At 69.0% G+C, this 57,357-nt stretch carries 52 protein-coding genes and 1 pseudogene (2 of these 53 only partly in view); 24 read left to right on the top strand and 29 right to left on the bottom strand.

Translation table 11 applies throughout. From position 1 onward, the window contains the following. On the bottom strand, positions 1-1,128 hold the 5' portion of the coding sequence (locus LY12_RS16965) for a M28 family metallopeptidase (protein ID WP_253857889.1). The gene continues 393 nt to the left of window position 1, outside the view; only the first 1,128 of its 1,521 coding nucleotides appear in the window; its start codon is at positions 1,126-1,128; its stop codon lies off the left edge, out of view. 172 nt (positions 1,129-1,300) lie between these two features. On the opposite strand from LY12_RS16965, the gene LY12_RS16960 reads away from it, so the two are divergent. Next, complete coding sequence (locus LY12_RS16960) at positions 1,301-2,275, top strand: NAD(P)H-quinone oxidoreductase (protein ID WP_253857887.1); 975 nt, start codon at positions 1,301-1,303, stop codon at positions 2,273-2,275. A gap of 6 nt (positions 2,276-2,281) precedes the next feature. Here LY12_RS16960 and LY12_RS16955 read toward each other — a convergent pair whose 3' ends face one another. After that, positions 2,282-3,481, bottom strand: coding sequence for a cysteine desulfurase-like protein (locus LY12_RS16955; protein WP_253857885.1), 1,200 nt, complete (start codon positions 3,479-3,481; stop codon positions 2,282-2,284). A gap of 288 nt (positions 3,482-3,769) precedes the next feature. Between LY12_RS16955 and LY12_RS16950 the strand changes: the two genes are divergently transcribed. Continuing rightward, positions 3,770-4,324 (top strand): bacterial proteasome activator family protein, encoded by a 555-nt coding sequence (locus LY12_RS16950; RefSeq protein WP_253857883.1) that lies wholly within the window; start codon positions 3,770-3,772, stop codon positions 4,322-4,324. 90 nt (positions 4,325-4,414) lie between these two features. Here LY12_RS16950 and LY12_RS16945 read toward each other — a convergent pair whose 3' ends face one another. Further along, entirely contained in the window at positions 4,415-5,059 is a 645-nt protein-coding gene (locus LY12_RS16945) for a TetR/AcrR family transcriptional regulator (RefSeq protein WP_253857881.1), read from the bottom strand. Positions 5,060-5,214: 155 nt separating this feature from the next. On the opposite strand from LY12_RS16945, the gene LY12_RS16940 reads away from it, so the two are divergent. Next, positions 5,215-5,994, top strand: coding sequence for an SDR family oxidoreductase (locus tag LY12_RS16940; RefSeq protein ID WP_253857879.1), 780 nt, complete (start codon positions 5,215-5,217; stop codon positions 5,992-5,994). A gap of 119 nt (positions 5,995-6,113) precedes the next feature. Here LY12_RS16940 and LY12_RS16935 read toward each other — a convergent pair whose 3' ends face one another. Further along, the gene (locus tag LY12_RS16935) at positions 6,114-7,613 is read right to left on the bottom strand and encodes a DUF8728 domain-containing protein (protein ID WP_253857877.1); all 1,500 of its coding nucleotides are present in this window, start codon (positions 7,611-7,613) and stop codon (positions 6,114-6,116) included. A 258-nt stretch (positions 7,614-7,871) separates the two neighbouring features. Here LY12_RS16935 and wzm point away from each other — a divergent pair, with 258 nt between their 5' ends. From wzm to glfT1, 3 genes are read left to right on the top strand one after another with little or no spacing between them, the layout of a single operon-like run. Next, the gene (gene wzm / locus LY12_RS16930) at positions 7,872-8,792 is read left to right on the top strand and encodes a galactan export ABC transporter permease subunit Wzm/RfbD (protein WP_253857875.1); all 921 of its coding nucleotides are present in this window, start codon (positions 7,872-7,874) and stop codon (positions 8,790-8,792) included. 6 nt (positions 8,793-8,798) lie between these two features. Next, positions 8,799-9,683, top strand: coding sequence for a galactan export ABC transporter ATP-binding subunit Wzt/RfbE (wzt, locus tag LY12_RS16925; RefSeq protein WP_253857873.1), 885 nt, complete (start codon positions 8,799-8,801; stop codon positions 9,681-9,683). 1 nt (position 9,684) lies between these two features. Then, positions 9,685-10,584, top strand: a complete 900-nt coding sequence (gene glfT1, locus LY12_RS16920; RefSeq protein WP_253857872.1) for a galactofuranosyltransferase GlfT1 — start codon at positions 9,685-9,687, stop codon at positions 10,582-10,584. Positions 10,585-10,731: 147 nt separating this feature from the next. Here glfT1 and LY12_RS16915 read toward each other — a convergent pair whose 3' ends face one another. Then, positions 10,732-11,505 carry an ESX secretion-associated protein EspG gene (locus LY12_RS16915; protein ID WP_253857870.1) on the bottom strand — a complete coding sequence of 258 codons (774 nt, stop codon included), beginning with the start codon at positions 11,503-11,505 and terminating at the stop codon, positions 10,732-10,734. A gap of 195 nt (positions 11,506-11,700) precedes the next feature. Between LY12_RS16915 and LY12_RS16910 the strand changes: the two genes are divergently transcribed. Beyond that, on the top strand, positions 11,701-11,943 hold the full coding sequence (locus LY12_RS16910) for a hypothetical protein (RefSeq protein WP_253857868.1): 243 nt from the start codon (positions 11,701-11,703) through the stop codon (positions 11,941-11,943). 61 nt (positions 11,944-12,004) lie between these two features. Here LY12_RS16910 and LY12_RS16905 read toward each other — a convergent pair whose 3' ends face one another. Both LY12_RS16905 and LY12_RS16900 read right to left on the bottom strand, forming a co-directional pair. After that, a complete protein-coding gene (locus LY12_RS16905) occupies positions 12,005-13,912 on the bottom strand; it encodes a glycosyltransferase (protein WP_253857866.1) in 1,908 nt (635 codons plus the stop codon). Positions 13,913-14,057: 145 nt separating this feature from the next. Continuing rightward, a complete protein-coding gene (locus LY12_RS16900) occupies positions 14,058-14,495 on the bottom strand; it encodes a GtrA family protein (protein WP_253858877.1) in 438 nt (145 codons plus the stop codon). Positions 14,496-14,734: 239 nt separating this feature from the next. On the opposite strand from LY12_RS16900, the gene dprE1 reads away from it, so the two are divergent. Beyond that, positions 14,735-16,132, top strand: coding sequence for a decaprenylphosphoryl-beta-D-ribose oxidase (gene dprE1, locus LY12_RS16895; protein WP_253857864.1), 1,398 nt, complete (start codon positions 14,735-14,737; stop codon positions 16,130-16,132). Further along, entirely contained in the window at positions 16,129-16,884 is a 756-nt protein-coding gene (gene dprE2 / locus LY12_RS16890) for a decaprenylphospho-beta-D-erythro-pentofuranosid-2-ulose 2-reductase (RefSeq protein WP_253857861.1), read from the top strand. The genes dprE1 and dprE2 overlap by 4 nt, the downstream gene beginning before the upstream one ends. Positions 16,885-17,033: 149 nt before the next feature. Here the strand turns inward: dprE2 and LY12_RS16885 are convergent, their stop codons facing one another. Continuing rightward, complete coding sequence (locus LY12_RS16885; RefSeq protein WP_253857853.1) at positions 17,034-19,301, bottom strand: DUF8728 domain-containing protein; 2,268 nt, start codon at positions 19,299-19,301, stop codon at positions 17,034-17,036. Between the two features lie 63 nt (positions 19,302-19,364). After that, on the bottom strand, positions 19,365-20,921 hold the full coding sequence (locus tag LY12_RS16880) for a hypothetical protein (protein ID WP_253857851.1): 1,557 nt from the start codon (positions 20,919-20,921) through the stop codon (positions 19,365-19,367). A gap of 48 nt (positions 20,922-20,969) precedes the next feature. Here LY12_RS16880 and LY12_RS16875 point away from each other — a divergent pair, with 48 nt between their 5' ends. Continuing rightward, complete coding sequence (locus LY12_RS16875) at positions 20,970-23,807, top strand: arabinosyltransferase domain-containing protein (protein WP_372493547.1); 2,838 nt, start codon at positions 20,970-20,972, stop codon at positions 23,805-23,807. Here LY12_RS16875 and LY12_RS16870 read toward each other — a convergent pair. The 6 genes from LY12_RS16870 to LY12_RS16845 all read right to left on the bottom strand — a co-directional run bounded on the left by LY12_RS16870 (position 23,740) and on the right by LY12_RS16845 (position 31,614). Further along, on the bottom strand, positions 23,740-25,053 hold the full coding sequence (locus tag LY12_RS16870) for an HNH endonuclease signature motif containing protein (protein ID WP_253857850.1): 1,314 nt from the start codon (positions 25,051-25,053) through the stop codon (positions 23,740-23,742). The genes LY12_RS16875 and LY12_RS16870 overlap by 68 nt on opposite strands. Positions 25,054-25,629: 576 nt before the next feature. Next, complete coding sequence (locus LY12_RS16865; protein ID WP_253857848.1) at positions 25,630-27,522, bottom strand: arabinofuranosyltransferase; 1,893 nt, start codon at positions 27,520-27,522, stop codon at positions 25,630-25,632. 126 nt (positions 27,523-27,648) lie between these two features. Further along, the gene (locus LY12_RS16860; protein ID WP_253857845.1) at positions 27,649-28,608 is read right to left on the bottom strand and encodes a decaprenyl-phosphate phosphoribosyltransferase; all 960 of its coding nucleotides are present in this window, start codon (positions 28,606-28,608) and stop codon (positions 27,649-27,651) included. Beyond that, positions 28,605-29,225, bottom strand: a complete 621-nt coding sequence (locus LY12_RS16855) for a phosphatase PAP2 family protein (protein ID WP_253857843.1) — start codon at positions 29,223-29,225, stop codon at positions 28,605-28,607. Before LY12_RS16855 ends, LY12_RS16860 begins: the two co-directional genes overlap by 4 nt. Further along, a complete protein-coding gene (gene glf, locus LY12_RS16850) occupies positions 29,218-30,447 on the bottom strand; it encodes a UDP-galactopyranose mutase (RefSeq protein ID WP_253857841.1) in 1,230 nt (409 codons plus the stop codon). The genes LY12_RS16855 and glf overlap by 8 nt, the downstream gene beginning before the upstream one ends. A gap of 273 nt (positions 30,448-30,720) precedes the next feature. Continuing rightward, positions 30,721-31,614: an LLM class flavin-dependent oxidoreductase gene (locus LY12_RS16845; protein ID WP_253857839.1), complete on the bottom strand. Its 894-nt coding sequence runs from the start codon at positions 31,612-31,614 to the stop codon at positions 30,721-30,723. Between the two features lie 221 nt (positions 31,615-31,835). Here LY12_RS16845 and LY12_RS16840 point away from each other — a divergent pair, with 221 nt between their 5' ends. Further along, the gene (locus LY12_RS16840) at positions 31,836-32,651 is read left to right on the top strand and encodes an HAD family hydrolase (RefSeq protein WP_253857837.1); all 816 of its coding nucleotides are present in this window, start codon (positions 31,836-31,838) and stop codon (positions 32,649-32,651) included. Positions 32,652-32,675: 24 nt separating this feature from the next. On the opposite strand, the gene LY12_RS16835 is transcribed toward LY12_RS16840, so the two are convergent. Further along, the gene (locus tag LY12_RS16835) at positions 32,676-34,358 is read right to left on the bottom strand and encodes a DUF8728 domain-containing protein (RefSeq protein WP_253857835.1); all 1,683 of its coding nucleotides are present in this window, start codon (positions 34,356-34,358) and stop codon (positions 32,676-32,678) included. A 115-nt stretch (positions 34,359-34,473) separates the two neighbouring features. After that, entirely contained in the window at positions 34,474-35,154 is a 681-nt protein-coding gene (locus LY12_RS16830; protein WP_253857833.1) for a TetR/AcrR family transcriptional regulator, read from the bottom strand. 211 nt (positions 35,155-35,365) lie between these two features. Here LY12_RS16830 and LY12_RS16825 point away from each other — a divergent pair. From LY12_RS16825 to LY12_RS16810, 4 genes and pseudogenes are all read left to right on the top strand, one after another. Next, positions 35,366-36,343: pseudogene (locus LY12_RS16825) on the top strand (ABC transporter ATP-binding protein); the annotation flags it as partial. A 266-nt stretch (positions 36,344-36,609) separates the two neighbouring features. After that, positions 36,610-38,202, top strand: coding sequence for an ABC transporter permease (locus LY12_RS16820; RefSeq protein WP_253857831.1), 1,593 nt, complete (start codon positions 36,610-36,612; stop codon positions 38,200-38,202). A gap of 58 nt (positions 38,203-38,260) precedes the next feature. Continuing rightward, entirely contained in the window at positions 38,261-39,469 is a 1,209-nt protein-coding gene (lhgD, locus tag LY12_RS16815) for an L-2-hydroxyglutarate dehydrogenase (RefSeq protein WP_253857829.1), read from the top strand. Positions 39,470-39,590: 121 nt separating this feature from the next. Then, positions 39,591-40,352, top strand: coding sequence for a maleate cis-trans isomerase family protein (locus LY12_RS16810; RefSeq protein ID WP_253857827.1), 762 nt, complete (start codon positions 39,591-39,593; stop codon positions 40,350-40,352). On the opposite strand, the gene serS is transcribed toward LY12_RS16810, so the two are convergent. The 5 genes from serS to LY12_RS16785 all read right to left on the bottom strand — a co-directional run bounded on the left by serS (position 40,314) and on the right by LY12_RS16785 (position 45,239). Beyond that, on the bottom strand, positions 40,314-41,582 hold the full coding sequence (serS, locus tag LY12_RS16805; protein WP_253857825.1) for a serine--tRNA ligase: 1,269 nt from the start codon (positions 41,580-41,582) through the stop codon (positions 40,314-40,316). The two genes, LY12_RS16810 and serS, sit on opposite strands and share 39 nt — an antisense overlap. Positions 41,583-41,834: 252 nt before the next feature. Further along, positions 41,835-42,740 (bottom strand): haloalkane dehalogenase, encoded by a 906-nt coding sequence (locus tag LY12_RS16800; protein WP_253857822.1) that lies wholly within the window; start codon positions 42,738-42,740, stop codon positions 41,835-41,837. A gap of 116 nt (positions 42,741-42,856) precedes the next feature. Further along, positions 42,857-43,303: a DUF350 domain-containing protein gene (locus tag LY12_RS16795; protein ID WP_253858875.1), complete on the bottom strand. Its 447-nt coding sequence runs from the start codon at positions 43,301-43,303 to the stop codon at positions 42,857-42,859. 99 nt (positions 43,304-43,402) lie between these two features. After that, on the bottom strand, positions 43,403-44,566 hold the full coding sequence (locus tag LY12_RS16790) for a glutathionylspermidine synthase family protein (RefSeq protein WP_253857820.1): 1,164 nt from the start codon (positions 44,564-44,566) through the stop codon (positions 43,403-43,405). Between the two features lie 4 nt (positions 44,567-44,570). Beyond that, positions 44,571-45,239, bottom strand: coding sequence for a hypothetical protein (locus LY12_RS16785; protein WP_372493546.1), 669 nt, complete (start codon positions 45,237-45,239; stop codon positions 44,571-44,573). A 202-nt stretch (positions 45,240-45,441) separates the two neighbouring features. Here LY12_RS16785 and LY12_RS16780 point away from each other — a divergent pair, with 202 nt between their 5' ends. The 3 genes from LY12_RS16780 (at position 45,442) to LY12_RS16770 (ending at position 48,375) form a co-directional block, all read left to right on the top strand. Further along, positions 45,442-46,620, top strand: coding sequence for a septum formation family protein (locus LY12_RS16780; protein ID WP_253857818.1), 1,179 nt, complete (start codon positions 45,442-45,444; stop codon positions 46,618-46,620). An 18-nt stretch (positions 46,621-46,638) separates the two neighbouring features. Further along, on the top strand, positions 46,639-46,977 hold the full coding sequence (locus tag LY12_RS16775) for a metallopeptidase family protein (protein WP_301302787.1): 339 nt from the start codon (positions 46,639-46,641) through the stop codon (positions 46,975-46,977). Between the two features lie 135 nt (positions 46,978-47,112). Next, on the top strand, positions 47,113-48,375 hold the full coding sequence (locus LY12_RS16770; protein ID WP_372493545.1) for an MFS transporter: 1,263 nt from the start codon (positions 47,113-47,115) through the stop codon (positions 48,373-48,375). 121 nt (positions 48,376-48,496) lie between these two features. On the opposite strand, the gene LY12_RS16765 is transcribed toward LY12_RS16770, so the two are convergent. From LY12_RS16765 to pheA, 3 genes are all read right to left on the bottom strand, one after another. Continuing rightward, positions 48,497-49,201 carry a DUF4232 domain-containing protein gene (locus LY12_RS16765; protein WP_253857812.1) on the bottom strand — a complete coding sequence of 235 codons (705 nt, stop codon included), beginning with the start codon at positions 49,199-49,201 and terminating at the stop codon, positions 48,497-48,499. A gap of 345 nt (positions 49,202-49,546) precedes the next feature. Further along, entirely contained in the window at positions 49,547-50,164 is a 618-nt protein-coding gene (locus LY12_RS16760; RefSeq protein ID WP_253857810.1) for a histidine phosphatase family protein, read from the bottom strand. Continuing rightward, positions 50,161-51,072, bottom strand: a complete 912-nt coding sequence (gene pheA, locus LY12_RS16755) for a prephenate dehydratase (RefSeq protein WP_253857808.1) — start codon at positions 51,070-51,072, stop codon at positions 50,161-50,163. The genes LY12_RS16760 and pheA overlap by 4 nt, the downstream gene beginning before the upstream one ends. An 81-nt stretch (positions 51,073-51,153) precedes the next feature. Between pheA and LY12_RS16750 the strand changes: the two genes are divergently transcribed. The 4 genes from LY12_RS16750 (at position 51,154) to LY12_RS16735 (ending at position 53,384) form a co-directional block, all read left to right on the top strand. Beyond that, positions 51,154-51,819 carry a macro domain-containing protein gene (locus LY12_RS16750; protein ID WP_253857806.1) on the top strand — a complete coding sequence of 222 codons (666 nt, stop codon included), beginning with the start codon at positions 51,154-51,156 and terminating at the stop codon, positions 51,817-51,819. An 81-nt stretch (positions 51,820-51,900) separates the two neighbouring features. Beyond that, positions 51,901-52,509: a hypothetical protein gene (locus LY12_RS16745; protein ID WP_253857804.1), complete on the top strand. Its 609-nt coding sequence runs from the start codon at positions 51,901-51,903 to the stop codon at positions 52,507-52,509. Between the two features lie 63 nt (positions 52,510-52,572). Further along, the gene (locus LY12_RS16740) at positions 52,573-52,935 is read left to right on the top strand and encodes an ArsR/SmtB family transcription factor (protein WP_253858873.1); all 363 of its coding nucleotides are present in this window, start codon (positions 52,573-52,575) and stop codon (positions 52,933-52,935) included. Between the two features lie 47 nt (positions 52,936-52,982). Then, positions 52,983-53,384, top strand: a complete 402-nt coding sequence (locus tag LY12_RS16735; protein ID WP_253857802.1) for a VOC family protein — start codon at positions 52,983-52,985, stop codon at positions 53,382-53,384. A 47-nt stretch (positions 53,385-53,431) separates the two neighbouring features. Here LY12_RS16735 and LY12_RS16730 read toward each other — a convergent pair whose 3' ends face one another. From LY12_RS16730 to LY12_RS16720, 3 genes are read right to left on the bottom strand one after another with little or no spacing between them, the layout of a single operon-like run. Further along, positions 53,432-54,340, bottom strand: coding sequence for a hypothetical protein (locus tag LY12_RS16730; protein ID WP_253857800.1), 909 nt, complete (start codon positions 54,338-54,340; stop codon positions 53,432-53,434). Positions 54,341-54,344: 4 nt separating this feature from the next. Beyond that, a complete protein-coding gene (locus LY12_RS16725) occupies positions 54,345-54,869 on the bottom strand; it encodes a type VII secretion target (protein WP_253857798.1) in 525 nt (174 codons plus the stop codon). A gap of 51 nt (positions 54,870-54,920) precedes the next feature. Beyond that, positions 54,921-55,550, bottom strand: coding sequence for a YbaB/EbfC family nucleoid-associated protein (locus LY12_RS16720; protein ID WP_253857796.1), 630 nt, complete (start codon positions 55,548-55,550; stop codon positions 54,921-54,923). Positions 55,551-55,754: 204 nt separating this feature from the next. Here LY12_RS16720 and coaA point away from each other — a divergent pair, with 204 nt between their 5' ends. Both coaA and LY12_RS25930 read left to right on the top strand, forming a co-directional pair. After that, positions 55,755-56,687 carry a type I pantothenate kinase gene (coaA, locus tag LY12_RS16715; protein WP_253857795.1) on the top strand — a complete coding sequence of 311 codons (933 nt, stop codon included), beginning with the start codon at positions 55,755-55,757 and terminating at the stop codon, positions 56,685-56,687. Positions 56,688-57,124: 437 nt separating this feature from the next. After that, positions 57,125-57,250 carry a hypothetical protein gene (locus LY12_RS25930; protein WP_301302784.1) on the top strand — a complete coding sequence of 42 codons (126 nt, stop codon included), beginning with the start codon at positions 57,125-57,127 and terminating at the stop codon, positions 57,248-57,250. Positions 57,251-57,259: 9 nt separating this feature from the next. On the opposite strand, the gene LY12_RS16710 is transcribed toward LY12_RS25930, so the two are convergent. Beyond that, on the bottom strand, positions 57,260-57,357 hold the 3' end of the coding sequence (locus tag LY12_RS16710; RefSeq protein WP_253857792.1) for a hypothetical protein. 919 nt of this gene lie beyond the right edge of the window; the window shows 98 of its 1,017 coding nt (coding positions 920-1,017); its start codon lies beyond the right edge, outside the window; the stop codon is at positions 57,260-57,262.

Genomic DNA, 57,357 nt, shown 5'->3' with positions numbered 1-57,357 from the left:
CTCGGCGAGCGAGTCCTCGAACGCCTTCTCGATCTGTGCCGAACCGTAGGGGCCTGCACCCGCACCCTCACCTTCGGAGTCGTCTCCGTCGAGCGTGAAGTAGGCGGCGTTCGGCGAGCCGATCATGTCGAAGTTGAGGTACATCGCGATGTCGAGCTGCTGCTCCTGGCTCAGCGAGTTGACGTAGTGCGTCGAGCCGACCAGGCCGAACTCCTCGGCGCTCCACCAGGCGAACCGGACCTTGTTGTTGACGTCCGGGGAGCCGCCCAGCTGCAGCGCGGTCTCGAGCAGCGCCGCCGAACCGGTGCCGTTGTCGTTGATGCCCGGACCGTCGGTGACGCCGTCGAGGTGGGCACCGGCCATCACGACGTTGTCGTCGCGGCCGGTGGTGGTCTCGGCGATCAGGTTGTAGGTGGTGCGCTCCTCCTGCAGCTGCCGCAGCTCGACGGTGATGTCCTGGCCGTCGGCGTCGATCAGCGCCTGCGCGTCCTCCTGGCTGATGCCGCCGGTCGGGATCACCGCGCTGTCCGCGTCGCCGAGAGTGCCGTTGAGCGGGCCGGGCTCGTTGTTGTAGACGATCGCGGCGACGGCTCCCGCCTCGGCGGCGGCGGCCTGCTTGTCGGCGAACGAGCACGCACCGCGCTTGATGACCGCGATCTGACCGGTGACGTCACCGTAGTCGGCGGCCTCGCAGCCCGGGGTGTCGTCCGGCTCGATGGCCGCGACCGGGGCGGTCAGACCGCCCTCCTCGGTGTTCTTGCTGTACTCCATGACGACGATCGGCACGTCCTCGCCACCGACGGTGAGCTTCTCGGCGAGCGTCTCGGTGTAGGTGAACGGGAACTGCTGCCGCGTGATGTCGTAGCCGGCGCCGGCGAGGCGCTGCGCCATGTACTCGGCGGACGTCTCGTGCCCCATCGAACCTGCGACCCGGTTGCCGTCGTGAACGTCGGCGATGCGCTGCATCGCGATCAGGTGCCGCTGCATGGCGCCGAGTTCGACCTTCTCCGGCAGCTCATCGGGCAGCGATTTCGGTGCGGCCTGCGCCGTTGCGGTGCCGGTGAGCACCAGGCCCGCACACGCCGCAACGGCGGTGGCGGACCGCAACTTCCCTCTACTGAATGACATCTGATCCCCTTCTGACTTTGCGGCGTCACTTTTGTGCGAGTTCTCCGAAACGTCAAGGTCCGTTCGTAGGACGCTCACGTGGCCACAAGGGAATGGCGATCACGGCGGCCACCACGGAGGTATGAACCGTCGCCGCCGGGACACGCTCCTCCGAGTGACATACAGTCGCGGTATGCGCGCGATCATGCTGCGAGAACCCGGCCCTCCCGAGAACCTCGAGCTGACCGAGGTGCCCGACCCCGAGCCAGCACCCGGCGAGGTGCTCCTCGACGTGGCTGCGACGGCCGTGAACCGCGCCGATCTGTTGCAGCGCCAGGGAAACTATCCGCCGCCGCCCGGCGCCAGCGAGATCCTCGGTCTCGAATGCTCGGGCACCGTCGCGGCGCTGGGCGAAGACGTCACCGAATGGCAGCTCGGCGACGAGGTGTGCGCACTGCTGGCCGGCGGCGGCTACGCCGAGAAGGTCGCCGTGCCCGCGGGCCAGCTGCTGCCGCTGCCGACCGAGGTCGAACTGCACTCGGCAGCGGGACTGCCGGAGGTGGCCTGCACCGTGTGGTCCAACCTCGTGATGCACGCAGGTCTGTCCGAAGGGGACGTTCTGCTCGTGCACGGCGGCGCTGGTGGTATCGGCACCCACGCCATCCAGGTGGCGAAGGCACTCGGCGCGACCGTCGCCGTCACCGCCGGCTCGGCCGAACGCCTCGAACGGTGCAAACAACTCGGCGCGGACATCACCATCAACTACCGCGAACAGGATTTCGTCGAGGAGCTGAAGACCGCGACGGGCGGTGCCGACGTCGTGTTCGACAACATCGGCGCGAAGTACCTCGACCGCAACATCGACGTGCTGCGCGACAGCGGCCACCTGGTGATCATCGGCATGCAGGGCGGCATGCAGGGCGAACTGAACATCGGCAAGCTGCTGCGCAAACGCGGCACCGTGTCGGCGACGGCACTGCGCTCACGGTCGCTCGAGAGCAAGGCCGCGATCGTGGCCGACGTGCGCACGCACCTGTGGCCACTGCTGGATCAGGGCACGGTGCTGCCCGTCATCGACCAGGTGCTGCCACTGGGCAACGCGGCGCAGGCCCACCGGACACTCGACGAGGGCGGGGTGTTCGGCAAGATCGTCCTGACGGCGAAGTGACCGTCCTCAGGGCAGTTCGGCGAGGACGCGCGCGAGCTGGCCGATCTCGAAGCCGTTCGAATAGTGGGCCAGGCCGATGCGGACGGCACCGCCGACCTCACCGATGCCCAGCGCCCCGAACAGACCACAACTACCGGGCTCGGCGAACGCGCAGAGCCCCTGCCGTGCCAGGTAGTCGGCGACGTCGGAGGCCTTGCGGCCGTCGGCGTAGAACGCCAGCGCCGGGATCCGCCGCGTCGGTTCGCCGAGCACGGTGATGTGCGGCAGCGACCGCAGGTCGGCGGCGAGCTGGTCGAGCAGCCCTTCCTGGTAACACTTCGCCGAGCCGAGCGAAGTGAGCAGGCGCTCGCGGCGCGTGCCGGTCGCCACGTCGTCGAGTCCTGCGAGGTAGTCGACCGAGGCGATGAGCCCGGCGAGCAGCGGGTACGGATGCGGTCCCAGCTCGAGCCGCTCGGGGCCGGTCGCCTCCGGTGACAGTGCCGCGGGCGGCAGCTGCGCCAGCAGGTCGGGGTCACGGAATACCAGCGCACCGATGGCGGGGCCGCCCCACGCCTGTGCCGACAGCACGACCACGTCGGCGCCGAGTGTCGACATGTCGAGCGGCACGAACGGCGCGGCGTACGTCGCGTCGACGACCATCAGCGCGCCCGCCTGCTGGGCCGCGGAGGTGATCGGCTCCAGGTCGGGGCGGGTACCGACAGCGCCGGAGGCCGCGGTCACGGCGACCGCCTTGGTGCGTGCGCCCACGAGGTCGCGGTACTGCCACTCCGGCAGTTCACAGTTCTCGATGTCGATCTCGCCCCAGCGGGTCTTGCCGCCGACGCGGTTCATCGCGCGCAGCCACGGCGCGATGTTGGCCTCCTCGTCGAGCCGGGACACGACGACCTCGTCACCGATCGTCCACCGCGTGGACAGCGTGTCCGCGAGGCGGGAGATGAGAACGGAGGCGCTGGGCCCGAGGACCACGCCGTCGGGCTCACCTCCCACGAGGTCCGCCACGGCACGACGCGCCGCGGCCACGATGCTTTCCGCTCGCTGTGAGGCCGGGAACGCTCCACCCGGACCGGAGACCGGAGCCCGCATCGCCGTCGAGACGGCCGACGCGACCTGTTCGGGGACGAGCATTCCGGTTCCACCGTCGAAGTGAATCCAGCCGTCACCCAGAGCGGGGAACAACCCACGGATCCGAGCGACGTCAAACGCCATGGGAACAAGGTACGGAGGTGGGTTTTCGCCGCGCAGCCGGGGCCCGGCCGATGGATGGATCGTCCGGATCGACCCGTCGACTCCCGTGATGGCCGATTCGCCCGCCGACCCCGGACCGTCGACCCCGGACCGTCGAGCCGCGCACGCCGAGCCGGCCCTCGCCGACCCACCTCCGGCACGGCCGCCGCGCCCGGGCCAGGGCGACAGGCCCGTGCGCACCGAAAGCGTCGGCGGGGTGAGTACCCTCGAAACCTGCGACACCCTTCCGCAGCGAGCCAGGATGGAGCTATGACGGAGCCGAACACCCCGTACGCCACGCCCTCGGAGGACCAGCACGTCATGGTGGTCGGGCCGGACGGTTCCCCGGTCGGCGCGCGCATCGACCCGGAGGCCGCAGGCGGCGACGCAGAGAACCCGGGCGAGTCCGTCGGCGACATGGTCGAGGAACCCGCGAAGGTCATGCGCATCGGCACGATGATCAAGCAGCTCCTCGAAGAGGTGAAGGCAGCTCCGCTCGACGACGCGAGCAGGCAGCGCCTGCGCGAGATCCATCAGACGTCGATGAAGGAACTCGAAGAAGCGCTCGCCCCGGACCTGCGGAAGGAACTGGAGCGCCTCGTCGAGCCGTTCGCCGAGGACCGCACGCCGTCCGACGCCGAACTGCGCATCGCGCAGGCGCAGCTCGTCGGCTGGCTCGAGGGACTCTTCCACGGCATCCAGACGGCGCTGTTCGCCCAGCAGATGGCCGCCCGCGCGCAGCTCGAGCAGATGCGCAGGGGCCTGCCGCAGGGCGGCGCGGAAGGCGCGCCCACCGGCATCGGCAACCCCGGCCAGTACCTGTAAGGCCTGCCCGTACGCCACGTCCCCGGCGCCCCGCCCGCGAACCGATCGCGGGCGGGGCGCTGTGGTCAGTGTGCTCGGTGGCGACGGGACTCAGTCGTTGGTCGACACCCCTGGTCCCGTCGCGGCGTACCGGGCGACGACGGTGCGGACGGCCTCGTCGACCACGTCCGCGACACGTTCGGCGCTCACAGCCCAGCCCGGCACCAGGAGTCTCGGCCAGAAGACGTAGTTGGAGATCATGCCCAGGAACTGGGTGGCCGCGAGGTCCACGTCCTCGACCCGAACTGTTCCTGCCTCGTGCTCGGCCCGCAGGTAGCTGCGTACTGACTCGAAGTACGGCATCTTCCCTTGGGAGAACTGCGCATCGGCCAGTTCGGGAAAGCGCGGCAGCTCGGCAATGACGATCCGGAAGAGATCGGTCATCTGCGGGCGACTCAACAGCGCGGCGTAACGACGACCGATGGCGGTGAGACCGTCGACGACGTTGCCTGCTGGCGGCGGGTCGTCCTCGTCCGTGGTCGACCAGGACTCGGTGACGATGGCATCGAACAGGGCGGCCTTGCTCGGGAACTGCTTGAACAAGGTGGCCCGGGAAACGCCCGAGCGCTCCGCGATGCGCGCCAGCGACGTTCGGTCGTAGCCCAGTTCGAGGAACAGCGCGGTCGCGGCCGTCACGATCAGCGCACGCTTCTCCCTGGCGACACGCTGGTGATACGTCGTCACTTCCGAGCTCATCGGGCAAGCGTACGAGGTGAGTGGCTTGACTCACCATCGAAGTCGCCCTAATGTCGAGCCAATGGCGAGTCAGTCGACTCACCATTGGCCGTCCTCCGTTGGCCGCCCTCCATAACCGGCGACCCCGATCACCCCGTGTACCGAAGGAGCCTGTGATGACCCGCTTCGCCAATCAGACCGTTCTCGTGACCGGCGGTACCGGCGGTCAGGGCTCGAGTCACGTACGCGCCTTCCACGCGGAGGGTGCGAACGTGGTGATCGGAGGCATCGACGCAGAACGTGGCGCTGCGCTCGCCGACGAACTCGGGCCCCGTGCGCGATTCGTCCGGCTGGACGTGAGGGACGAAAGCTCGTGGTCCGCCGCGGTGCACACCGCCGAGAGCGCCTTCGGTTCCCTGAACGTGCTCGTCAACAACGCCGGCGTGCAGAACCCGCCTGCGACGATCGAGAACACGGATCAGGCCACGTGGTCGCGCATCCTCGACGTCAACGTCAGCGGCGCCTTCCTCGGGGTGAAGGTCACCACTCCCGCTCTGCGACGGGCGACAGGCGGAGCCATCGTCAACGTCGGCTCGATCATGGCCATGGGCGGCACGGCGCACTACGCGCCGTACGTCGCCAGCAAGTGGGCCATGCGAGGACTCACCCGGACAGCAGCACTCGAGCTCGGCCGCGACAACATCCGCGTGAACACCATCCACCCCGGCGTGATCGCGACCCCTTTCATCCACGAACCGGCAGCCGGTGCCACCGCGGCAATCTCCGACTTCTACTCACCCGCGCCGTTCGCGGTCCCGCGGCTCGGCGAACCGATCGACGTGACCCGGCTTCTCCTGTTCCTCACGTCGACAGCCGCGTCGTTCATCACGGGGTCGGAGTACGTCATCGACGGTGGGCTGCAGCTCGGCCCCGCCCTTCAGGCCGAGACCGCATGAGCACTCCGGACACGACCGGGTCGAACGACTCAGCGCACTGACTGCACAGGCCACGCCCGTCGACGGGTTCGGGGCACGACGACGCCGACCGCCACGCGCCGCCCGAAGCGCCGCGGCCGTCAGTCCTTCAGGCTGTTCAGCCAGCGGTTGACCGTCACGGAGTAGTCGTTGCCGTACTGCTCCTCGCCGCGGGCGACGGCCGCACGGACCTTCGCCTCGACCTGCTGTTCCCACCGCGGCTTGACGAACACGAACTGCCAGCTGCCGTTGCGCGCCTGGAACGGCCCGACCTGCGAATACCCTGCCACCGCGATCGGAATGTCGAGGTCGTGGACCGTGTCGGGAATGTTCTCGCCGGGAGAGGGCACGACGATCACCGCCGGATCGTGGGTCCGCACCACCGAGTCCGGCCGTGCTCCGTCGGCGATGAGGCCGTTGTTGCGGCCGCTGTAGTCGACGGCGTTCCAGCCGCTGTAGTACGGGATGACGCCCGGGTCGGCCACCGCGACGGTGCGTGCGCCGGCCGGCACGTCCGCGTCGGCGAGGCCCCTGCCGATCGCGGCGTGCGTGCGTTCGAGGTCGATACCGGTGTTCGCCACGGCGGGCAGGCCCGGTGACGCGACGCCCGCGACGGCCACCCAGCCGACGGCGACGACACCGACACCTGCCTGTACGAACCGCACCCCCGCCATCGCGGCCACGGCGACGCCTGCCGCCAAGCACAGCACGGGGAACACGGCGAAGGCGTAGCGGTGCAGGGCATCGGCCTCCGGCGGGCCGAACAGCACGAGCGGCAGGCCCGCGGCGAGTACCGTCACGCAGAAGAATCCGCCCACCCGGCGCAGCTCGGGCCACGTCAACAGCGCGACCGTGAGCAGCAGCAGCGGCGCGAACACCACGACCGTCGACCACAGCCACTGCCCGTCGAACCCGAGCGGGCCGATCGCGTCACTCCACGGCTTCGGCACCAGGTGGCTGTACTGCACGACCGTCCACACCACGCAGCCCAGCGCGAGCACCGCGGCGATCGTCATCCCGACACGCGCCTGCCCGGACAGCCGCCGTGACCGGAACCAGACGACGAACCCGGGCAGCACCGCGATCAGCGCCTCGGGCCGCAGCGTGGCGGCGAGCACCAGCAGCAACGGGGGTTCGAGGTCGACGACGTGGCGCTCCTCGACGACCCGCATGCCCACCACGGCCATGCGCAGCACGACGAGTGCCACCAGAGCCGTCTCGAGTCCGCCCGCGAGGTGGAAGTAGGTCGGGAGGAACAGCACGTAGGCGCAGCCGGCCACGACGGCCGCGGCGCCGTCGACCGCGCGCATCAGCAGGATCAGGGTCGCCACGCCGGCCACGACGCCCGTCACCTGCGCGACGAGCACCGGGTCGGCGCCGAACACCGCGAACAGCGCCTGCCACAACGTCCACAGGAGGCTGGTGAACCCCTCGACCGGATTGTGGTCGCCGACGTTGTAGACGAGACCGTGCCCTTCGGCGAGGTTCTGGGCATAGCGGGCGTCGACGAATGTCGCGTCGGTGACGTACGACCACGCCATCCAGGTGCCGAACGCGAACACCACCAGCAGGCCCGCCGCGGTCACGGCCAATCGACTCACGGCCGCAAACTACCAGCGATCCCACCGGCCCCCGAGACCTCCCGCCTCGTCCGAAACGGGCACCGACAAAGGGCGCTGACCTGGCATTTCGGACCAGTTTCCACTCACATGGGCGATATGGCGACCGCGGAACCCGACGCGCGCGTTCGCACTTTCGCGGCAGCAGTACCCTCGTATCTCGTGCATGCCACAAGCACCTCGACGGCCACTGATTCGCCGGGCGGCGAATCAGGCGACAGCCCAGGGACGAAGTCACCGATGAACGCCGATACGACCGACACCGCGCCCGTTCCCGGCAGCCGGTCCTTCAAACGCGCCTTCGACGACATCCGTTCGGGCCTTCGGCAGACGGAACTGTGGGGCCACCTCGGCTGGCAGGACATCAAGCAGCGGTACCGCCGCTCGGTGATCGGCCCGTTCTGGCTGACCATCACCCAGGGTGTCATCGCGCTCGGCCTCGGCCTGCTGTACTCACAGCTGTTCGGCCTGCCCATCGAGACGTTCCTGCCCTACATCGTCACGGGCTTCATCGTCTGGGGCTTCATCAGTGGGTGCATCACCGAGGGCATGCAGACCTTCATCTCCAACGAAGGTCTGATCAAGCAGATGCCGGCGCCGCTGACGATCTACGCGCTGCGGACGGTGTGGCGGCAGACGTTGATGGTGGCGCACAACGTGATCGTCTACGTGATCATCGTGGCGATCTTCTTCCCGGCGCTGTCCCAGCAGTATGCGCTGCAGGACGACGCATGCACCGCGGGAACCGGCCTGTGTCACCCCGGTATCGACTGGTCGATCCTCACCGCCGCACCGGGCTTCGTGATCCTGGCGCTGAACGCGGGCTGGGTCACGCTGATGCTCGGCGTCATCTCGACGCGCTACCGCGACATCCCGCAGCTCATCAACTCGCTGATCCAGCTGCTGTTCTACCTGACGCCGATCGTGTGGCCGATCGACCAGCTCTTCGCTGGTGGCGGACGGGAGAACGTGTCCTGGGCGCTGCCGTTCATCGAGCTGAATCCGCTCTACCATTTCGTGCAGATCGTGCGTGCGCCGCTCATCGGCCAGCACATCGATGGCATCAGCTGGCTGGTCGCCGTCGGCATCACGATCGTCGGCTGGGCACTCGCGTTCGTGGTGATGCGCAACTACCGTGCCCGTGTCTCGTATTGGGTGTGACACCAGATGGTCAGCATTGACGTCCGCAACGCCTACGTGGACTTCCCGATCTTCGACGCCAAGACGCGGTCGATGAAGAAGCGGGTCCTCGGCAAGGTCGGCGGCAAGATCGGTTCGGACTCGAAGGTCCCGATCATCGAGGCGCTGCAGGACGTGAACCTGCAGCTCTCCGACGGCGACCGGCTCGCCCTCGTCGGCCACAACGGCGCGGGCAAGTCCACGCTGCTGCGGCTGCTGTCGGGCATCTACGAACCCACGCGTGGCTCGGCGAAAGTCACGGGCAAGGTCGCACCGGTGTTCGACCTCGGTGTCGGCATGGACCCGGAGACCTCCGGTTTCGAGAACATCATCGTCCGCGGCCTGTTCCTCGGCAAGAGCCGCAGGGAGATGGAGAAGCGGCTCGACGACATCGCGGAGTTCACCGAGCTCGGCGACTACCTCGCGATGCCGTTGCGCACCTACTCCACCGGTATGCGCGTGCGCCTCGCCCTGGGTGTCGTCACCTCGATCGACCCCGAGATCCTCATCCTCGACGAGGGTCTCGGCGCCGTCGACGCGTCCTTCATGAACAAGGCCCGCGACCGCCTCAAGGACCTCGTCAAGCGCTCCGGGATCCTGGTGTTCGCCAGCCACTCCGACGAGTTGCTGCTGGAGCTGTGCGACCAGGCCATGTGGATGGACGAGGGCCGGGTGCGCCAGCACGGACGGCTGCGCGAGGTACTGACCTCGTACAAGGGCAAGGACCCGTTCCAGAACGTCAGCCGCGAGGTCCTCGAACGCCTCGGCCAGGCCAACCCCGACGACCTCGCCAAACCCGGTGACGGCGTCACCCGTGACGGCCAGGCAACGGGCGACACCTCGGCCGCCACGGCCCCGGCGAGCGGCGGCTGACATGGGCGCACTCCCGGAAGGCGCGATCGCCGCAGTCGTCGTCACCCGCAACCGCCGTGACCTGCTCGCCGAGTCGCTGAAGGTCGTCGAGTCGCAGACGCGGCCCGTCGACCACCTGATCGTCGTCGACAACGGCCCCGAGGAGGAGTCGGCGCGCGACGTCGTGGAGGCGTACTCGCGGCCCGTCACGTACCTGCCGTCCTACCGCAACCTCGGCGGCGCGGGCGGTTTCGCGCTGGGCATGCTGCACGCGCTCGCGCTGGGCGCCGAGTGGGTGTGGCTCGCCGACGACGACGGCAGGCCCGCCGACGAGCACGTCCTCGAAACCCTGCTCACCGAAGCAGAGCGGCGCGGGCTCGGTGAGGTGTCGCCGATGGTCGTCAACATCGACGAACCCGAGAAGCTGGCGTTCCCGCTGCGGCGTGGCCTGACGTGGAAACGCACCTCGTCCGAACTGGGCGAGGACTTCCTGCCCGGCATCGCCTCGCTGATGAACGGTGCACTGTTCCGCGCGTCGACCCTCGAAGTGACGGGTGTGCCCGACCTGCGGCTGTTCTTCCGCGGCGACGAGGTGGAGCTGCACCGGCGGCTCGCGCGCTCCGGCCTGCCGTTCGGCACGTCGCTGCGCACGGCATACCTGCACCCGAACGGGTCGGACGAGTTCAAGCCCATGCTCGGCGGCCGGTTCCACGCGCAGGATCCCGAGAACGAGGTCAAGCGCTACTACACGTACCGCAACCGCGGGTTCCTGCTGTCCCAGCCGGGGATGCGCAAGATCGGCGCTCTCGAGATCGCCCGGTTCGGCCTGTACTTCGTGGGTGTGAAGCGTGACCCGAAGGCGTTCGTCGAGTGGCTACGACTCGTCCGCCAGGGCCGCAGGGAGCGCTTCTACCGCTACTGAGCGCCCCCAAGGGCACTTTGGTGGCGTTGAGCGCCCCGAATCTTCCCCTCGCACTGCTTGGCGACGACGCCGCATTCACCACCTACGCAACCGGCACCGCCGCGGGTTCCGCCACCCGCACCGCAAACCAGCCACTGTCAAAAATAATCACAAATACGGTTCGAGCTGGGTGTAGAGCTGGGAGACGATGCGGGCGTTGTCGGCGGGCGCGTACGTGGCCCATTTCTGGCCGTCCTCGGCGGCCCGTTGCGTTCCCAGGTAGCGGCCGTCCTCGTTGTCGAACCACATCACCGGGTCCAGCTTGGCTGACCTGCCGTCGTCGCCGGGAACGAACGCGGTGACGAACCCGATGCGTTCCGTCTTCTTCTCGAACAGCCGGGCCACGGCACGTTCCTGTGACGTCGTCTGCGAGGACCGGGGTGCTTTGACCCCGCCGAACGGGTCGTAGCCGCCGTCCGCCTGCTGTGGCTTGCGCGTGGCGGCCACCGGCACGGTGATCGACTGGCCGGGAGCAGGTTTCGTCAGCGGCAGCAGGTCCACCAGCTCGGCGACGAAGTTCGTCGGCCGCACTTCGGTGAACGTCAGCATGGTGCCGTCCTGACGTACCAGGACCGCGTACTGGCCGTCGGAGACGGCGCGCGCGTAGATCTCCTCGTCGCCGGTGAGCTGTCCCGCCAGCGCCACGATGAGCGGTGCGCGCATGCACGCCTCGAACGTCGTCTCGACGTCCGCCTCCAGCCGGCCGCCACGGGCCAGGTCGCGCGCCTCGAGGTCGCGGAACACGGCCTCGCGCACCTGGGTGCGTTGCGTGTGCGTCGTACCCATGTGCGGGATCTCGAACGGGAACGGCGACCTTCCGAGCTTGTACTGCTCGAGCAGGATGTCCACTGCCACCAGTGACAGCGAGAACGATTGCGCCATCTCTCCCCCGGTCTCGTCCGATCCGACGGGCGAAACGTTAGCAGCCCGCAGACGTCGCGTGGCTCGGCTCCGACCGGCCGACCCTTGCCGCGACGTGGCGCTCGTACGGCGGCGGCGCGGCGGGTCGGCGCGGCCGCGTCACGCTGTCAGCGAACCGGCCTTGCCCACCGCGAACACCGGTGGTCGGGTGGAGTCATGGCCGAGACCAAACCCGCACTCGTCGTGCATCTCGTCAGTGGCGGCGAACCACTGGTGTTCCCGCTGCATGCCGACGCCGTCGACGAGGTGACCAAGCAGCTGTACCTGTACCTCGACCACGGTTCCGTCCAGAGCATCACCGACGTGGACAGCCGCGTCGTGCACATCAACTTCGCCCACGTGGCCGCCGCGTACGTCGACGACCTCCAGCGCTCGGGCAAGGTGTTCGGGATGCACTAGCGGCCGGCGCATCGCGAGCGCCGCCCCGGCCTTCCGTCGGGGCGGCGCTCGCGGTTCTCACTCAGAGTTCGTAGAGGCGCTTCCAGTTCTCGCGGCTGGTCAGCTCCGGCATGGCACGCTTGTACTGCGCCTGCACCGCGTGACCCTCCTTGCGGAGGCGGCTGATCACCTGGACCGCCCGCTTGCCGAGGTCGACCATGCGTTCCTTGTCGTAGGAGCGCACGCGCACGCCCTCCTGCGAGGCGTCGGTGACGACGGCCGTCTTGAACAGCGCGACGTGCCACCAGTGCGCCTCGTCGGCCGGGATGGCGCCCATGTTGAACCGGTGCTTGCCGAGCGCACGGTTCAGCATGCGCTTGAGCAGCACGGCACGCTGCATGCTCGGCCGCGGCGCGGTGTTGTTGATGACGATGTCGTTCGACGGGATACCGGGCACGTTCGTCGGGTCGTGCCGCTTCGTCTCCGGATACTGCGCGCGGATCTCGCGGATCTCCTTCATCGCCGCGACACCGCCGTCGTGCAGCACCTCAGGCCCCTCGAGGAAGTCCTCGACGGCCTTGATCAGCGTCGCCGTGAGGCCGTACTGCATGCCGAGCAGGTAGCGCACCACCTGCGCCATCAGCACCCGGGAGAGCAGGTTCAGGTCGAACGGGCTGTGCAGCGCCGCGGTGATGATCGAGTTACGCAGGTTGAAGTAGCGGTGCCACTCGTCCCAGTCCTTCCAGTGGAAGTCGGCGTGCCACACGCCGGCGCCTGGCAGCGTCACCGTCGGGAACCCGGCGGCGCGGGCGCGGTAGCTGTACTCCGCGTCGTCCCACTGGAAGAAGAACGGCATCGGGTAGCCGACCTTCTGCACCACCTCGGACGGGATGAGGCACGACCACCAGCCGTTGTAGCCCGCGTCCAGGCGGCGTTCCTGCCGGGTCTTCTTGCCCGTCTTGGGATTGACCCCCAGCAGGTCGGCGGTCTCCGGGCTGTGCGGCACCGGCACGCCGGGCTGCAGCGCGTTCAACTGTGCGTGCTCGGCGCCCACGTGCAGCTGGTTGGGGTGCAGCAGGTTCAGCATCTGGCCGCCGACGATCATCGGGTTGGCTGCCTTGTTGGAGAACGCGGTCAGCCGGATCACGAGGTCCGGCTCCAGCAGCACGTCGTCGTCCATGAACAGCACGTTGGCGTGCTCGGCCGCGGCCTGGCCCGCCACCTCGTACAGGCCGCGGGTGAAGCCGCCCGCGCCGCCGAGGTTCGGCTGCTTGATGTACTCGAGCTTGTCACCCAGCGCCGCGGCCACGTCGGCGAAGCCGTCCCGCGAGTCGACCGTGTCGGTCCCCTGGTCCGCGACGTAGATCGCGTCGAGCGTCTCCAGGGCCGGCAGCGAGTCGGCGAGCGTGCGCAGGTTCGACAGGCAGTCGTCGGCGCGGTTCATCGTGCAGATCGTGACCGCGGTCGGCCGGATCTCCTCGGGCGCTTCGACGGTCCAGCGCACCTGCGAGACCGTGAGCCGCTCCATGGCGTCGGTCTCCAGGTCGAGCCACAACCCACCGCCGTCGACGAACTTGTCCAGCTTCGCCTCGAGGGTCACCGTGCGCTGCACCACATCGGTCATGGCCTCGGCGGCGACCGTGCGGGACTCGCCCGCGACGTCCGAGGCCCGCACCACGAGCCGGCCCGAACCGCTGACGATCGCCTCGACGGTCACCGACCGGACCGTCGTCCAGCGCTGCCAGTACGACGCAGGGAACCTGCCGAAATACGTGTTGCCCGTGACCTTCGCCGACGGCTCGAGCGTCACCGTCTCCCGGTCACGCGATGCGACACCCTCGACCACCTCGAGGTACAGGTCCTTGCTGACGACCGCCGAGGGCCCCTCGAACAGACCCCGCTGCGCGAGCAGACGCCCCGACGCCGGGGTGTGGGCCTGCAGCAGCGAGCCGGCCGTCGCCTCGGTCGTCACTGTTGCTTCACCGGACATGAGAGGCGTCCTCCAAGTAGTACAGGGCCACCGGATTTGAGTTCGACGTGTTCACGACGCGGAATCGACACCGTGGCGGCGTCACTCCAACGCGCGAACGCCAGTAAGGTACAGGCCGCCCCTCAGCGGTTCGCACCAGGCTTCATCACCCACGTGATTCCCGGAACACGACCCATTTCAACATCACGAAATTGATCACCGTGGCGGTGCCCTGCGCGATGACCCACGCCGCAGCGACCCGCCACCGGAAATCGTCGGACAACATCGCGAGCATCACGGCGTTCGTTCCGACGTTGACGAAGAACGTTGTCGTGTAGAGCGCAGCGAACCCGCCGATCTGCCCGGCGCCGCCTTTCTGGGCCGCAGTAAATGTGAAGCGGCGGTTAAGAAAATACGCCGTGGTGGTGCCCGCGATGAAACTGAACGCCTTCGCCAAATGCACCCACGTGCCGGCCTGCAGCAACAACCAGTACAGCCCGGAGTCGACCAGTGCGCAGAACCCGCCGATGAGCACGAACCGGGAGATCTGTGCCACCAGACCCGGCGATGCGGGCCTCACCGCCTCGCCGGCCGGAGATTCCATCGTTGCCACCGCTGCACCTTATGCTCTGCCGATCGTGATGCTCTGCTGACCGTGATGTTCTGCCGATCGTGCAGGACGTTCTGCCGACCGTGCGTGTTCTGCGTGTCGTGTTCCCGTGAACCCGGTTCCGACCTGCGTTTCCGGCCGACTGCACCGAAGATCGCACACCGATTCCGGGTCCGTGCTTATCGAGTGTAGGGATCGGACATTGTGGCACCGGAGACAGGCCATATCTCGAGATGGTTACCCTGGCTCGAGTGAGCACACCCACTCCCGAACGGCACATCGAACGGCGCACCCTGGCCGGTTGGGGCAGGACGGCCCCGACCACCGCCAACGTGCTCGCCACCCCGGATGTCGAAGTGATCGCACGCGCGGTCGCGCAGGCAGGCGAACGCGGCGTCATCGCCCGCGGACTCGGCCGGTCCTACGGTGACCCGGCGCAGAACGCCGGCGGCCTCGTCGTCGACATGACCGCGCTCGACCGCATCCACTCGATCGACCCCGACAACGCGATCGTCGACGTCGACGCGGGTGTCAGCCTCGACTCCCTGATGCAGGCCGCGTTGCCGTACGGACTGTGGGTACCGGTCCTGCCGGGCACCCGCCAGGTGACGATCGGCGGCGCGATCGCCAACGACATCCACGGCAAGAACCACCACAGCGCGGGCAGCTTCGGCAACCACGTCGTGTCGATGGACCTGGTCACGGCCGACGGCCGGGTACGCACCCTGACCCCGGACGGCCCCGAGGCCGACCTGTTCTGGGCCACCGTCGCCGGCATCGGCCTGACCGGCATCATCGTGCGGGCGCGGATCAGGATGACGCGCACCGAGACGGCGTACTTCATCGTCGACAACGACCGCACCGCCGACCTCGACGGCACGCTCGAGCTGATCAGCGACGGTTCCGACGAGAACTACACGTACTCGTCGGTCTGGTTCGACACCATCTCGAAGGGCCGCCAGCTCGGCCGGGGCGCGTTCGCCCGCGGGTCGCTGGCCAAGCTGGACGACCTCCCGCCGAAGCTGCGCAGCGAACCGTTGAAGTTCTCCGCGCCGCAGCTGCTGACCGTTCCGGACATCTTTCCGAACGGGCTGATGAACAAACTGTCGCTGAGCGCGATCGGCGAGTTCTACTACCGGTCGACGCCGAAACAGGGCCGCGGGGCGATCCAGAACATCACGGCCTTCTACCACATGCTCGACCTGGTCGGAGAGTGGAACCGCGGCTACGGCAGCAACGGCTTCCTGCAGTACCAGTTCAGCACCCCGCTCGGCGCGAACGACGGCCTGCGCCGCATCGTCGAGAAGGTCGCCCACTCCGGGCACTACTCGGCGCTGAACGTGTTCAAACGCATGGGCGAGGGCAACCCGGCACCGCTGTCGTTCCCGCACCCGGGCTGGATGGTCTGCCTCGACTTCCCGATCAAGCCCGGCCTCGCGCAGCTGTGCAACGAGCTCGACCGGATGGTCCTCGAACTCGGCGGACGCCTGTACACGGCGAAGGACTCGCGCACGACCGCCGAGACGTTCCACCGCATGTACCCGCGCATCGACGAGTGGAAGAAGCTCCGCCACTCCGTCGACCCGTACGGCATCTTCATATCCGACATGGCCAGGAGGCTCGAACTGTGATCGACGCGGTGGGCAACCCCCAGTCGCTGCTGCTGCTCGGCGGCACCTCGGACATCGCGCTGGCGATCGCCGAGAAATACCTCGCCCAGCGGCCGCTGCGGGTCGTGCTGGCGGCCCGGCAGTCACCGCGCCTCGACGAGGCCGCCCAGCGCCTGCGCAGCGCAGGTGCCGAGGTGGAGACCGTCGACTTCGATGCAACCGACACCGATTCGCACCCGCTGGTGATCGACAAGGCGTTCTCGGGTGGCGACATCGACGTGACGGTCGTGGCGTTCGGCCTGCTCGGTGACGCCGAAGAGGCGTGGCAGGACCACGCGCAGGCCGTCGAGATGGCGACCGTGAACTACACGGCGCCCGTCTCGGTGGGTGTGGCACTGGCCGAACGCCTCAAACAGCAGGGCCACGGCTCGGTGATCGCCCTGTCGTCGGTTGCGGGCGAGCGTGTCCGCCGGTCGAACTTCGTCTACGGATCCACGAAGGCCGGCTTCGACGGCTTCTACCTGGGTCTCGGCGAGGCACTCGCACCGCACGGCGTCCGGGTGTCGGTCGTGCGCCCCGGACAGGTGCGCACGAAGATGACCGAGGGCATGGACAAGGCCCCGCTGGAGCAAACCGCCGAGTCGGTGGCCGACATCGCGATCGACGCCGCGCGACGCGGCAAGGACCTCGTGTGGGCACCCGGCACGTTCCGCTGGGTGATGTCGGCGCTGCGACACGTGCCGCGCCCCATCTTCCGCAAACTGCCCATCTAACACCCCGACCGGCCGGCCCGGCCCGACTGACGCCGCGGCGCATCCGGCCGATCTGACGACGTGGTCGTGCCGACACGACAGCGGCTCCGCCACCCGACCGCGGTGGCGGAGCCGCTGTTTCGTGTGCGGCAGCTCTGTTTCGAATACGGCTACTGCGTGACCCAGTAGCCGTAGCTCGTGTACTCGGGGTACGGGCTGAGCAGCGGCCGGACCGGTTCGAGGGTGACCTCGGCGTTCTGCGACGTGACGAATTCACCGGGGATGTCGAACGTGCGCGTGCGCCAAGCGTCACGGTTGGGGCCGAGGTCCCAGACCCCGACGGCACGCCCGTCGACGCGCACGCGGACGAACTGCTCGACACCGTTGACCATCACCCTGCTGGTCAGCTTCGCGTCCTGACCCGGTGTCAGGTTGCCGACGCGGAACGTCTCGCCGCCCAGGATGTATCGGCTGCTGTCGATGATGCCGTCCTGCCGCCGCAGGTCCGTGTAGGGCTGCACGCCGGGTTGTTCCATCTGCGGCGCGTAGCCGTGGCCGGTTTCGGAGTCGAGCGAGCCGACGTCCACGTGGTCCCGCACGTCCCCTGGCACCGGCGCTGCGTCGCCCGTGCCGGCGAGGCTCCAGTTGGCCTTGCGTACCGCCAGCTCGTCGAACGGGACGATGCTCCAGCCGGTGCTGTCGCGCGGCACGTTCAGTTCGAACGTCATCTCCGGCTCCGCCTCGAACACGCCGGTGTCGACGAACGAGTGCATGGCCGCGCCCGGCCACTGCTCGTACACGGCGAAGTAGTCGGGCCGCTCACCCTCGGGCATGGCGCGCAGCTTCTCGTACAGCGCGCCAGGGCCGTGGTTGCTGGCCTCGGCGAATCCGTTCGTGGTCAGGCCGATCGTGTCGACGACCTTGCGTTCACTGAAGTATGCGACCGCGCCGACGTCCTTAACGCCCACGACGGCGTCCGGCGGCAGGTTCCCGCGCAGCCACGCGGCGACCGAGACGTTCGTGTCCCGGATCGTCGCCGCCTCCCAGCCGAACCGCCACGCCCACTGCGGCAACGCCATCAGCGAGAACAGCAACGCGACGGCCGGCAGCAGGTGCAGCGCCGCCTGGCGGAACCGGCCGCGCGCAACGAGCCGCGACACGGCGTACAGGCCGATAACCGTGACGACGATGTAGATCGGCAGGAACGGCTGGAAGTACCGCAGCTCGTGGATCAGCGCCGTCGACAGCGTCGACACCGACAGCACGATGCCCGCGAACGCCACTGCCAACGCCACCGCCAACGGCCGCCAACGGCGGTGCTTGACCAGCAGATACGCCAGGCCGAGGACGAACACGATCAGCATTCCGGGGAACGCGTAGTTCTGGCCGGACATGCCGTTGAAGAAGCCGACCGCACCGCGCAGGTTCTCCGTGGCACGCTGGACGAAGTCCCCGATGTAGAACGTGGGCCGATCCGACATCAGCGACTTCGACTGCACGCCGTTGGCGGAGAACGTGCCGGTGGCGATCCAGTAGAACAGGTACTGGCCGATCGGGGCGAGCAACGGCAGTAGCGCCCACAACGCCGCGCGCGGACGCCGCGTCTCCCCCGCGCGCCGCCCTCCCAGCGTCGTCCACAGCATCGCGCCGATCAGCGCGATCGCCAGGACCATCCCCTCGGGCCGCACCAGCGCGAGCAGCACGCCCACGACGGGAGTCCAGCGGAACCGGCCGTCGGGACGTTCCCTCACGAACAGGTACACCGTCGCGACGGCGAGCAGGGCGGTGAGGCCGACCTCCATGCCGCTGGCCGTGCCCCACATCAGCGGGCCGGACGCCGCCGTCAGCACACCGGCCCAGACGCCGACTGCGCGTCCCACGAGCAACCGGCCCAGGTGGTACGTCAGGCCCGTCGCGAACGCGGTGCACACGATTCCGGTCGCGACGGCGTAGCCGAGCAGGCCGTTGCCGCTGAAGCCGAGCAGCCACCCGACGGCCAGTACGAACGAGTACAGAATGCTGCTGGCGCCCGTACTGATCGGATCGCCGGGGTTGAACCGGAACAGTTCACCGCTGCCGAGCTGCTTGCCGTACTGCAGATGGATGTAGACGTCGTCGAGCGGGGCGATGAACGTGCCCTGGTTCCACACCAGGTCGACGACGACGAACACGACCGCGACGAGGGCCGCGGCGACGCCGAGCAACCACGCGACCGGATCCCGCCCGGACAGCGCACGCCGGAGTCGCCCCGTCGCCCCCAGCCGCTCCTCGTCCGGTGGGACCGGGGTGTCCTGCGAGGCCGTGCCCGACACGGTCACCGGGCTGGGACAGGCCTCGGCCTCATCCGTCGAGCCGGCGGCCTCGACATCCGGGTCGTCGCTGGTCGGGCCGCCGTCACTCTGCGCGGTCATGGATGCGTCCGCCTCGTGTGTCGTCATCGCTCCTACCCGTTCGGCCAGGAACACAAGCTACCGGGTACGCGCGAAAACGGAACGTCTGCGTCAACGGATGCGGACCAGCGTGAAGTGGCCGACGCCGGTGGCGTCCGAACGTACGGTCCAGGTGCCCGGACCGTGGCCCGGCCCGGAGTCGTACAGCAGCCGATATGACGGGTCGAGCGGCTCGCGGTCACGATCGAACCAGAGATAGTTGACCTCGAGTAGCGCCGACCCGACCGGGCCGGATTCGGACAGCCGTTCCTCGAGCAGTTCCGGGACTCGGCCGCGGTCCGAGAACGCGTCGACGATCTGGCATTCGCAGAAGTACGCCAGCGTGCCGATCTCGCCGGGCGAGCGCACCGGGGCGGCTCCCACGCGACGGCCCAGTTCGGTACCGACGCGGGCGTAGTCCTGGGCACTCGCCCAATTGCCGAAGATCACCGGCGAGCGCCACGGCACACCCCGCTGCACCTCGACCGCCGCCGTGAGTACGACGAGTCCGGCGACCGCACCCAGGAGTCCGAAGGCGACGACGGGTTTCGTCCGGTCGCCGACACCACGGTCGCTGTGCGCTCCTCCGCGCTGGTGCCCCCACCAGGCCCCGAGTGCGAGGACGGCACACATCGACAACGCCGTCAGCGGCGCCACGTAGTACCAGTGGTACGGACCGACGCCGAGCAGCACATAGGCGCCGTAGTACGCCACGCCACCGGCTCCGAGACCGGCTATCACTCCTAGTGCGGGGCGTTCAGTGACGGCAAGTCGGACGATCGCGACGGTGAGGAGCGCACCCACACCCAAAACGGCAGGCACTATCGCCAACAGGACGGGAAAGCCCACGTCTTCGAGGTACATGCCTATGCCGGTGGCGTACGTCCACGGGTCGAACAACCCGTCCTGCGACTGCTTGATCACCAAGGTGTCGGGTACGGCCGAACCGAACGCGACCCAGCTCAGGACGTACCAGGGCAACGCGACCGCGGCCGTCGCCACGACCACCTGCCACCAGCGGCGTCCGACCGCGCGAGCCGTGACGGCAAACATGACGACGACGAACACGGCCAGGTCGAGCCGCACGAGCACGGCCAGCCCCGCGAGGGCGCCGAACCACACCGGGCGTCGCTCTGCCGCGGCCGCGGCGAGCCCCGCCAGCACCGCCGGGATCAGCAGCACCTCGAGGCCGATTGCCGACAGCACGAACGGATTCACCACGACGACGGCGACTCCGAGGAGAGCCACCGGCACCGGGAATCGCCAACTGGCGGCAAGCCTCGCCCACGCCCACCCGAGCGCCGCCGTCGCGCCCACCGTGACGAATCCGAGCGACGCGATCGGCTGAGCATCTCCGAACAGCCCCGTGACCGCGGCGCCCAGCGCCAACAGGAGCACGTTCAACGGCGATGTGGCCGAATTGCTCGCGACGTCCGGGATGATGCCCCATTCGCCGTGTTCGGCGAGATTCCTGGCATAGGTGAGCGTGATGTATGCGTCGTCGGTCAGGCTGGTCCTGGTGAGCAGGAACGCCAGCAATCCGCCGACCGCGGACAGGCCGACGATTACCGCTGTGCGCGTGCGACCTGCCATGTCCTGCTTCCACTGTTCGGCGTAAACGACTCCCATGTTTGCAGGTCGTGGGTGTTACTCCGCGGAGTGACATGACTCTTTACAGTGCCGGGTGTGACCGCATCCGCGACCGCATCCCGCCGACCCGTCCCGAACGGAGTCGCGCATCGTCTCTCGGCGGCCGTACTCGGACTGATCTCCGCGCTGGCCTCAGTCGCGTTCGTTCTCGCACCAGCCGACCAGGTCACGACCACGTACGAGTGGCCGTCCGCCGCACCCGAGGACACGACACTCCCCCTGCTGCCGTACACACCACAGCGGATGGACGTCACGTTCTCCTGCGCCGACGCACGCGCCCTCGGTGGCGGCACTCTTCTGTCGACGACAGGACCCGGTGGCGTCCAGGACCCTCCGAACGGCCTCTCGGTGCGGATCTCCGACGGGCGGATCACGGCCACCCTCGGCAAAACGCCCCTGGCGGCCGCACCCCTGACCGAGACCTGTCGCTGGCGGATCGTCTCGGACACATCGGGAACCGTAGTCACCTCCGACGGCCGCGAACAGGGACAGACAGCGGAACGGCCTGCAGTCAACGGCCTGTTCACCGACGCGACGGACGCACCCAGCCTGCAGGTGAGCGTCACTCCGGACACGCGCTACGTCTCGGACCCAAGCCCCGTGAAGATCGCGGCAGGCGTGACCTCGGTCGTGTCGCTCATCGCGATGCTGCTCGCGCTCAGGAAACGGGAGTCGTGTCGCCCGAAATCGCTGCCACGGCGGTGGGCGCGTCCTCGGCTGGTGGACGCCGTCGTGGCGGGCACGCTCGTCCTGTGGGCCGTCATCGGCGCCGCCACCGTCGACGACGGCTACATCGTCGCGATGATCCTGTCCTCGGCCGATACCGGCTTCGTCGGCAACTACATGCGCTGGTTCAATGCCCCGGAGGCGCCGTTCAGCTGGTTCTACGAGCTGTATCGGCCGTGGGTGGAGGTCAGTACGACAACGCTGTGGCTGCGTTTGCCATCGCTGTTGGTGTGTTTCGTGTCGTGGCTGCTGATCGACCGTGTGCTGCTTCCACGGTTCGCCAAAGGACACGCCGGGATGGCGCGCTGGGCCGCGGCAGGGGTCTTCCTGCTCTGGACCATCCAGTTCGGCGTGGGTCTGCGGCCGGAGCCGTGGGTCATGCTCGGCTCGCTCGCGACGTTGGCGCTCGTCGAACGGGGCGTGGCAACTCGCCGACTGTCGTTCCTCGCCTGTGCCGTCGTCGCCGCAGGAGCGACAACCGCCCTCACGCCCACCGGCATCGCGGTTTTCCTGCAACTGCTCGTGGCGTTGCCTGCAGCATGGCCGACGTTGCGCGCATACGGCCGGCGAGCAGCCGCCGTTTTGCTCGGCGCAGGCGCGTCGGTGTTGCTGCTGATGTTCTTCGGACAATCGCTCGACGCGGTGCTGCATGCCGTCGAAGTAAGGACGGAGATCGGCCCGAGTTACGGCATCGCGGGCGAAGAAAAGCGCTACGAGTGGCTGTTCGATCCACTGCAAGGCGGGCTGAATCGACGGCTTCCCGTGCTGCTGTTGTGGTTCGCTATGGCGGTCTTGGCCGTGTTGCTCGTGCTGCGCCGAACGCCGAAGCTGGCGCAGGCCCCGACCCGCCGCCTCCTGGTCGCGGCGGTCCTGTACTTCGCAGCGCTCGCGCTGACTCCGACGAAGTACACCCATCATTTCGGTGTTCTCGCCGGCGTGGCGACGCTGCTGGTTGCTGTGATGGTCCACGCGGTCTCGCGTGGAGCGCTGCGGCGCAGCTGGCAGCTGTCGCTGACGTGCGCCGCCTTCGCGATCGCGGTGTGGGTGGGCATCGACGCTCCGTTGCGGTGGTGGTTTCTCGGCGGGCTGAACGTGAAGTGGTCGGACGTGCCACCGGGAGTCGCCGGAATCGACGCCGCCAGCCTGGCCTTGGCGGTCGGGTTCGGGATTGCGGTAGCCGGACTTGCCGGCGCGTGGCGCTGGATCCGGAGCCCAGCCTCGTTCGTACCGATCATTGCGTTCGGTGTGGTGGTCGTCGAGGTCGGCACGATGGCGTACGCCATGGTTCCGCGCTCGGAGACATATACGACCGGTGCCGCAAACGTCGCCGCGTTAGCGGGTCACCCGTGCGGAATCGAGGAATGGCTCGAGGTGGAACCGGATGTCGCCGCCGGCATGCTGCCGGCCTCCGGACCTGCCGATGTGGACGGCTTCACCACGAACGGCGCGTTTCCGCGACGCGGACTTCTCGAACCATATGGGAGCGCACAAGCCCCCGTATGGCACAGCAGCGGCCGTCCGGGAAGAATCACGACATCCTGGTACAACCTGCCTGCAGGAAGCGACTCTCCCACTGCACCTCCGGTGGTGGTGCCCGTCCGCGGAACCGGTGCCGTGGCGGCGACCGTCGAGTTCGCCGACGAGACCGGAAGAGTCCTGTCTTCTCACGAGATCACCCTTACCCCGCAATGGACGGAGAAGCGTTTCGACCCGGCGACCGCCGCGATGGTGCGATTGAAACTGGTCGACGAACGTTCCGCCAACGGTTGGATCGCTGCAGGTGCACCACGTCTACCGAAAACAGTTCCTTCCACGGAACTCGTACCCACGTCGGAACCCGTAATCCTCGACTGGGTGGGTGCATTCACGATGCCGTGCCGTCGTCCGCCCTCAGTGGACGACGGAACCGTCGAGCCCGTTCGATACCGCTTCGCATCCGGCCCGTCGATCCGCGACATCGGCAGCGTGTCCTATATGGCAACCCAAGGAGGGCCTTACGCGCCACTGATGCAGTTGGCCACGGAAACAGCGGTGCCGACGTACCTCCGTGGGGACAAGCTCTTCGAACCGATCAGCGTGTTTCGGCTCGACTACCCTGCGCCGAGCCGGAATTTCCGGATGACGCGAGCGTCGCGCTAGCACCGCTCTCGGAACGACATCTGCTCGCGCGCCGCCTGCGTTTGCGTGCACGTCGGCCACCGACGGCACTATCGTTGGCACCGTTTTCACCTATTACCGCACCACGACGCTCCTCACCCGTAGTACGGCCACACATCTCGGCCGCGGGACGATTGGTGTGCCGCGCCCCGCGCGGCGTCGTGATGTGAAGGGTGCCATCGGGCTCGAGTTCGAACCGCCAACCAGCCGTGTGCTTGACGACATGATGGTGCCGACAGAGCCCGATGAGATTCGTCGTGCATGTTGGCCCGTCACAGCCGTGCGGCGTGACATGGTCGAGGTCAACGTACTCCCCCGGTCGATGACAGCCGGGAAACCGGCATTCCCGGTCACGCACCTTCACGTAGTCCGCAACCGCTCTGGTTGGCCGGTATCGCTTCCGTCCGACTTCGAGGGGCGCCCCAGTGAGAGGGTCGGTCACCACCCGCCGCCATGTCGATGTGGGCTCCTCAGCGATCTGACGAGCTACAGGCGCCGGTATGGGGCCATGCCCGGCCAGTTGCGCCGGATTGTCTGCAAGTCCCATCAATGTCGGCAGGTCGACATGCACATAGATCTCCGCCCTACCGGCGCCCGCGTGACCGCCCGAACGACCGAGTACACACTCGGCGAGTTTGTCGGCTCGTAGCTGGTCCATGGTCCGCGCGTCGCCGCGATTCCGTGTCGATCTAGCCATCCGATCGAGGCGCGCGTACACCGCCGATGCGACCTCCGCAGGCAGTGCCGCAGAAACAGTGGCCATTGCGTCTTCGCGATGGAGAATCTGAACCTTACGACCTTCGCGTCGTCGTGCTGCCCGTATCGCAGCACCATCCGGATCGACCCTGTGCACCGCTCGGTACGCGATACGTCGGATCGATCCGGCGTCACGACCGGCGAATTTGTCGGCAACCATCTCGTCGACCCTGCCGGCGGACTCACCGTCCAACACCGTGGTCTGATCGACGACCTTCGCGGCCTTCTGCAAGTCGATGTCACCGCCGGATAGCGCCCGCAGCGTCTGCGGCAACCGGGCGGTGAGCTGCCGCGCCCACGCGAGTTCCCGACGTACGACGTGCTCGGACTCTGCCAGCGCCACGGCCAGCTCGGCCGTTACCTGTTCACTGGCCCCAGTCTCGGAAACCGCGGTAACGGCAAGTTCGCGTATGTACTCGGCCTGAGCCTGCGCGATCCGTCTTCGTGAACGAACAACACCGTCGAGTTTCATACTTTTCCCCTCGTTAGTAGCTGTTTTTGAAAGTACTCGAATGTCCCGAATGGTGTCAAACGTTAGTTCGATACACTCGATCGTGCTATAGCCATGAGTCGCTGGAGGCGGTTGAATCACGGACGGACCGAGTTGGATAGATCGAGCCACTGAGGTCGGCTCGCCGCGCTGATCGACCACATATACAACAAGCCACCGACACAACCGGCCACAGCAGATGTCGGACGTGCCGACGACCGGCTGACCACCGAACCCACGTCGACAACCACACCGATCCATCGATGACAGCGCAGAGGAATCTCCACAACGACGAGGAGGAGCGACCATGGAAGCATCGGGAGCCGACACGGGCCGGCAACGATCGACGTCGGTACCCTGGTCGCCAACCGTGAGCGGACCCACCAACACCGATGGTCCCGGCACAAGACGCCCCGGTGCCGCCGACAAACCGCCTCACGGCGATTCGCCAGGGCAACGTGCCGCCGGCCGAATGAACCCTCGACGACCTGACTCCCGGCCGCCTAGCTGGTCACGCAGGGATCGACGGACTCCCCGGCGCCGACCCCCACCAGCCGTTCAACGTACCGCGATCACCACGTACGGCCCGACATCGCGCGTCTCGAACCGCGGCGACGCGAACAGCGATGGTTCGAACGTGACCTTGCGGCCGAGAGCAGCGGTCTTCCTCGGGAAGGTGTCGTACTTGACGGTGTAGAAGTAGTTGTCGTTCTCGCCCTTCTTGAGCACGACCATGGTCGGCGGAGTGAACGGCCCGTCATGCATTCGCCGGTACAGCTCTTGCGGACTGTTCGACGCGGCCCAAGTGTCGATCTCAGCCGCACGTTCGCCGTGGCGCGACAGCGGGTTCGTGTAGTGCGGCCGATGATCGTGGAACAACCAGAACGGCCGGAACACGAGCATGTGATGCTGCTCCGAGAGAACCGTCTCTCGTTCCGCAGTGCCCGTACCGAGTTCATCGACAGCGGCCAACAGTTTGCCGCTCCAGATACCCTCGTCCTCTTCCTCGCCGGGAACGTGGTGCCGACTCTCGGGAGTCCTGCCGTTCGGGTAGTAGTCCGATAGCGCCGCTTCGAACCCTTCGCGCATCGGCCCGCGCAGACTGTCCTGCAGAACCCCGACGCTCAGCCCGATCGCCACGATGGCGACAACGGCTGTGATCTGGGTCCGCCATTCGTTCCACCGACGCAGAGCCCAACCCAGCATGTCCGTCGTCGCGAACACGCCTGCCACTGCCAGCGTGACCTTCAGCGTCACGTTGAACCTGAACGCCAACAGCGTGGTGTCGAACGCCAACGCCAACGTCGAGAGCGCGAACCACAGATAGACCGCACCCGCTGTCACGAGTGCAACGAGAGCGACCCGATGAGCACGCACCCGAACGACCGCCCACGCCAGCCCTGCCAGACACAACAAGCCGATCGGGCCGTTCGGTTTGAACGGCATCGGGAAATACGCGCTCGTCTCCGGGAGATACCGCGCAGCGACATTTTCCGCGCCCAACCCGCCGCCGAACAAATACGGCGCCCACACGACGAGCATCAGCAGGGCCGACACCACAGCCACGAGCATCACTCGCCCGGTCAGACCGCGGACGACCTCGCCGCGAGATCCGCCGGCTCGCACTCGCAGCACGCCGGCGATGATTGCCAGGAACACCACGAGCATCGCACCGAACGCCAGGTGCAGGGTGTACGTCATCGCGCACACGCCCAGGTAGATCCCGGCCAGTATGAGCGGCCAACGCGGGGTCTCCCGGTCCCGCAGCGCGTTCCACGTCAGCACCAGCACCGGAAGCAACCATGCTGTTGTCGGCCACGCGTACGGTTCACCGACGCCCGGCACGTGCAGGCCCATGAGCAGCGTGCCCAGGCTCGCCAGCACTGCCATCCGCCGACGCACCACGAACCGCCACAGCACGAACGTCACGGCCGCCACAACTGCGATGGTCGTGATCGAGAAGGGCTTGTACGCCTCCCAGCCCTGCAGATCGAAGAGGTTGGCGAAGCGCCCGCCGAGCCAGAACCAGCCCGCCGGGTAGAACGGCGGAATCCCCTCGTAGTTGAAGTCGGCGAGCCCCCACCCGGAGGTCATGCGCTCCATGTACCGGAGACGGAACTCGTTGTCGCCGGTCGTCCCGCCCAGGTAGTAGCGGGTGGACAGCAGCGGCAGCGCGAGCGTCAACGTCGCCAGCGTCGCCAATCCTCCGGTCACGCCTGCGAACTTGATCCACCACGGCGCCGTGACTACGCGCCGCACAGCGAGTCCGCCGACGAGGCACAGGATGAGACCGGCGCCGATCAACGACAACAGGGCGTTGGGAACGTACGTGTCGGGCACGAGGTCCGGCGCACGGTTCACGGCGAACTGGAGCAACAGGCTGATCGCCGCGGCTCCGACGATGGCGATCAGGAGTTCCGTGACCGCCCGGCCGACACTTGGAAGCGGCACGGGCGGCACATGGCTCCAGCGGCCACCGGAACTGTCACCGGCGACCTGGGTGTCCGCGTTTTCAGCGGCGGGCTCTGGGTACGTCACGGTGGCGTCATCCGTCGCGGAAGTCGGGGTGGCCCGGAATTACAGGTAGTACCAGAGGATGAGCATGACGACCCACGCACCGCCGAGGACCTGCAGCACGCGGTCGTGAAGTGCGATCTCCTCGGGTTCACCCGCGTTACCGCTGTCGACATCGACGGCGTAGCGCAGGACCGCGACGACGAACGGCACCAGCGAGATGACGCTCCAGATCGAGCCGGGCGCAGCCTGCTGCTGCTCGAACGCCCACAGCGAGTAGGACATGATCAGGATCGCTGCCGACGTCGCCCACACGAACCGGAGATAGCTCGCCGAGTACTTCTTCAGCGAAGAACGGATCTTGGCCCCGGTGCGTTCGTAGAGCTTGATCTCGGCGTAGCGCTTGCCCGCCACCATGAACAGCGAACCGAACGCCGTCACCAGCAGGAACCATTGCGACAGGGCGATGCCCGTGCCGACGCCACCCGCGATCACGCGCATGAGGAAGCCGGAGCCGACGATCGCGAGGTCGACGACGGGCTGGTGTTTCAACCCGAAGCAGTACCCCAACTGCACGGCCATGTAGACGGCCAGCACCACGAGCAGCTGCCAGGAGGCGAGCAGGCTCAACGCACATCCCGCGGCGAAAAACCCGACCGAGGCGACATAGGCCGCGGGAACGGGCACGATCCCAGCCGCGATCGGGCGCTTGCACTTCGTCGGGTGCGCCCGGTCCGCCTCGACGTCGATCGCGTCGTTCACCAGGTACACGGCCGACGCGACGAAGGAGAACGCGACGAACGCGATCAGCGCGTCCAGCAGGACACCGCCGCTGGTGATCTCACCGGCGGTGAACGGCGCGGCCAGAACGAGGACGTTCTTGACCCACTGCCGTGGCCGCGCGGTTTTCAGCAGTCCGGTGACGATGTTCCCGGAAGCGCCGGCCTCCTGGCCGGTCGTCTGTTCGCTCGACACGGTCGCCTCCGCCTGGCCTGCCTCGGCCTGTCGGGTCGTCTCACTCATCGTGAGCTCCGGTTGCGATTCAGCTTGCGGCGCACGAACCCACCGACGACGCCACCGAGGGCAGCGCCGGCAAGGACGTCGGTCGGATAGTGCACGCCGAGCACGAGCCGCGACGCCAACATCGGCGGGACGATCGCCGGCACGACATTGCGTCCGACAAGCCCCGAGTAGAGAACGGCCGCGGCGGTCGTCGACGTCGCGTGCGACGACGGGAAACTGAGCCTGCTCGGCGTACCCACGCCCACCCGCACGGCCGGATGGTCGGGCCGTGGCCGGCGCACCACCCGTTTGACGGCAATGGACGCCGCGTGCGCACCGACGATCCCCGCTGCCGCGCCGACCCAGTCTTTCCGACGCCGTTTGTCGACCGCCGCGCCCACCAGCGCCAGCGCGGACCACCCGGCACTGTGCTCGCCGAAGTGGGACATGCCGCGTGCGATCTTCACGGTCGTCGGGTTGACGATCTGGTCCTGCACGGCTGCGAGGACTGCGACCTCACCGACAGCCGGCCTCTCTGAGGTGGCGTCGTCCGTGCCGATGTCACCGACGAGCACGCCGGCATCGGCATCGGTACGGGTGGTCGTGGTGCCTGCTGACGCGGGGTCCTTCTCAAGCATCGATCGAACCGTCCAGAGGGGCGCCGTCGGTGAGATGCGGGGCGATCTTGTTGTCGAACATCGACAGTGCCGACCCGATCGCCATGTGCATGTCGAGGTACTTGTAGGTGCCGAGGCGACCACCGAAGAGCACGTTGCGCTCCTTGGCCTCGGTCTTGGCGAGTTCGCGGTAACGTTCGAGCTTCTCCCGGTCGTCGGGAGTGTTGATCGGGTAGTACGGCTCGTCGTCCTCATTCGCGAAGCGCGAGTACTCGCGCACGATGACCGTCTTGTCCTTCGGGTGCCGGTCTTCGCGCTCGGGGTGGAAGTGCCGGAACTCGTGGATCCGGGTGTAGGGCACTTCCTGGTCGTTGTAGTTCATGACCGGCGTGCCCTGATAGTCACCGGTGGGCACGACCTCCTGCTCGAAGTCGAGCGTGCGCCAGCCGAGGCGCCCCTCGGAGTACCCGAAGTAGAGGTCGAGTGGCCCGGTGTAGACGGTCGGCGTGCCCGCGGGGATCTGGTCGCGCACGTCGAAGTAGTCGACGTTCAGGCGCACCTCGATGTTCGGGTGCTCGGCCATCTTCTCGAGCCACGCGGTGTATCCCTCGACGGGCAACCCCTCGTAGGTGTCATTGAAGTACCGGTTGTTGAACGTGTAGCGCACCGGAAGCCGCGCGATGTTGCCGGCGGGCAGTTCCTTGGGGTCGGTCTGCCACTGCTTGGCGGTGTACCCGCGCACGAATGCCTCGTAGAGCGGCCGGCCGATCAGCGAAATGGCCTTCTCTTCGAGGTTCTGTGCTTCGGAGGTTTCGATTTCACTTGCCTGCTCGGCGATGAGTTCGCGCGCCTCGTCCGGGGAATGGGACTTTCCGAAGAACTGGTTGATCAAGCCCAGATTCATCGGGAAGCTGTAGACCTGTCCCTGATACTTCGCGAAGACCCGATGTTGGTAATCCGTGAAGTCGGTGAACTGGTTGACGTAGTCCCAGACGCGCTTGTTGGACGTGTGGAACAGGTGGGCGCCGTAGGTGTGCACCTCGATACCGGTCTCCGGCTCGGGTTCGGAGTACGCGTTGCCGCCGATGTGGTGCCTGCGCTCGAGCACGAGGACTCGCTTGCCGAGCTGGCTGGCCGCTCGTTCGGCCACGGTGAGGCCGAAGAATCCGGAGCCGACAACGACCAGGTCATACCCGTCGAAACCGGCATTTCCGTTGCTGGGAGTTTCGGTAAACGCGCTCACGGTGCAAAAGGCTACCGACGCGCCACGGCCCTCGTGCGGCGAGGCTCCCCCGTCCCCGTTCAGGACTTCCCTTTTACGGCCCTCACCTGGCCGCCTACCTGCCGCACGAGAGCCCGCGCCCCAACACCCCCGGGATGACCACGTGTGCTGCGTGTGTGGTCAGCGCCGTACGTCAGAACCGACGGAGCGCCGCCGTTCCCGGTTCCGTCGAATCGACGTTCCACCCGCACTGTCACCCGGTCGAGCTACCTGTCCGTGGGATCGGTCCGCGATTCACTCGGCCGCGGGGCGTTCCTGCAGGCCGGGAAGCACGTCGTCGGCAACCTCCTCGAGCACGACCTCGCGCCCCTGATAGGGGCTCGAGCTGCGCGGCCAGTGCGCCACGACGTCCGTGAAGCCCAGCGCGGCGGCCCGCCCCGCGGCGTCGACGAACGCCTCCTTGCTGGTCAGCGAGTACACCGGCGCGGCGTCGAGGCTGAGGTGCCGTTGCAGCGTCGCCGGGTCGCGTTCCGCAGCGACGAGCTCCTCGTCAAGGCGTGCGGACAGTTCGGCGACGCCCTTCCACCACGATTCGAGTTCGTCGGAGTTTCGTCCCGTGGTCAACCAGGCGTCACCGGTCGCGGCGGCGAAGCGGATCGTGCGCGGCCCGTTGGCGGCGATCACCAACGGCGGACGGGGATGCTGCACGGCGCCGGGCAGGTTCCGCGCCCCCTCAACCGTGTAGTACTCACCGGAGTGGTCGAACCCGTCGATCCGCAGCAGACCGTCGAGCGCGGTCGTGAACTCGATGAACCGGTCGGCGCGCTGGCCTGCAGTCAACTCCGGCTCGCCGAACACGGTCGCGTCGTAACCGGTGCCGCCCGCGCCGACTCCGAGGATGAATCGCCCGTCCGACAGGTCGTCGAGCGTGATCACCTCGCGCATCAACGGCAGCGGGTGCCGGAAGTTCGGCGAGGTCACGAACGTGCCCAACCGGATGTGCGACGTCACCGTCGCAGCGGCGGTCAACGTCGGAACGGCGCCGAACCACGGTCCGTCGACCAGGTTCCGCCAACCGAGGTGGTCGTAGGTCCAGGCGTGGTCGAAGCCGTACTCCTCCGCGGCCCGCCATTTCGGCTCGGCCGCCCACCAGCGGTCCTCGGGAAGGATCACAATGCCAACGCGCACGGCGCCACACGCTATCGGCCGACGGCCTCGCTGTCGTGGGTGCCCGCTTCCCGCGGCGCCCCGGGCGTGTCGTCCCCGCGTACGGCGCTGCGAGCGTCCCGTGCGCGTGCGTGCGGCTCCCGCGCACCACGCGAGGACTGCGGGCACGACCGGCCGGCGGCCCGAAGGGGTGTCGCATGGAACACGGCGGATCCGCCATGGGGCTCTGGGACACTGGAATCGTGGAGAGACCGAGCCTCGTAGCATCCGACGTCGACGGCACGCTGCTGTCGACGGCCACGCACTTGAGCCCGCGCACGGTCGACGTGGTCGACAGCGCCGTCGCCGCGGGCGTGCCGGTGGTGCTCGTGTCGGGGCGTCCGCCGCGATGGATCCCTGAGGTCGCCGAGCAGGCAGGGCTCGCCGGGTACGCCGTGTGCGCCAACGGCGCCGTGCTGTACGACATCGGCGCCGACCGCGTGGTCGACGTGCACGGGCTGATGGACCCGGCCCAGCTGGCGACCGTCGCCGACGCCCTCGAACACGCACTTCCCGGCTGCACGCTGGGCGCGGAGCGGGTCGGCACCCACGCCGTGGACGACGACATGCGCAACTTCGTGATCGAGTCCGGGTATCACAATCCGTGGGGCGACGGCGAGGGATCGCAGGCGTCCCGCGCCGAGGTACTCGGCCACGCGGCGGTGAAGCTGCTGGTCAGCCACCCGAAGATGACCTCGGACGCGATGGCGAAGGCCGCACGGGAGGTCCTCGATTCGCACGTCGACGTCACGTTCTCGTCCGGCGCCGGGCTCATCGAGCTGGCCGCCCACGGGGTCACGAAGGCAACCGGGATCGCCGCGGTCGCCCGACGCGCCGGACTGGACGCGGACGGCACGATCGCTTTCGGCGACATGCCCAACGACGTCGAGATGCTGCGGTGGGCAGGACACGGGGTCGCGGTGGCGAACGCACACCCCGCCGTGCTCGACGTCGCCGACGAGGTCACCGCGCCACATCACGAGGACGGCGTCGCCCAGGTCCTCGAACGCTGGTTCTGACCCGCGCGCGGCCGCCCGCCGACCTCAGCAGGGTTTGGCCGTGAACCGCGGGTCGGCGGTGAGGCGTTCGGTCAGCAGGTCCGCCTGCGGCCGGTGCAGGTACAGCTCCACCCATCGGCCGCCTGTCGGCTCCGCACCTGCGCGGCGGAACGGCACGATCTCGTAGGGGCCCGCGTACTCGGTGCGGATCCGGCACGTCCGGTGCGGCAGGTAGCCGCCGGCCGCATCGACGACGACGGCGGGCATGCGGTCACGCACGATGTAGGCGTGGTCGTCGGGGTTTCGTGCCAGGTGCGCGTCGGTGGTGCCGCTGGGGTCGACGACGTACAGCCGGGGGCCCGCCGCGTCGGCGAGAGCTCCCGCGGGCACGGCGCTGACGACGGTTCCGCCGGTGAGGCGTTCGCCGAGCCAGTCGCCGATCTCGTCCAGCTCGTCTTCGACGGTCCGCAGCTCCTGCATCGCCGGCAGGGTCCTGGTCATGCCGAGCGTCAACGACAGCCCCGCCAGCACCACGGCGACCACGGCGACGCCGCGCCCGGTCGGCACCGTTCCGGAGCCGGCTCCTCCCCGTGACGGCTCGCCCGAAGCTCCCCGGCCGCCGGTCGGGGCCGCGTCCGCCCCGCTGGTGGTCGGCATGCCTGCCAGCGCGACCCCGCTCGCCGCGGCAACGGTGAGCAGCACCGGAACGGCGGCCAGCTGCCCCCACGCGGGCAGGGTCCCGCCGCCGATCACGATGGCGTACCCGGTTTCGGCCAGCGCGAGTGCCAGCAACAGCCACACGTACGTCGCACCGGGAAGCCGGCGCCGGTAGCTCAACAAACCGATCGTCACGGCCGCGACCAGCAGAAACACCTGGTAGGTGAGCGCGAAGTCGGTGACGTAGGTCCACCCCGCCTCGAACCGGCCGACCAGGGAGTCGCTGGCGCGAACGAGACGGGCGACGACCGCCGTGGGCACGCTGTCGCCGTAGTAAGTGATGCGCCAGGCCGCCCACGGCACCAACAGCACGGCTGCACCGGCGACATACACCGCGGGTGACGGGCGAGGCATCCGGCCGCGCACCGCGGCGACCACCAGCCACCCGCACGCGACCACGGCGACGACCACACCGTCGAGACGCGTCATCACCGCGAGCGAGGCGACCAGTCCCGCCAGCACGACGTGGCCCGTGACCAGGGTGTACACGAGCGTGAGCACGAGCAGTACGAACAGCGGGGTGGCGAGTCCGGACGGTCCGTACGCGGCGAGGGCACCGGTCGCCGCGGTGACCACCGCGGCGGCGACGGCGAACGCGGGGGCACGGCCGGACCAGCGCAGGATTCGCCCGGTGAGCGTGTACGCGACGAGCACGCAGCCGAGCGCACAACCGATGCCGAGTGTCACGGCGACCGGTTCGACCTCGGCACCCGTGATCGCACGGACCAGCGCCAGGAGCACGATCCACGCGAAGTCGGTGTAACCCTCGACGGGCTCCCCCGGGTTGAACACCGGCCCGTAGCCGTCGGCGATGTTGCGTGCGTAGCGGAAGCCGACGTGAGCCTCGTCGGGCACGGTGCCGTAGGCGAGCTGATGCGCCAGTGACGCGGCCACGGTGACGGCGAGTGTGGCGAGGCGCCAGCCGCGATGACCACTCAGCCGGGGCCACACTGCGACGAGCAGCACCGCGAGGCACACCCACAGTGCCACCACCACGCCTGTGGCGATCATGGCGCGACCACCCCATCCCCGCCGAAGCCGAAAGACCGGCCGAGCAGACAACGTACCGAGACCGGACGGCCGGGCGGGCACCCGCCCGGGAACGGACGACTCCGGCCGGCCGCCGCTACAGCTCGAGACTGTCGAGCATCGTGAACGTTTCCTCGACCAGGTCTTCGAACGGTTCGCGGTAGTCGGTGTCGTGCCAGTACTCGATCAGCGCGATGAGCGCGTGCACCAGCGCGGACACGAACACCCGCAGCCGCAGCGAGTCGATCCCCAACCCGGTGTGGATCGCGAGGATGTCGCGCAGCAGAGCCTCGACCTGGTCGACCTCCGCGCCGAGGGCCTTGCGCACCGACGGTTCGGTCAGCAGGAAGTGGATCCGCGTCCGCAGGAGCGAATCGACGCCGAAGGGCTCGCCACCGGACGGGGCGCCGTTCGTCGGCGAGCCAGCCGGCAGGAAGTCGGCCAATTCGCCGAGCACGCGGCGCAACGCTTCGATGGGGCTGTGCTCCACGAGCAGATGGTCGAAACGACGTAGTAGCTCGGGGTCGCTCTCGTCGTAGAGGACGAGCTGTTCCTTCGTGCCGAAGTAGCGATAGACGGTGCTGGGCGAGACCTCCGCTTCGTCGGCGACCCGCTCGATCGTCACGGACCTGAAGCCGTGCACGGCGAACAACTGCAGGGCCGTGTCCTGGATGTGCCGCATCGCCTTGCGCTTCTTGCGCTCCCGCAGGCCGGGTTCACGCCGATACCGGTCCCGGAGCGTCTCGACCCCGTTCGCCGTATCACCCTGCTTCACCACGCCGTGGATCATAGCAGTGGCTTTCTTCTGATAGTGACTTCCGTTTTGCCACCTCCTCGACGTCCAGCGCCGCAACCCTCCCCGGACCTCACGTGATCGTCACCTTCAACGCGGAGTCACTATCAATAAGTAGTCACTTGCAGAATCCGGCGGCTCCTACGTAGAGTCACTTCCAAGTGGAAGTCACTATCAACTTCGAGGCGGAGCCGTGATGCGCAGAACCGAGACGACCACGACCGTCGACGTGGCGGGGCTCATCAAGGAGTTCGGCCGGTTCCGTGCCCTGGACGGACTCGACCTGACCGTCGAGCGCGGCGAGGTGCACGGCTTCCTCGGACCCAACGGCTCAGGCAAATCGACGACCATCCGTGTCCTGCTCGGCCTGCTGCGGGCGGACGGCGGCCGGGTGCGCCTGTTCGGTGGCGACCCGTGGCACGACGCCGTCACCCTTCACCGCAGGCTCGCCTACGTCCCTGGAGACGTGCACCTGTGGCCGAACCTCACCGGCGGCGAGGTCATCGACGTGCTGGCCGCAGCCCGTGGCGGTCTCGACCGGCGCAGGCGCGAAACCCTCCTAGACCGGTTCGAACTCGATCCGACGAAGAAGGCGCGCACCTATTCGAAAGGCAACCGGCAGAAGGTCGCGTTGGTCGCTGCGCTGGCCTCGGACGCCGAGTTGCTCGTTCTCGACGAACCGACGTCCGGTCTCGACCCGCTGATGGAGGCCGTCTTCCAGGAATGCGTCGCCGACGCCACGGACGAAGGTCGCACAGTACTGCTGTCCAGCCACATCCTCGCCGAGGTCGAGGCGCTGTGTGACCGCGTCAGCATCATCCGCGCCGGGCGCACTGTCCAGACCGGCACCCTCGACGAACTCCGGCACCTCACCCGCACCACGGTCGACGCGCGCACCCGCACCCCCGCGACCATGCTCGACGGCCTGCCGGGCGTCCACAACCTGACCACCACCGCCGCATCGGCCGCCGCATCCGGCATCGCATCCGGCACCGGCACGCGCACCGATGCGGCCGAGGCCCACCGGTCACCGGTTGCCGAATCCGGTCACCACGTGCGATTCGACGTCGACGGCGAACACCTCGACGAGGCCATGCGCACCCTCGCCGGAGCCGGCATCACCGCGCTGACCAGCACACCGCCGTCGCTCGAGGAGCTCTTCCTCCGCCACTACGGCGCCGACAACCCTGCCGACACCGACAACCCTGCCGACACCGACAACCCTGCCGACACCGAAAGCACCGCCGACACCGCGGCGGATGCCACCAACACCCACGGCACCAACACGCACGGCACCAACACGCACGGCACCAGCACCCACGCCATCAACAGCGCCGACACCGACGACACCGCACCCGAGCCCACCGCACCCACAGGCAACACCTCCGACGACACCGCCGGCACCGCATCGGGGAACCGGGCCGAGAGAGGCGTGTCCCGATGACCACGCGCACGTTCGCGGCGACGTCAGTGCTCGCCCGGTTGACGCTCCGCCGCGACCGGGTCCGGCTCGCGATCTGGTTCGCCGCCCTGGTCGCGCTGCCGCTGGCGGCGGTGTCGAGCCTCGAATCGCTGTATCCGACGCAGGCTTCCCTCGACGGGTACGCCCGCACGGCCGCCAATCCCGCGGCGATCGCGCTCGGCGGTCCCGGGCACGCGCTGCACACGCTCGGCGGTGTGGTCGTGTTCGAGATCGGCGGGTTCGCCGCGGTGGCCGTCGCGTTGTGCAACATCTTCCTGGTGGGCCGCAACACGCGCGGCGAGGAGGAACTCGGCCGCATCGAGTTGTTCCGGGCTTCGGTGGTGGGGCGGCACGCGGCGCTCGCGGCGACACTGCTGGTGGCCGCCGCGTTCAACGTGGCCGTCGGCGGGGCGATCACCGCGGTACTGGGGGTGCAGGGTCTGCCGTGGCCCGGCAGCGCGGCGTTCGGCGCATCGCTCGCGGCGATCGGGCTCGTGTTCGCCGCGGTCGCCGCCGTCGCCGCCCAGTTGGCCGATCACGTGCGCGGGGCGCAGGCGATCGCGGGAGGTGTGTTCGGCGCCTCCTATCTCGCTCGCGCGGCGGGTGATCTCGGTGACGGCACGCTGTCGTGGTTGTCCCCCGTCGGGTGGGCGCAGGCGACCAGGCCGTTCGCCGATCACCGATGGTGGCCGTTGCTACTCGTGGGCGGGCTGGCGGTGGCGTGCGTGGCCGGCGCGTTCGTCCTGGAATCGCATCGCGACCTGGGCGAAGGCATGGTGCCCCACCGCCGGGGACCCGCGCGCGCAACCGCAGGGCTGACGACGAGACTCGGCCTGGTGTGGCGGTTGCAGCGAAGCGGGGTCGCCGGTTGGACCGTCGGCGTACTCGCCGCGGGCGCGGCCCTGGGAGCCGCCGCCGACCAGACCGGCGACATGCTCGCCGACAATCCCGATCTGCTGGCCGCACTCGGCGGTTCGGCGGCCGCGGAGCTGGCCGATGTCTTCTTCCGGATGACCTCGCTGCTGCTCGCGATGGCCGTAGGCGGATATCTCGTCGCGGCCGTGCTGCGCGCCCGCTCGGAGGAACACGCCGGGCACGTCGAGCCGCTGCTGGCCGGCTCGGTGAGCCGTCTGCGGTGGACGTCGGCGCAGCTCGCCGTACCGGCCGTGGCCAGCGCGGCACTGTTGGCGGCGGGCGGCGCGGGCGCGGGCGCCGTGTACGCCCTCGCTGCGGGCGACATCGAGCAGCTGCCGCGGATCCTCGCCTCGGCGATGGCGTACCTACCCGCGGTGTGGCTGTTCGGCGGGCTGGCCGTGGCGCTGTTCGGCGCGGCGCCGCGGTCGGCGCCGGTGACGTGGGGCGTGTTCGCGGCCGCTGCGGTCGTGTCGCTGCTCGGCCCCGCGTTCCGATTTCCTGCGTGGCTGGTCGACATGTCGCCGTTCGAACACGTCCCGGAGTTGCCGGGCGGCGAGGTCACCTTCGCCGCGCCGGTGGTGATGCTGCTGCTCGCCCTGACGCTGGCCGCTGCGGGCACGGCGGCGTTCGCCAGGCGGGACCTCGCCACGGCGTGAGGAACCGGACCGCGAGCCGAACCCGCCCGTCGCGGGCGAGGCGTTACCGTCGTCGGCCATGCGACGGGTTGTGGTGATCGGCGGCGGCATCCTCGGACTGGCCGTCGCGCGCGAGCTGGCCGGACGCGGCGACGAGGTGATCCTGCTCGAGAAGGAACACCGCTGGGCCGCCCATCAGACCGGCAACAACTCGAACGTCGTCCACGCGGGTCTGTACTACAAGCCCGGCTCGCACAAGGCGCGGATGTCGGTCGCGGGCAACCGGTCGATCCTCGCGTTCGCCCGCGAACACGGGGTGCCCGCCGAGGTCTGCGGCAAGCTCGTCGTCGCGACGCAACGGTCCGAACGTGCGGCGCTGCACGTCCTGGCCGAACGGGCCCAGGCCAACGGTGTGCCCGCGCGGCTGATCGGCCCGGCGGAGGCACGCGAGTACGAACCCGAGGTGGCGTGTGTCGAGGCGTTGCGGGTCGAGACGACCGGGATCATCGACTTCCCCGCCGTGTGCGAGACGCTCGCCCAGCTGTCGGCGGCGGTGGGCGCCGACCTGCGGCTCGGCACGCGCGCGGTGGCGATCCGGTCGCGCGCCGGCGGAGGTGTCGACATCGCGACGGAGACGCGCACCGACAGCGGCACCGCATCCGGAACGCTCCGGGCCGACGTGCTCGTCAACTGCGCCGGCCTGCACGCCGACCGGGTCGCCGAACTCGCCGGGGTGCGCCCGCGGGCACGGATCGTCCCGTTCCGCGGCGAGTACTACGAACTCAACCCGGAGAAGCGGCACCTCGTGCGCGGCCTGATCTACCCGGTGCCGGACCCGTCGCTGCCGTTCCTCGGGGTGCACCTCACGCGGATGCTCGACGGAAGTGTCCACGCCGGACCCAACGCGGTGCTGGCGCTGCGCCGGGAAGGCTACCGGTGGCGGGACGTCTCACCACGCGACGTCGCCGACGTGGCCCGGTTCCCTGGTGCGTGGCGGCTGGCCCGGCGGTACGCGTTCCCGGTGGGATACGACGAGGTGTGGCGCTCACTGTCCCGGAAACGGTTCGCCCGGAGCCTCGCGCGGCTCGTGCCCGCGGTCGGGCGCGGTGACATCACGCGCCACGGTTCGGGCGTGCGTGCACAGGCCGTGCTGCCCGACGGCTCACTCGCCGACGACTTCCTCATCGACCGAGCACCCGGCCAGGTGCACGTGCTCAACGCGCCGTCCCCGGCCGCCACGAGCGCCCTCGAGATCGCCCGGCACATCGCCGATTCCGCCGAGGCATGAACCTGTGCCGGACCCCGTTCCCGCGCCTCCGCGACCCGGTTCGCCGAGGGCCGAAAACTCGCGGGAAAGTTTTCACCGTTTTAACTCACTCGCACCCCGGTGCGGCCCTACCGTGAGATCTGTGTCCGAAGACTGCGTGATCCGGCCGGTCGAGCCCGCACCCGCGGGCATCGGCCTCGTGGCGCCGTTCGACTTCGCCCTCGACCGCGAACTGTGGCGATGGCTGCCCGCCCACGTCGACCTGTACGCCACCCGCCTGCCCTACCTGTCCGACCCGGTGTCGGTGGAGCTGGCGAGCGCACTCAGCGATCCCCGCGGCGTCCGCAACGCCACCAGGGACATCCTCGCGCCGGAACCGAGTTCCGTGGCCTACTCGTGCAGTTCGGGAAGTTTCGTCGACGGAGCCGCCGGCGAAGCCGCGATCGTCGCCGCGATGTTCGACGCCGGTGCGCCCGCCGCCGTCACGACGTCGGGTGCCATGATCGCCGCGCTCACGGAGCTCGGCGCCCGCCGCGTCGCGCTGGTCACCCCGTACGTCGACGCCATCACCGACAAGCTCGTCGATTTCCTCGCCGAGTTCGGCATCGCCGCGACAGCCAGGTTCGACCTCGGCCTCAGCGGCGGGATCTGGAAGACGTCGTACGCCGACGTCCGAACCGCAGTGTCCACAGTTGACACCACGGGAGCGGACGCGGTGTTCATCGCGTGCACCAACGTGCCGACCTACGACCTCGTCGCCCCGCTCGAGGCGCAGCTCGACGTACCCGTGCTCACGGCCAACCAGGTGACGATGTGGGCCGCCATGCGCGATGCCGGCATCACCGGCGTCGACGCCCCCGGCGCGCTATTCGCCGACCGGGGAGAGGACCTCACGGCCGCCTAGGAACGGGCGCATCGCTTCGGGCACGCGCACGGAGCCGTCGGCGAGCTGGTGGTTCTCGAGGATCGCCACGAGCCACCGCGTCGTGGCGAGCGTGCCGTTGAGCGTGGCCACGGTCTGCGGCTTGCCGCTCGCGTCGCGGTGGCGCACCCCGAGCCTGCGCGCCTGGAACGTCGTGCAGTTCGACGTCGACGTCAGCTCGCGGTACGTCTCCTGCGTCGGGATCCACGCCTCGCAGTCGTACTTGCGTGCCGCGCTCGTGCCGAGGTCACCGGCCGCGGTGTCGATCACGCGGTACGGCACCTCGATCTTGGCGAGCATGTCCTCCTCGAACGCCAGCAGCTTCTCGTGCTCGGCCTCGGCGTCCTCGGGCTTGCAGTAGGCGAACATCTCGATCTTGTCGAACTGGTGCACGCGGAGGATGCCGCGGGTGTCCTTGCCGTAGGACCCTGCCTCGCGGCGGAAGCACGTGGACCAGCCCGCGTATCGCTTCGCGCCCGCACGCAGGTCGATGATCTCGTCGGCGTGGTACCCGGCCAGCGGCACCTCCGACGTGCCGACGAGGTACAGGTCGTCCTCGCCGAGGTTGTAGACCTCGTCGGCGTGCGCCCCGAGGAACCCGGTGCCGCCCATGATCTCCGGGCGCACGAGAACCGGCGGCACCATCAGTTCGAACCCTGTCGCGCCCGCCTGCGCCGCGGCCATGTTCAGCAGCGCGAGCTGCAGCTGGGCGCCGACCCCGGTCAGGAAGTAGAACCGAGCGCCCGAGACCTTGGCGCCCCGCTCCATGTCGATCGCGCCGAGGCGCTCACCGAGGTCGAGGTGATCGCGCGGGGTGAAGTCGAACTCGCGCGGTGTGCCGACGTGCTTGAGTACCTCGAAGTCGTCCTCGCCGCCCGCGGGAACCCCGTCGATGATGAGGTTCGGCACGGTGCGGTGCAGCTGCTCGAACTCGTCACTGGCGCGGGTCTGCTCGGCCTCGGCTTCCTTGACCTGCGCGGCGAGCTCCTTGCCCTTCGCCAGCAGCGATTCCCGTTCGTCCCCGGAGGCCTTGCCGATCTGCTTGCCGAGCGCCTTGTGTTCGGCCCGCAGCTGATCGGCGGTCGCGATCGCGGACCTGCGTTCGGCGTCCAGCGACAGCAGTCGGTCGACGACGCCCTGGTCCTCGCCGCGGGCTCGCTGCGAGGCGCGTACCTGGTCCGGGTCTTCGCGCAGAATCCTGAGGTCGATCACGTCCCTGAGGGTAGACGGCCCGGCCGACGGCACTCCGCCGAGGCACGACCGCGACGACCGATCGCGTCACCTGGCCGCGACGACCCGCACCGCAACCGGCAACACGACTCGCCCGAAGCCGCACCACGAGCCCCGCGATCCGCAACACGAGCCCCTGAGACCGCAACACGGGCCCCGCGATGCGCAACACGGCCCCCTGAAGGCGCAACACGAGTGCAGAACACGCGTGTGCGAGTGCAGGACACGCGGCGCTCAGCGGGAGCGGACGAAGCTCGCGATCTCGCTCGCCAGTGCAGGTCCGCCGTCCTCCTGGAGGAAGTGGCCCGCGTCGGTGATCGTCGGGTGCTCGCGCCCCTCCGCGCCCGGCAGGCGCTCCAGCACGGGCCGCATGCCCGCGGTGATCGGGTCGCTGTCGGAGAACGCGACCAGCATCGGGATGGACGACTTGCCCAACGCGGCGCGCGCCGCGCGGTTGGCCTCCGTGGCCGGGTCGTCCGGCGTGGTCGGCACGAGCGACGGCATGGCCCGCGGACCGGCCTTGTACATCTCGTTGGGGAACGGCGCGTCGTAGGCGGCCCGCTCCTCGTCGGTCAGCTTCGTGACGCACCCGGACTGCACGAAGCGGCCGATGTCGAGCACCTGCGCCTTCTCGACGGCGTCGTGGAACGACCACCAGACGTCGGGCATGCCGTCGTCGCCGGTCGGCAGTCCGGTGTTGGCGGGAACGACGCCCGCGAACCGCTCCGGGTGCTCGGCGACGAGGCGCAGCCCGATCAGCCCGCCCCAGTCCTGCCCGACGAGCGTGACGTCACGCAGGTCGAGCGCGTCGAACGCGAACGCGCGCATCCACTCGACGTGCGCGGCGTACGTGTGGTCGGCCACGTCGGCCGGCTTGTCCGAACGGCCGAAGCCGACGAGATCCGGTGCGATCGCACGCAGTCCGGCGTCGGCGAGCACCGGCAGCATCTTCCGGTACAGGTACGACCAGCTCGGCTCGCCGTGCAGCAGCAGCACGACCGGGCCGTCGGCGGGTCCCGCCTCGACGTACCCGATGCGGACGATGCCGGTCTCCGGGCTGTCGATCTCGGCATAACGCTCCGGGAAGTCGAAGCCGGGGAGGTTCTCGAAACGATCATCTGGGGTCCGCAATAGCCGCACGCCGCCACCGTAGCGCGTCAGGTGCACCTGACAACCCCGCGAAACGATCACGCGACGGTCGGGTCACGAGACCGCATCCACGGCTCCCGTGGCGGCGCCGGGCCGGGCGCGGACGACTACGAGATGGCGACCGCGACCACGAGACCCAGCGCCAGATGAGCGGCCGCGACGACGAGGCTCGCGGGTGCGAACCGGTCGCTCTCGATGGTCGACCGGACGTCGATACGGGTCGCGAACTCGAGCACGCGCACCGCGGCGACCTGCACGACGATGCCGACGAACCCGAACACCAACGACATGATCAGGCCCTCGGCGAGGTCACCGGTGGAGGCCCAGATCGCGACGACGACGATGAACGCCATCGACAGCAGCCCGGACGAGGTGACGATCACGGCGTTCGGCAGGCCGCGGCGCACCAGCTCGGACAGCTTGCCCGGCGTGGTGAAGTCGATCGCGTAGAAGCCGATGAACATCAGCAGCAGGCCGACGATCGCGTACAGCGCGATCGCCCCGATGCCCCAGGCGATGTTCCCGAAGAAGCCTTCGGACAGTGCGACGTTCACGTGGAACTCTCCCTTGCTCACGTTTTCGGAAACGGTGGCGTCCGGCACGCGACCGTGTCCGGCGGTCACCCACCGGACGCGGTCACCCGCCGATCGCGGTCATTCGGAAATGCGGTGCGGGACGAACGCGGCACCGTCGTCGGTGACGAGGCCCGCGGTCTCGCGAATGCCCAGGCCCGCCGCGTTGTCGCCGACGATCCAGGCGCCCAGCGCGGGGCGGAACCCGTCGAACTCGGGCAGCGGGTCGAACGCCTGGAAGGTGTAGCCCTCGGCGCCGTAGACACCCGCGGTCTCGGTCTCGTAGCCGGGCGCGACGATCTGCACGTTCGCGCCCTCCCTGCCGAGCTTGGGCTTGCGCACGTACTCGGTGAGCAGTCCGGGCTGGTCGTTGAACGCGGGCAGCAGGTTCGGGTGGCCCGGATAGTTCTCCCAGAGGATGCCGAGCAGCGCCTTGTTGGACAGCAGCGTCTTCCACAGCGGTTCGACCCACAGCGTCTGCGGCAGCGATTCGGCGGCGTACCGGCCGAACTCCTCCTCGACGATCCATTCCCACGGGTAGTTCTTCACGACCGTGCCCATGGGCGCCTCTTCGAGGTCGACGAACCGCTTCAGCAGCGGATCCCAGCCGATCTCCTCGATGGCGAGCGCGACCGTGTCGAGACCGGCCTCGGCGGCCGTCTCCTGCAGGTACGTCGTGGTGATGTGGTCCTCACCGCTGGTGTCGGCGCTCGACCACGTGAAATGCACTTCCTTCGACGGCAGCAGCCCGCCGATGTGCTGCCAGCGCTCGATGAGCTGTTCGTGCAGCGAGTTCCACTGGTCGGCGTCGGGGAAGACGTCGGTCTTCCAGTGCCACTGCAGGATCGCGGCCTCGAGCAGTGAGCTCGGGGTGTCGGCGTTGTACTCGAGCAGCTTGGCGGGGCCGCGGCCGTCGTAGCGCAGGTCGAACCGCCCGTACAGGTGCGGATCGCGGCGCTTCCACGACTCGGCGATGTAGGGCCACAGCCACTCGGGCAACCCGAACTCGCGGTACCGCTCGGTCGTCACCACGTGGTCGACGGCGTCGAGACACATCGAATGGAGCAGCTCGACGTCGGCTTCGAGCGCGAGCACCTCGTCCATCGGGATGACGTAGTGCACCGACTCGTCCCAGTAGGGCCGGGCTTTGCCGTCGGCGTAGCGGGCCGGGGTGCCGAACACGAGTCCCTGCTGCTCGACGGTCTGCTGCCAGTTCGGACGGGGCGCTGAGGTGGATCGCTGCACCGGCTCAGGCTCCGCTCTTGCCGAAGCTGCCGCCACTGACACCGAATCCGCCCCGCTGGACGGTCTTGCCGGAGCGGGTGGTGATGTTCGCGCCGTCCGGCTTGGTGAACGAGCCGCCCCGCACCTGCGTGCCGGGAGAGCCGCTGCCGCCGTAGTTGTAGCGGTACTGCTGCATGCCACCGCCGGGCATCGGCAGGAACATGAACCCGCCGCTGACGTATCCGCCGTGGCTGGTGACGTAGTCCTCGTCGCAGTAGTCGTCGTTCTCGACGACCGTGCCGTCGGCGGTCGTGCAGATCGCCGTCGTGTCCTCGGGCTTGACGAGGTACCACCCGGCGACCAGGCCGACCAGACCGAGCCCGACACCGCTGCCGATGAGCAGCTTGCGCCGGCTGTCGGACTTCTGCTCGGCCGCGAGGCGCGCCTGTTCGGCCTGGGCGGCGCGCTCCCGATCCTCGGCCTCCGCCTGCCGGCGGGCACGCTGCTCGGCGAGCGTGGGCTCACGCGGCGCCGTCGTCGACGGATCCTGGAACCGCATCTGCCCCGGCTGCGGCCCTCCCTGCTCCGGGCCGCCCCGCTGCTGCCCGTAGGACTGCCCACCCTGCGGTGGCCCCGGCGGCCCGTCCGGCCACGGGCCCTGCGGCCCCCCGGCCGGATTGTTGTCGTCACTCATGCTCGCAGGCTCCACATGTCGGCACCTTTTCTCTTCCGCGAGTTCTCGTCCGCCGAGTCGTCTTCCGCCGGGCTCTCGTCCGCCTCCCAGGTCGTTCGGCCACGCGCACACGTCCGGCGGCCGGGCCATCACTCGTCCGAGATCGGCCCCAACCCTAGCGACCCGCGCGCAACCGCCGTCACGAGCAGGCATCATGGAATGGATGTCCGAAGAGCCCCGCCGGTTCCATCCGGAGAAGCCCGCGCGCACGAAAACGGCGCGCCGTACCCGTGTCCTGGTCGCGGGCGTGTTCGTGGGCGCCATCGCAGCGATGTCACTGTCGTGGCTGCTGGGCTGGGGCTTCGAGACACCGGAGGAACGCACACAGCAGCGCTCCGAGGTGGCCGCGAAGGCCCGGTACCAGGCGTTCAGCTCCCCCGCGGGCACCTGTCTGACCTGGCAGGCCGCCGACGCGAGTGACATCCGTGACGTCGGCTGCGGCAAACCACACTTGTTCGAGGTCATCGGCTCGGTGGACATCTCCGCGCAGTACCCGCGCGGTGCGAAACAGCCCGACGCCGACACCTGGCGCACGCTGACCGAACAGCGCTGCGGTCAGAAGGCGCGCGAGTACCTCGACGGGCCGCTGGACCCGGAGGGCAAGCTCAGCCTCGGCGTGCTGCAGCCCGACGACGACCGGTGGGCCGCAGGCGACCGGAAGTTGCACTGCGGCCTCCAGCGCACCGCACCGGGCGGATCACTGCAGCAGCTCGACGCGCCCGCGGACGAGATCGACCAGTCGAACGTGTGGGAGAAGGGCGCCTGTCTCGGCATCGAGGACAAATCCCCCGGCGACCCCGTCGACTGCACCGAGCAGCACTCCTACGAGATGGTCGCGATCGTGGACCTGGGCAAGGAGTTCGAGGCGTTCCCCTCGCAGCAGGACCAGAACAAGTTCCTCGACAAACGGTGCAACAAGCTCGTCGACGAGTACTCCGGCGACGCCGACCTGCGCAAACAGGGCCTGATCACCGCGTGGGACACCCGCACGAAGGAAAGCTGGCAGGCCGGTTCGACCCGCGTGAACTGCAAGGTCGGCGCGCTGCTCGAAGACGAGAGCGGCCTCGCCCCGATCCGCGGCAGCATCGCGAAGGGTGCCGCATCGCAGCCGCAACCGTCGGCAGGTGCCGACGGCGAGGCGTCGCAGAACTCCGGCGACAACTCCGGCGGCAACGGCGACAACGGCGGGAACAACTCCGGCGGGACCGGTTCCGGCGACGGCGGAGGCAACACGGGTTCCGGGGCGGGCATCGACTCCGGCGGTGACCTCGGCGGCGATCTGGGCGGCGACGTGGGCGGCGAGGTCGGCGGTCACGTGGGCGACGAGCGGAACGGGGGCTGACAGCCGGTGGCCGTGGACATGCCGCTGCAGCGTTTCGAGGAGCTCGTCGCGTCGGCGCTCGATCAGGTTCCCGAACAGTTCGCCAGCGCGATGGACAACGTCGTGGTGCTCGTCGAGGAACACAACGAGGAGGAGCCCGACATCCTCGGGCTGTATCACGGGGTCGCACTCCCCGACCGAGGTCACGACTACGGCGGGGTGCTGCCCGACCGCATCTCGATCTACCGTGGGCCGATTCTGAGCATCTGTGACACCGAGGACGACGTCGTCGAGGAAGTGCTGGTGACCGTCGTGCACGAGATCGCCCACCACTTCGGCATCGATGACGCCAAGCTGCACGAACTCGGCTGGGGCTGACCCGCGGCCGCCGGCCCGCGGACCGACTGCGCGAGGAACACCGACCCTGCGAAAGTCGCGTTTCCGACCGAGACATTCGCCCGAAAGGGTAGGATTACTGGCGGCTACCGGCCGGGCACGTTCTGCTCTAACACGATGGCGCAAGATTCGACCACAACAGTGACTTCCCCCGCCCCCGCCCGCCGCGGACTACCCCTGCTGCTGGGCGCCAACCTCGCCGCCAATCTCGGCGACGGTATCGCCAAGGTCGCCTTCCCGCTCCTCGCCGCAACCGTCACGCGCGACCCGGTGTTGATCGCCGGGCTGTCGGCCGCCCAGTTCCTGCCGTGGCTGCTGCTGGCGGTGCTGGCGGGCGCCATGTTGGACCGGGTCGACCGGCGCAAGGCCATCGTGCTCGCCAACACCGCGCGCGCCGCCGCGATCGGCGGCATGACCGTGCTGGTGCTGACCGACTCGGCGTCGATCTGGCTCATCTATCTCGGCGCGCTCGTGGTGGGGGTGGCCGAGGTCGTGGCCGACAGTGCGGCCAACGTGCTGATCCCGTCCGTGGTCGATCAGAGCGGGCTGTCCGGGGCGAACAGCAAGCTGCAGGCCACCGAGATCGTCGGGCAGACCTTCGCCGGCGGCCCGCTGGGCAGTCTCACCTTCGCGGTGTTCGCGGCGTTCCCGTTCCTGCTGACATCGGCGTCGTTCGCGATCGGTGCGGCGTTGCTGCTGGCACTGGCGGGCAGTTTCCGGCCTCAGCGGTCGGCGGCGGCCGCAGGCGAGGAGCGGCCTGCCGCCACGTTGCGCTCCGACCTCGCCGACGGCATGCGCTGGCTGATCCGGGACCCGGTCATGTGGCGGCTCGTCGTCGCGGCGGGCGGGCTGGCGCTGACGTCGGAGCTCGCGCAGGCCCAGCTCGTGCTGTACGCGCTCGAGGACCTCTCGCTGACCGAGGCCGCGTTCGGCGTGTTCGGCCTCGTCGGCGGCCTCGGCGGTCTCGGCGGAGCGGCGCTCGCCTCACGGCTGGTCGACCGGTTCCGCGGCCGATACGTACTCGCGGGTTCGATGGCGGCGGCCGGGACAGCGTTCATGGCGATGGGTTTCTCGGCCCAGCCGGTGGTGAGCGCGGTGCTGTTCGGGCTGTTCGCGGGCGCCGTCGTCGTGGCCAACGTGCTGCTGGCCACGACGCGCCACCGCCTCGTACCGGCCGACCTGCTGGGCCGGGTACTCGGCGTGTGGCGGACCGTGGTGTGGGGCATGCTCCCCGTCGGCGCTCTGCTGGGCGGTCTGCTGACGACCGTGCTGGGCTCGACGAGCGCCACGTTCGCGTTCTCCGGCGCCTGCCAGATCGCGCTCGGCGGCGTCACGATCGTCGCGGTACTGACGCTGGACCGGCACCTCCGGCACGCCTGAACCGTGGCGGAGGTGCCGCGTGGGGAACCGATCGCGGCGGCGTCCCCACGCGGCCGGCACACCCAGGCGGCCTGCACCACTGCCGTGTGCGTCGAGCTGCCGTGCGTCGGGTTCCGGGTGATCAGCGGCCGGGTTGGACGGTCGCGACGGTGAGCTGCTGGCCGCCCGGGAATTCCGCGCACCCGGTGCCGGGCGCCTTGACGAACATCGAGTTCGTCTCGTGCGGCGGGTACACCCGCAACCCGCGTACCGGGGTCGGCTTGCACTCGGCGGGGTCGTAGTTGCGGACCTGCACGAATCCGACGTCCGCGTGCGCGGTGCGGCCGGGCTGCAGGGTCACCGGAGCGCCCTTGTTCCCGGTGCGGTGTGCGGCCGCGCCGACCTGGTGTCCGTCGTCGCCCGCGACGTACGAGACGCCGGGGAAGCCGTGGATCACGCACGGCGAGTCGGACACGTTGGTGAAGCGCAGCGGGCGGTAGTGGGTGCCCGCGGTGCCCTGGCCGCGGCCGAGGGACAGTTCGAGATCAGCGGCGAGGCAGGTGTCGCCCGCTCCGGCCCGCTCGTGTGTGGGCACGGCCTGCTTGGGTGCGTCCTGTTGCGGCGGGGATCCGTCGCCGGCCGCGGACGTGCCGGTGGGCTTGTCCGCGGTGGCCGCCGGCGATTCACCCGAGCCGTTACCGGCCGGTGCGGCGGACGGAGCGGCCTGCTGCGTTCCCGGCGAGTCGGACGAGCCTGCCGGACCACCGCAGCCCGCGAGAACGAGGGCCAGAATCGCCGCCCCAGCGACGATCGACGCTTGCGAAGCGGTTTCACGATTCTTGTTCATCACGCGCCTCCCTTGCCGGAATGTCGGCTACCCGGAAGACGTTTCACGCACGCTTCGGTTGCGCGAAACTTTCCCGCCTGCGGTCAAGGTGGGATAACAATTCACGACCCGCCCGTACCGCCTGCGCACGGATCCGCCGCGGCCCACAACCGTCACCGGCGACATCAGCGGCTATCGCCGGTCCGCTATCACTGCGCGATTATCACCGGGCGGTTCCGGTGAACCGCACCGAATGTGTTCGGCCGCACTTTCCACCGGCCCCGCACCGACGTTTCACCCGTTCGACACCGCCCGTTCGACACGGCCCATTCGTGGCACCGGTACCGGCGCGCGTCCGGCGCGGACTCACTTCCCGACGGTGATGCCTGCCCATTCGGAGCAGTGCCAGCCACCGCCCGCGTCGGCGTCGAGGCGCACCATCGCCGTGTTGGGCAACAGGCCGTTGTCGGCGATCTCGGAGGTCACGTTCCCCGCCAGCCATTCGGCTCCGAACCGGATCGCACCGCCGTGACTCACCACGACGACGGCCTCGTCGGAGCCGTAGTGCCGGGCGTGCAGCCCGCGGACCGCCTCGACGTACCGCTCCCGTACCTCGTGGCCGGTCTCGCCGCCGGGCAGCGGAACGTCCAGCCGCCCGTCCAGCCACTGGCCGACGACCTTCCCGTACAGCTCAAGGGCCTCCTGGTCGCCGCGGCCTTCGAGATCGCCGACGCTGACCTCGTGCACCCCCGGCAACAGCGTCACCTCCATCGAGAGCGCGTCGGCCAACGGGCGGGCCGTTTGCCTGGCACGCGTGGCGTGGGAGGCGTACACCGCCGCGATCGGCTCGTCGCCCAGCCGCGCCGCCAGGTCGCGGGCCTGCTGCCTGCCCAGTTCGGTCAACGGCGGCCCCGGCAGCGCCGTGTCGAGGATCTTGCGGACGTTCGCCTCACTCTGGGCGTGCCGCACCAGATACAGCCTCACGCGAGTTCTCCCTTCCGGACGGCCTCCACCCAGGCGTCGGCCGCGGCGAAGTCATCGTTACCCGCGCCGGGTTCGAGGGTTGCCGCCACCCCGTCGGCGCGCGGGTGTGAGCCGAGGAACCGGACCTCGGTCGAACGCCTACGCAGCGCGGCGAGCGCGTCGGCGATGCGCGGCTCGGCGACATGACCTTCGAAGTCGAAGAAGAACCGGTACGTGCCGTAGTCGCCCTTGACCGGCCTGGCGTCCAGGCGGGTGAGGTTGATACCGCGCATGGCCAGCTCGGCGAGCAGGCCTGCGAGGGATCCGGTGCGGTTGGCCGCGGCCACGACGATCGACGTCCGGTCGGCGCCCGTCGGCTCGGGCAGCTGTCCCGGCCTGCGCAGCAGCAGGAAGCGGGTGCGCGCGTCGGCGAGGTCGGCGACGTCCGTAGCCAGCACTCGCAGCGGGTAGTGCTCCGCGGCGACGGGCGCGACGACCGCGGCGTCGTACTGGCCTTCCAGCACGCCCACCGCGGCGCCGGCAGTCGACGAGGCCACGAGTTGTTCGGCCTTCGGCAGGTGCTCGGCCAGCCAGCCGCGGACCTGCGCGAGCGCGTGCGGATGGCTGGCGACCGTGCGCGGCGGATCGGGCGCGTCGGAGCGGGTGAGGACACTGAACCGGATCGGCAGCAGCGCCTCGGCGACCGCGACGAGCGGATCACCGTCGACGGCGCTGTCGAGCGTCGCCGTGACGGGGCCCTCGACGGAATTCTCGACCGGTACGCAGGCGCCCTGGGCCTCTCCGCTGCGGACGGCGTCGAAAGCTGCTGGGATTGTCTCCACCGGAAACAACCGTTCACCACCGGCGAGATTCCGCGCCGCTTGCTCGGTGAAAGTGCCTTCCGGACCGAAGAACGCTATGCGTACCACAACCGGCAAGGTTACCGATCGCGAAAATGTTCACTCCCACAGCCCGTTACACAACTCGCGAGTATTTGCGATCCTGGACGGGTGACCGCCGAATCAGGCACCCATATAACGTGGAATGGTGTGGCTGACGTGACCGGTGAAGACCGCCGTCCGGCCACGCCAGAGGTCGTGCTGTGCGCAGTCGACGAGCCGCTGGCCCGGGCGTGGGAGTCGGCGGCAGGCAAGGTGTCGGGGCCGGTGAGCGTCCACCACGGATCGGTGCTGGACGTCGGCGCGCATGCCGTGGTCAGCCCCGCCAATTCGTACGGCTGGATGCGGGGCGGTATCAACGCCATGTACGCCAAGGCGTTCCCCGGGATCGAACAGCGTGTGCGCAGCGCCGTACTGGCCTACCACGGCGGGGAGCTGCCGGTCGGCGAAGCGCTCGTCGTGCCGACGGGAGAGCCCGCACCCACGTGGCTGATCAGCGCACCGACGATGCGGGAGCCCGGTGAGCAACTGCCGCCGGACACGGTGCATCCCTACCTCGCGGCCAAGGCGGTGTTCACGCTGTGGGCCGAGGGAACGGCCGACAGCACCGAGGGTTCCGACGTGGCGGACGGTGCGGTCACCGGCGACGCGGTGCCGCTGCGCGAGGCGGTCACCACGATCGCGCTGCCCGGCCTCGGCACCGGGGTCGGCGGCGTCGCCCCGGAAACCTGTGCCCATCAGGTCGCCGCCGCGTGGGACGAGGTCTTCGGGAGCTGACCCGGCGCCGATGGCGCCCCGCCGGGCCGGACGTCCGATGATCGGCCCGGGTGGGCCAGGGACGGCGGTAGAGTTCCGACCGTGTCCGTGACCGTCTGGATCTGGGTGCTCGTCGGGCTGGTACCGGTCGTGGTCGTCGTCGCCGTGCTCGTGACTCGGCACTCACATCGCTCCCGTTCCGGTTCGCACCCTCGCCACATGCCGCCACCGTCCGGGCCTCCCCAACCTCCGCCCGCCGGGCAGCCTTTCCCCGCCGGGCGGCCGTTCCCAGGCGGACAGCCGCCCACCGGCCAGCCCCCTGCCGCGCCCGATCCGGTCAGCATGGCCGCGGCCGCCCCTGCGATGCCGCTCGAACACCCGATGCAGTCGTACGACGGGCTCCGGGACTGCCGGGTCTCGTTCGACGACCGCGCACTGCGGTGGTCGCTGCGCGCGTCCTCCCGGATGATTCGTTTCACGATGGGCACCGGGGAGATCCGGCTCTCGCAGATCACGGGCATCCGCATCGTCGACATCCAGAAGGGCGCCCAGCCTCAGCTGAACCCGAACATCCAGGTCCCGCCCGGACCCGCCGTGGCCGTGGCGACGCCGCAGGGCGAGGCGTGTTTCGCCGTGGAGAACCCACAGCTGTTCGCCGCCCAGCTCGACGCGCGGCTCCGGGCACTCGGCCTCCCCGCGTGGATCCGCTGACCGGCGAATCACCCACGCGTGCCGCCGAATTGACATGCAAGTGTTTACTTGCCTAACGTGGGGATCGTGGCCGACGTCTTCAAGGCACTCGCCGATCCGACCAGGAGGACGATCCTCGACGAGCTGACCGAATGCACCGGCCAGACGTTGTTCGAGCTCTGCGGCCGGCTGACGACCCGGCACGGGCTCGCCTCGTCACGGCAGGCGATCTCACAGCACCTCGACGTCCTCGAAGCCGCCGGACTCGTCGAGACCCGCCGCGAGGGCCGGTACAAGTTCCACTACCTCGACACCGGACCACTCGAGGAGATCGCCGTGCGGTGGCTCGACCGCCCTGGCGCGCCACAGACCGGCGAGACCGACACGACCAGCGGCACGACCCACGACACCGGCACGACGAGCGACACCGGCACGACCGGGAAATGACCGGCACCCGCCGAACCCGTCCGACACCGAAACGGAGCCACCCGACCATGCGGATCCACATGACGAGCGTGTTCGTCGACGACCAGGAGAAGGCCCACCGCTTCTACACCGATGTGCTGGGCTTTCGCACCAAACACGACGTGGACATGGGAGGTGGCGCGCGCTGGTTGACGGTCGTCTCGCCGGAGAACCCGGAAGGCGCGGAACTGCTGCTCGAACCGGCGGGCCACCCCGCGGTGAAGCCCTACCGCGACGCACTGATCGCCGACGGGATCCCACTCGCGCAGTTCGCCGTCGACGACGTGCACGCCGAGTACGAACGGCTGAGCGCACTCGGCGTGGAGTTCACCCAGTCGCCCGTCGAGATGGGCCCGGTGACGACCGCGGTCCTCGACGACACGTGCGGCAACCTCATCCAGCTCGCCACCGAGGCACCCGCGCCGGAGTAGCAGTCCGCGCCCGCCTGGATCAGGGAAGTCGGGCGGGACGACGGCGCCTACGAGGTCTTCTCGTAGGCGCGTTCGACCTCGTCGAGCGACTGCATCAGGTCGACGACGACGTTGTTGAACCTCGTGATCACGACGGTCAACTCGGCGACGCCCTCGGCGATGTCGATACCGGCCTTGGAGATCTTCATCAGGATCGTCTTCACGGCGCCGGGCGCGAGTACGACCGTCGCGGCCTGAATCGCCGCGCTCACGAGCCCGCCCGCGAGGTCGGCGAGGATGTCGCGCACGTACGCCCGAACACTGTTCACGACGTCCTTGAGCTTCATCGCCGCCTTGGAGATCGCATCGGCCGCCTGCGTGGCGGCGGCCATCTGTTGCACGCAGGCGACCATGCGCTCCGCACAGGCACCCTTGGCCTCACCCTGCCAGTCGGTGGTGCCGTTCTTGAAGTCCTCCACGACCTGGACACCCTGCTCAGCCACGTGGCTGCCGACGTTGGACCAGGTGTTGGCATAGCCCGCCACCATGTCCGGGTTGCCGGTGAGCTGGTGCAGCACCATCCGCAGCGGCTCGACGTGTTCGAGCATCCAGCCGATCAGCTGCCCCGCCACGGCTGCGATCGGATCGGTGACCGCACCGAGAACGTCCGCGCCGACCATGCCGAGGCTCGCGGCCGCCGACGCCCAGTCACCTTCCTTCATCTGCGTAGCCGCGTCGACAACAGTCGACAGCGACGTGCCCTGCGTGAGGTTGTAGGCGCTGTCCATGTTGTCGAACTGGCCGTTCGCCGCGCCGATGGCAATCGTGGCAGGGTTGAGGCCGCCCGCCAGCACCGCGAACCCGGCGACGGCGCCCTCGGTGCTCTGCAGCATGTCGTACTGCTGACGTGAGTCCGTGGCGTCGTCGACCAGCGGGTTGTCCGACGACGGGTCGTCGCTGATGATCGAAGAGGACATCGGTTCACGCCTCCGTGGTCGTCGGGTACTCGGGGTACGGCTGCGGAGTGGGCATGGGAGCCGGCCGCGGCGTGTTCTGCGGCGGCTCCGGCGTCGGCATCGGCGCAGGCTGCGGCTCGTCCCCCGGCAGCTGGGGCTCCGGCATCGGGACCGGCTCGGGCGTGCCCCCGCCGTGCGTCAGCCCCGGTGCTTCCCCCGCCTTGCCCAGCTTCTCGAGGGTCTCTCGCAGCCGCTCGCGCATGGCCTGTTCCTGCTCTTCATACCGCTTCGCGGCCTCGCTGACGGTCTTGTCCAACTCCGAGAGCTCCTGCTGCGCCCGCTTGATCATCTGCCCACACCGTTCCTGCGGCTGCTTGAGGATCTCGTGCAGCCCCATCATCTGGCAGATCCACCCGTAGGCGTCGTTGAGATCCGTGACGTGCGAAGCCGCCTCCTGCGCAACGCCGACGGCCTCGGACCTGGCGGCGATGGTTTTGGCATATGCGCGCAGCTGGTCCGGGTCAGCGCCGAACCCCTTCGGTGGCGTCATCGTCGGTCCCTTCTCGGTCGGCCCGTCGCACGGGCTTCTCGGATGCTGTCCTCAGCGCAGGATTGAACCGCCGAAGCCCTCGTCGTCCTCGCCGTTGTCGGCGTCGCGCGACGGTCGCGAGGTCGGACGCCGCGGCGGCCGCTGCGGTTCCGGCTGAGACTCGCTCCGGTGGGACGCCTCGGGCGAGCCGCCCGGTCCGGCTGCGGGTTCGTCGTCCTCGATGGCGCCGAGTTGGCTGGACAGGTCCTGCGCCGCGCCACCGTGACCGGGGTCGTCGTCGCCGGGGTCGGGGTCGGGGAACTGCTCGCGGTATCCGGCCACGATGTCGCTCGCGGGGCCGTCCTCGCCGACCGTCGTGACCGTCAGGTCGGCCACGGTGTCGCGCAGTTCCGCCTGCGCCCGCCGCATCGTGTCCATCAGCGCGGCCGACAGTTCACGCGGATCGAGCCCCCGGCCACGGTCGGTGATCGTCAACTCCGTCGGCACTCCCTTGGAATCGACGGTCACGCGGGCCACCCCGTCGGGAGAGGTCCGGGTCACGGACGTCGCGTCGAGCCTGCTCTGCAGCTGGCCGTAGCGCTCGGCCTGCTGCTGCAGCCCCTGAGCCCACTGCTTGAGGTCGTCGGCCAGTTTCATCGGATCGGACGTCCGGCCGGACTGCTGCTCACCGGGCGTGGTCATAGCTGTTCCCCCTGAAACTCGTGAATGCACCGGTACCGCGACCGCGGACCGACACACGATTCTGACGGCGGCACGCTAACAACGAACACCGCGGGTGAGGTGCACAACGTCACAGTCCGTTTTCTGACGCCACGTCTTACCGTAAGAACTGCGTTACGAAAGTCGCGGGAACGGCCGGCCCATCGACGGGCGAGGAGTGAGCGAATGCCACGGGTCCGTGAGCTGAGCCCTTATGTTGAATTGCAGCGTGACCAGTGGCGGGAGCTCCGGCGCTCCACACCGCTCCCGCTGACGGCGGACGAGCTGGTCAGCCTGAGAGGCCTCGGCGAGCAGATCGACCTCACCGAGGTGGCCGAGGTGTATCTGCCGTTGTCCCGGCTGATCAACCTGCAGGTGGCCGCCCGGCAGCGGCTGTACGAAGCCACCACGACGTTCCTCGGCGAGGACACCCGGCCCTCCAAGGTCCCGTTCGTGATCGGTGTCGCGGGCAGCGTCGCGGTCGGCAAGTCGACCACCGCGCGCATCCTGCGCACCCTGCTGGCCCGCTGGCCCGACCATCCGCGCGTCGACCTCGTCACCACCGACGGATTCCTGCACCCACGCGACGAGCTGATGCGCCGCGGGATCATGCACCGGAAGGGCTTCCCCGAGAGCTACGACCGGCGCGCGCTGCTGCGATTCGTCACCGACGTCAAATCCGGTGCCGCCGAGGTGCACGCGCCCGTCTACTCGCACCTCGCCTACGACATCCTGCCTGGCGAGCAGCAGACGGTGCAGAGTCCGGACATCCTCATCATCGAGGGGCTGAACGTGCTGCAGCCCGGTCCGAGTCTGACCGTGTCGGATCTGTTCGACTTCTCGCTCTACGTCGACGCCCACACCGGTGACATCGAGCGCTGGTACATCGAGCGGTTCCTCAAGTTGCGGCACACCGCCTTCGCCGACCCCAGTTCGCACTTCCACCACTTCGCGGGCCTGTCCGATGAGGACGCCCGCTTCGAGGCGCAGCACCTCTGGAAGACGATCAACGAGCCGAATCTGGTGGAGAACATCCGCCCCACCCGCCCACGCGCGACGCTCGTGCTCCGCAAGGACAGCGACCACTCCATCAACCGCGTACGCCTGCGCAAGCTCTGACCCGCCACGCCGAGGACGGCGAAGCGTGACGCTCGGTGACGAAGCGCGGCCGTCGCGTGTGCCCGTGGGCGACGACCCGCGGTGATCCGGCCTGCGACAGCGGCGGGACGGCCGGTCGCGGGCGATTCACCGACATGGCCGGGCCGCGCGGTGACCTCGGCGCCCAGGGTCGCCGGAACTCCTCCGAAGGTCGCACCCTGACCGCGGGTTCCGTCGTTCTCGCAGCGGAACGGCTCTCGCCCGGCTACCGTGACGAGTCCGTTCACCCACACGCCGCCCAGGGGTTTCGGGCGACCGCGGAGCGCGACGTTACCTCGTGCTTTCGGTCGACCGGAGGGCGCGTGGTTTAGCCGGTTGGCCGATGGCTGAAGATCCAGTCCAGGCCCGACCCTGGTGAACGGAACACGAACTCCTACGAGGGGGAAGGGACGGTAGCCATGCTGGCGACCATCGTGACGTGGATCGGTGCGATTCTCGGGATCATCGTGCTGCTGGCCATGGCGTGCGGCGCCTTCGTACTCGACGCCGACGAGTCCCGCCGTGCGCAGGAGACCGCGCCCTGAGCGAACCGGTCAGGACCACAGGGACCGTTGCGGCGGCGCCTTCGGCAACGCGATGCGGGCGGCGCGGATCTCGTCCAGCAGCCGGGTCTTGCGGCGGTGCCGTGCGA

It is taken from the genome of Prauserella alba, from assembly GCF_024171735.1.
Taxonomy (GTDB): Bacteria; Actinomycetota; Actinomycetes; order Mycobacteriales; family Pseudonocardiaceae; genus Prauserella; species Prauserella alba.
Note: the sequence above shows the minus strand (reverse complement) of the source record. Positions and strands in the feature narration are given on the sequence as shown.

What these genes read in the sequence shown, in the direction of transcription:
- LY12_RS16960 (WP_253857887.1), top strand. Translation starts at nt 1,301, where the DNA reads ATGCGCGCGATCATGCTGCGAGAACCCGGCCCTCCCGAGAACCTCGAG.
- LY12_RS16955 (WP_253857885.1), bottom strand. Translation starts at nt 3,481, where the DNA reads ATGGCGTTTGACGTCGCTCGGATCCGTGGGTTGTTCCCCGCTCTGGGT.
- LY12_RS16950 (WP_253857883.1), top strand. Translation starts at nt 3,770, where the DNA reads ATGACGGAGCCGAACACCCCGTACGCCACGCCCTCGGAGGACCAGCAC.
- LY12_RS16945 (WP_253857881.1), bottom strand. Translation starts at nt 5,059, where the DNA reads ATGAGCTCGGAAGTGACGACGTATCACCAGCGTGTCGCCAGGGAGAAG.
- LY12_RS16940 (WP_253857879.1), top strand. Translation starts at nt 5,215, where the DNA reads ATGACCCGCTTCGCCAATCAGACCGTTCTCGTGACCGGCGGTACCGGC.
- wzm (WP_253857875.1), top strand. Translation starts at nt 7,872, where the DNA reads ATGAACGCCGATACGACCGACACCGCGCCCGTTCCCGGCAGCCGGTCC.
- wzt (WP_253857873.1), top strand. Translation starts at nt 8,799, where the DNA reads ATGGTCAGCATTGACGTCCGCAACGCCTACGTGGACTTCCCGATCTTC.
- glfT1 (WP_253857872.1), top strand. Translation starts at nt 9,685, where the DNA reads ATGGGCGCACTCCCGGAAGGCGCGATCGCCGCAGTCGTCGTCACCCGC.
- LY12_RS16915 (WP_253857870.1), bottom strand. Translation starts at nt 11,505, where the DNA reads ATGGCGCAATCGTTCTCGCTGTCACTGGTGGCAGTGGACATCCTGCTC.
- LY12_RS16910 (WP_253857868.1), top strand. Translation starts at nt 11,701, where the DNA reads ATGGCCGAGACCAAACCCGCACTCGTCGTGCATCTCGTCAGTGGCGGC.
- LY12_RS16905 (WP_253857866.1), bottom strand. Translation starts at nt 13,912, where the DNA reads ATGTCCGGTGAAGCAACAGTGACGACCGAGGCGACGGCCGGCTCGCTG.
- LY12_RS16900 (WP_253858877.1), bottom strand. Translation starts at nt 14,495, where the DNA reads ATGGAATCTCCGGCCGGCGAGGCGGTGAGGCCCGCATCGCCGGGTCTG.
- dprE1 (WP_253857864.1), top strand. Translation starts at nt 14,735, where the DNA reads ATGGTTACCCTGGCTCGAGTGAGCACACCCACTCCCGAACGGCACATC.
- LY12_RS16885 (WP_253857853.1), bottom strand. Translation starts at nt 19,301, where the DNA reads ATGACGACACACGAGGCGGACGCATCCATGACCGCGCAGAGTGACGGC.
- LY12_RS16880 (WP_253857851.1), bottom strand. Translation starts at nt 20,921, where the DNA reads ATGGGAGTCGTTTACGCCGAACAGTGGAAGCAGGACATGGCAGGTCGC.
- LY12_RS16870 (WP_253857850.1), bottom strand. Translation starts at nt 25,053, where the DNA reads ATGAAACTCGACGGTGTTGTTCGTTCACGAAGACGGATCGCGCAGGCT.
- LY12_RS16860 (WP_253857845.1), bottom strand. Translation starts at nt 28,608, where the DNA reads ATGAGTGAGACGACCCGACAGGCCGAGGCAGGCCAGGCGGAGGCGACC.
- LY12_RS16855 (WP_253857843.1), bottom strand. Translation starts at nt 29,225, where the DNA reads ATGCTTGAGAAGGACCCCGCGTCAGCAGGCACCACGACCACCCGTACC.
- LY12_RS16835 (WP_253857835.1), bottom strand. Translation starts at nt 34,358, where the DNA reads ATGATCGCCACAGGCGTGGTGGTGGCACTGTGGGTGTGCCTCGCGGTG.
- LY12_RS16820 (WP_253857831.1), top strand. Translation starts at nt 36,610, where the DNA reads ATGACCACGCGCACGTTCGCGGCGACGTCAGTGCTCGCCCGGTTGACG.
- lhgD (WP_253857829.1), top strand. Translation starts at nt 38,261, where the DNA reads ATGCGACGGGTTGTGGTGATCGGCGGCGGCATCCTCGGACTGGCCGTC.
- LY12_RS16785 (WP_372493546.1), bottom strand. Translation starts at nt 45,239, where the DNA reads ATGAGTGACGACAACAATCCGGCCGGGGGGCCGCAGGGCCCGTGGCCG.
- LY12_RS16780 (WP_253857818.1), top strand. Translation starts at nt 45,442, where the DNA reads ATGTCCGAAGAGCCCCGCCGGTTCCATCCGGAGAAGCCCGCGCGCACG.
- LY12_RS16775 (WP_301302787.1), top strand. Translation starts at nt 46,639, where the DNA reads ATGCCGCTGCAGCGTTTCGAGGAGCTCGTCGCGTCGGCGCTCGATCAG.
- LY12_RS16770 (WP_372493545.1), top strand. Translation starts at nt 47,113, where the DNA reads ATGGCGCAAGATTCGACCACAACAGTGACTTCCCCCGCCCCCGCCCGC.
- LY12_RS16765 (WP_253857812.1), bottom strand. Translation starts at nt 49,201, where the DNA reads ATGAACAAGAATCGTGAAACCGCTTCGCAAGCGTCGATCGTCGCTGGG.
- LY12_RS16735 (WP_253857802.1), top strand. Translation starts at nt 52,983, where the DNA reads ATGCGGATCCACATGACGAGCGTGTTCGTCGACGACCAGGAGAAGGCC.
- LY12_RS16730 (WP_253857800.1), bottom strand. Translation starts at nt 54,340, where the DNA reads ATGTCCTCTTCGATCATCAGCGACGACCCGTCGTCGGACAACCCGCTG.
- LY12_RS16725 (WP_253857798.1), bottom strand. Translation starts at nt 54,869, where the DNA reads ATGACGCCACCGAAGGGGTTCGGCGCTGACCCGGACCAGCTGCGCGCA.
- LY12_RS16720 (WP_253857796.1), bottom strand. Translation starts at nt 55,550, where the DNA reads ATGACCACGCCCGGTGAGCAGCAGTCCGGCCGGACGTCCGATCCGATG.
- coaA (WP_253857795.1), top strand. Translation starts at nt 55,755, where the DNA reads ATGCCACGGGTCCGTGAGCTGAGCCCTTATGTTGAATTGCAGCGTGAC.
- LY12_RS25930 (WP_301302784.1), top strand. Translation starts at nt 57,125, where the DNA reads ATGCTGGCGACCATCGTGACGTGGATCGGTGCGATTCTCGGGATCATC.